The 54,019-nt window shown below is 74.2% G+C and carries 58 protein-coding genes and 1 pseudogene (2 of these 59 cut by a window edge); 34 read left to right on the forward strand and 25 right to left on the reverse strand.

Annotation, left to right across the window (positions count from 1 at the left end):
- The 8 genes from HS045_RS27470 to HS045_RS27505 all read left to right on the forward strand — a co-directional run.
- Positions 1-118: the 3' portion of an FAD-binding protein gene (locus tag HS045_RS27470; RefSeq protein ID WP_196454362.1), read on the forward strand. 1,637 nt of this gene lie to the left of the window's left edge; 118 of the gene's 1,755 nt are visible here — the last part of the coding sequence; the start codon falls outside the window, past its left edge; its stop codon occupies positions 116-118.
- 104 nt (positions 119-222) lie between these two features.
- Positions 223-1,479 (forward strand): ferredoxin--NADP reductase, encoded by a 1,257-nt coding sequence (locus HS045_RS35945; RefSeq protein ID WP_304609632.1) that lies wholly within the window; start codon positions 223-225, stop codon positions 1,477-1,479.
- A 168-nt stretch (positions 1,480-1,647) separates the two neighbouring features.
- Positions 1,648-2,433 carry a 2-keto-4-pentenoate hydratase gene (locus tag HS045_RS27480; protein WP_196454363.1) on the forward strand — a complete coding sequence of 262 codons (786 nt, stop codon included), beginning with the start codon at positions 1,648-1,650 and terminating at the stop codon, positions 2,431-2,433.
- A complete protein-coding gene (locus HS045_RS27485) occupies positions 2,430-3,368 on the forward strand; it encodes an acetaldehyde dehydrogenase (acetylating) (protein ID WP_374191418.1) in 939 nt (312 codons plus the stop codon). The genes HS045_RS27480 and HS045_RS27485 overlap by 4 nt, the downstream gene beginning before the upstream one ends.
- A 60-nt stretch (positions 3,369-3,428) precedes the next feature.
- On the forward strand, positions 3,429-4,448 hold the full coding sequence (gene dmpG, locus HS045_RS27490; RefSeq protein ID WP_196454365.1) for a 4-hydroxy-2-oxovalerate aldolase: 1,020 nt from the start codon (positions 3,429-3,431) through the stop codon (positions 4,446-4,448).
- An 8-nt stretch (positions 4,449-4,456) separates the two neighbouring features.
- Complete coding sequence (locus tag HS045_RS27495) at positions 4,457-5,641, forward strand: acyl-CoA dehydrogenase family protein (RefSeq protein ID WP_196454366.1); 1,185 nt, start codon at positions 4,457-4,459, stop codon at positions 5,639-5,641.
- Between the two features lie 123 nt (positions 5,642-5,764).
- Positions 5,765-6,673 (forward strand): VOC family protein, encoded by a 909-nt coding sequence (locus tag HS045_RS27500; RefSeq protein ID WP_196454367.1) that lies wholly within the window; start codon positions 5,765-5,767, stop codon positions 6,671-6,673.
- A 52-nt stretch (positions 6,674-6,725) separates the two neighbouring features.
- Complete coding sequence (locus HS045_RS27505) at positions 6,726-8,201, forward strand: FAD-dependent oxidoreductase (RefSeq protein WP_307827749.1); 1,476 nt, start codon at positions 6,726-6,728, stop codon at positions 8,199-8,201.
- 18 nt (positions 8,202-8,219) lie between these two features.
- Here HS045_RS27505 and HS045_RS27510 read toward each other — a convergent pair whose 3' ends face one another.
- Positions 8,220-9,368 (reverse strand): cell wall metabolism sensor histidine kinase WalK, encoded by a 1,149-nt coding sequence (locus HS045_RS27510; RefSeq protein ID WP_196454368.1) that lies wholly within the window; start codon positions 9,366-9,368, stop codon positions 8,220-8,222.
- Positions 9,365-10,138, reverse strand: a complete 774-nt coding sequence (locus HS045_RS27515) for a response regulator transcription factor (protein WP_230884843.1) — start codon at positions 10,136-10,138, stop codon at positions 9,365-9,367. Before HS045_RS27515 ends, HS045_RS27510 begins: the two co-directional genes overlap by 4 nt.
- 175 nt (positions 10,139-10,313) lie before the next feature.
- On the opposite strand from HS045_RS27515, the gene HS045_RS27520 reads away from it, so the two are divergent.
- From HS045_RS27520 to HS045_RS27530, 3 genes are all read left to right on the forward strand, one after another.
- The gene (locus tag HS045_RS27520) at positions 10,314-11,330 is read left to right on the forward strand and encodes a nitroreductase family protein (protein WP_196454369.1); all 1,017 of its coding nucleotides are present in this window, start codon (positions 10,314-10,316) and stop codon (positions 11,328-11,330) included.
- A gap of 92 nt (positions 11,331-11,422) precedes the next feature.
- Positions 11,423-12,427: an ABC transporter ATP-binding protein gene (locus HS045_RS27525; RefSeq protein WP_196454370.1), complete on the forward strand. Its 1,005-nt coding sequence runs from the start codon at positions 11,423-11,425 to the stop codon at positions 12,425-12,427.
- Positions 12,424-14,070, forward strand: coding sequence for an ABC transporter permease (locus HS045_RS27530; protein ID WP_196454371.1), 1,647 nt, complete (start codon positions 12,424-12,426; stop codon positions 14,068-14,070). The genes HS045_RS27525 and HS045_RS27530 overlap by 4 nt, the downstream gene beginning before the upstream one ends.
- Before the next feature lie 27 nt (positions 14,071-14,097).
- Here the strand turns inward: HS045_RS27530 and HS045_RS27535 are convergent, their stop codons facing one another.
- Positions 14,098-14,403 (reverse strand): ferredoxin, encoded by a 306-nt coding sequence (locus tag HS045_RS27535; protein ID WP_196454372.1) that lies wholly within the window; start codon positions 14,401-14,403, stop codon positions 14,098-14,100.
- Entirely contained in the window at positions 14,400-15,581 is a 1,182-nt protein-coding gene (locus HS045_RS27540; RefSeq protein ID WP_196454373.1) for a Rieske 2Fe-2S domain-containing protein, read from the reverse strand. Before HS045_RS27540 ends, HS045_RS27535 begins: the two co-directional genes overlap by 4 nt.
- Positions 15,582-15,834: 253 nt before the next feature.
- Between HS045_RS27540 and hsaA the strand changes: the two genes are divergently transcribed.
- Positions 15,835-17,001 carry a 3-hydroxy-9,10-secoandrosta-1,3,5(10)-triene-9,17-dione monooxygenase oxygenase subunit gene (gene hsaA, locus HS045_RS27545; RefSeq protein WP_196454374.1) on the forward strand — a complete coding sequence of 389 codons (1,167 nt, stop codon included), beginning with the start codon at positions 15,835-15,837 and terminating at the stop codon, positions 16,999-17,001.
- Positions 17,002-17,067: 66 nt separating this feature from the next.
- On the opposite strand, the gene HS045_RS27550 is transcribed toward hsaA, so the two are convergent.
- Entirely contained in the window at positions 17,068-17,424 is a 357-nt protein-coding gene (locus HS045_RS27550) for a DUF1801 domain-containing protein (protein ID WP_196454375.1), read from the reverse strand.
- A gap of 14 nt (positions 17,425-17,438) precedes the next feature.
- Positions 17,439-17,831: a VOC family protein gene (locus HS045_RS27555; RefSeq protein WP_230884844.1), complete on the reverse strand. Its 393-nt coding sequence runs from the start codon at positions 17,829-17,831 to the stop codon at positions 17,439-17,441.
- A gap of 80 nt (positions 17,832-17,911) precedes the next feature.
- On the opposite strand from HS045_RS27555, the gene HS045_RS27560 reads away from it, so the two are divergent.
- Together HS045_RS27560 and HS045_RS27565 are read left to right on the forward strand one after the other, a co-directional pair.
- Positions 17,912-18,568 carry a TetR/AcrR family transcriptional regulator gene (locus HS045_RS27560; protein WP_196454376.1) on the forward strand — a complete coding sequence of 219 codons (657 nt, stop codon included), beginning with the start codon at positions 17,912-17,914 and terminating at the stop codon, positions 18,566-18,568.
- A gap of 139 nt (positions 18,569-18,707) precedes the next feature.
- The gene (locus HS045_RS27565; RefSeq protein WP_307827750.1) at positions 18,708-19,325 is read left to right on the forward strand and encodes a TetR family transcriptional regulator; all 618 of its coding nucleotides are present in this window, start codon (positions 18,708-18,710) and stop codon (positions 19,323-19,325) included.
- Positions 19,326-19,436: 111 nt separating this feature from the next.
- Here HS045_RS27565 and HS045_RS27570 read toward each other — a convergent pair whose 3' ends face one another.
- A complete protein-coding gene (locus HS045_RS27570; protein ID WP_196454378.1) occupies positions 19,437-20,279 on the reverse strand; it encodes an alpha/beta fold hydrolase in 843 nt (280 codons plus the stop codon).
- Positions 20,276-20,869 (reverse strand): TetR/AcrR family transcriptional regulator, encoded by a 594-nt coding sequence (locus HS045_RS27575; protein WP_196454379.1) that lies wholly within the window; start codon positions 20,867-20,869, stop codon positions 20,276-20,278. Before HS045_RS27575 ends, HS045_RS27570 begins: the two co-directional genes overlap by 4 nt.
- A 383-nt stretch (positions 20,870-21,252) precedes the next feature.
- On the opposite strand from HS045_RS27575, the gene HS045_RS27580 reads away from it, so the two are divergent.
- Positions 21,253-22,647, forward strand: a complete 1,395-nt coding sequence (locus HS045_RS27580; protein ID WP_196454380.1) for an MFS transporter — start codon at positions 21,253-21,255, stop codon at positions 22,645-22,647.
- Here the strand turns inward: HS045_RS27580 and HS045_RS27585 are convergent.
- Positions 22,559-23,518, reverse strand: coding sequence for a 3-oxoacyl-ACP reductase (locus HS045_RS27585; RefSeq protein ID WP_307827751.1), 960 nt, complete (start codon positions 23,516-23,518; stop codon positions 22,559-22,561). The two genes, HS045_RS27580 and HS045_RS27585, sit on opposite strands and share 89 nt — an antisense overlap.
- Positions 23,519-23,789: 271 nt before the next feature.
- Here HS045_RS27585 and HS045_RS27590 point away from each other — a divergent pair, with 271 nt between their 5' ends.
- Entirely contained in the window at positions 23,790-24,950 is a 1,161-nt protein-coding gene (locus HS045_RS27590; RefSeq protein ID WP_196454381.1) for a steroid 3-ketoacyl-CoA thiolase, read from the forward strand.
- 99 nt (positions 24,951-25,049) lie between these two features.
- Here HS045_RS27590 and HS045_RS27595 read toward each other — a convergent pair whose 3' ends face one another.
- Positions 25,050-25,931 (reverse strand): GbsR/MarR family transcriptional regulator, encoded by an 882-nt coding sequence (locus HS045_RS27595; protein WP_196454382.1) that lies wholly within the window; start codon positions 25,929-25,931, stop codon positions 25,050-25,052.
- A 158-nt stretch (positions 25,932-26,089) separates the two neighbouring features.
- On the opposite strand from HS045_RS27595, the gene HS045_RS27600 reads away from it, so the two are divergent.
- On the forward strand, positions 26,090-26,905 hold the full coding sequence (locus HS045_RS27600; RefSeq protein WP_196454383.1) for a CPBP family intramembrane glutamic endopeptidase: 816 nt from the start codon (positions 26,090-26,092) through the stop codon (positions 26,903-26,905).
- Here HS045_RS27600 and HS045_RS27605 read toward each other — a convergent pair.
- Complete coding sequence (locus HS045_RS27605; RefSeq protein ID WP_196454384.1) at positions 26,880-28,784, reverse strand: class I adenylate-forming enzyme family protein; 1,905 nt, start codon at positions 28,782-28,784, stop codon at positions 26,880-26,882. The genes HS045_RS27600 and HS045_RS27605 overlap by 26 nt on opposite strands.
- Positions 28,785-29,072: 288 nt before the next feature.
- Here HS045_RS27605 and HS045_RS27610 point away from each other — a divergent pair, with 288 nt between their 5' ends.
- From HS045_RS27610 to HS045_RS27635, 6 genes are all read left to right on the forward strand, one after another.
- A complete protein-coding gene (locus HS045_RS27610; RefSeq protein ID WP_196454385.1) occupies positions 29,073-29,834 on the forward strand; it encodes an SDR family NAD(P)-dependent oxidoreductase in 762 nt (253 codons plus the stop codon).
- 165 nt (positions 29,835-29,999) lie between these two features.
- Positions 30,000-31,166 (forward strand): acyl-CoA dehydrogenase family protein, encoded by a 1,167-nt coding sequence (locus HS045_RS27615; RefSeq protein ID WP_196454386.1) that lies wholly within the window; start codon positions 30,000-30,002, stop codon positions 31,164-31,166.
- Entirely contained in the window at positions 31,163-32,263 is a 1,101-nt protein-coding gene (locus tag HS045_RS27620; RefSeq protein WP_196454387.1) for a bifunctional MaoC family dehydratase N-terminal/OB-fold nucleic acid binding domain-containing protein, read from the forward strand. Before HS045_RS27615 ends, HS045_RS27620 begins: the two co-directional genes overlap by 4 nt.
- Positions 32,263-33,456 (forward strand): acyl-CoA dehydrogenase family protein, encoded by a 1,194-nt coding sequence (locus tag HS045_RS27625; RefSeq protein ID WP_196454388.1) that lies wholly within the window; start codon positions 32,263-32,265, stop codon positions 33,454-33,456. The genes HS045_RS27620 and HS045_RS27625 overlap by 1 nt, the downstream gene beginning before the upstream one ends.
- Positions 33,453-34,013, forward strand: a complete 561-nt coding sequence (locus HS045_RS27630; protein ID WP_307827752.1) for a MaoC/PaaZ C-terminal domain-containing protein — start codon at positions 33,453-33,455, stop codon at positions 34,011-34,013. Before HS045_RS27625 ends, HS045_RS27630 begins: the two co-directional genes overlap by 4 nt.
- Positions 34,010-35,203, forward strand: coding sequence for a lipid-transfer protein (locus tag HS045_RS27635; RefSeq protein ID WP_196454389.1), 1,194 nt, complete (start codon positions 34,010-34,012; stop codon positions 35,201-35,203). Before HS045_RS27630 ends, HS045_RS27635 begins: the two co-directional genes overlap by 4 nt.
- A gap of 83 nt (positions 35,204-35,286) precedes the next feature.
- Here the strand turns inward: HS045_RS27635 and HS045_RS27640 are convergent, their stop codons facing one another.
- The gene (locus HS045_RS27640; protein WP_196454390.1) at positions 35,287-35,727 is read right to left on the reverse strand and encodes a MarR family winged helix-turn-helix transcriptional regulator; all 441 of its coding nucleotides are present in this window, start codon (positions 35,725-35,727) and stop codon (positions 35,287-35,289) included.
- 115 nt (positions 35,728-35,842) lie between these two features.
- Here HS045_RS27640 and HS045_RS27645 point away from each other — a divergent pair, with 115 nt between their 5' ends.
- Positions 35,843-36,979: an epoxide hydrolase family protein gene (locus HS045_RS27645; RefSeq protein WP_230884847.1), complete on the forward strand. Its 1,137-nt coding sequence runs from the start codon at positions 35,843-35,845 to the stop codon at positions 36,977-36,979.
- 8 nt (positions 36,980-36,987) lie between these two features.
- Positions 36,988-38,226 carry a GNAT family N-acetyltransferase gene (locus HS045_RS27650; RefSeq protein ID WP_196454391.1) on the forward strand — a complete coding sequence of 413 codons (1,239 nt, stop codon included), beginning with the start codon at positions 36,988-36,990 and terminating at the stop codon, positions 38,224-38,226.
- Positions 38,227-38,274: 48 nt separating this feature from the next.
- On the opposite strand, the gene HS045_RS27655 is transcribed toward HS045_RS27650, so the two are convergent.
- The gene (locus HS045_RS27655) at positions 38,275-38,661 is read right to left on the reverse strand and encodes a TipAS antibiotic-recognition domain-containing protein (protein ID WP_230884848.1); all 387 of its coding nucleotides are present in this window, start codon (positions 38,659-38,661) and stop codon (positions 38,275-38,277) included.
- A 137-nt stretch (positions 38,662-38,798) separates the two neighbouring features.
- On the opposite strand from HS045_RS27655, the pseudogene HS045_RS27660 reads away from it, so the two are divergent.
- Positions 38,799-39,089 (forward strand): annotated as a pseudogene (locus HS045_RS27660) (methyltransferase domain-containing protein); the annotation flags it as partial.
- 18 nt (positions 39,090-39,107) lie between these two features.
- Here HS045_RS27660 and HS045_RS27665 read toward each other — a convergent pair.
- Positions 39,108-40,007, reverse strand: a complete 900-nt coding sequence (locus HS045_RS27665) for an SDR family oxidoreductase (RefSeq protein WP_307827754.1) — start codon at positions 40,005-40,007, stop codon at positions 39,108-39,110.
- A gap of 212 nt (positions 40,008-40,219) precedes the next feature.
- Between HS045_RS27665 and HS045_RS27670 the strand changes: the two genes are divergently transcribed.
- Positions 40,220-41,923, forward strand: a complete 1,704-nt coding sequence (locus HS045_RS27670) for an AMP-binding protein (protein WP_196454393.1) — start codon at positions 40,220-40,222, stop codon at positions 41,921-41,923.
- A gap of 246 nt (positions 41,924-42,169) precedes the next feature.
- On the opposite strand, the gene HS045_RS27675 is transcribed toward HS045_RS27670, so the two are convergent.
- From HS045_RS27675 to HS045_RS27705, 8 genes are all read right to left on the reverse strand, one after another.
- Positions 42,170-42,496, reverse strand: coding sequence for an NAD(P)H-binding protein (locus HS045_RS27675; RefSeq protein WP_196454394.1), 327 nt, complete (start codon positions 42,494-42,496; stop codon positions 42,170-42,172).
- Between the two features lie 162 nt (positions 42,497-42,658).
- Positions 42,659-43,093 carry a GNAT family N-acetyltransferase gene (locus tag HS045_RS27680; RefSeq protein ID WP_196454395.1) on the reverse strand — a complete coding sequence of 145 codons (435 nt, stop codon included), beginning with the start codon at positions 43,091-43,093 and terminating at the stop codon, positions 42,659-42,661.
- Between the two features lie 22 nt (positions 43,094-43,115).
- Complete coding sequence (locus HS045_RS35620; RefSeq protein WP_255531936.1) at positions 43,116-43,244, reverse strand: hypothetical protein; 129 nt, start codon at positions 43,242-43,244, stop codon at positions 43,116-43,118.
- 198 nt (positions 43,245-43,442) lie between these two features.
- A complete protein-coding gene (locus HS045_RS27685; protein ID WP_196454396.1) occupies positions 43,443-43,958 on the reverse strand; it encodes a hypothetical protein in 516 nt (171 codons plus the stop codon).
- A complete protein-coding gene (locus HS045_RS27690; RefSeq protein ID WP_196454397.1) occupies positions 43,948-44,376 on the reverse strand; it encodes a MarR family winged helix-turn-helix transcriptional regulator in 429 nt (142 codons plus the stop codon). Before HS045_RS27690 ends, HS045_RS27685 begins: the two co-directional genes overlap by 11 nt.
- A 27-nt stretch (positions 44,377-44,403) precedes the next feature.
- Positions 44,404-44,907 carry an MBL fold metallo-hydrolase gene (locus HS045_RS27695; RefSeq protein ID WP_196454398.1) on the reverse strand — a complete coding sequence of 168 codons (504 nt, stop codon included), beginning with the start codon at positions 44,905-44,907 and terminating at the stop codon, positions 44,404-44,406.
- A gap of 105 nt (positions 44,908-45,012) precedes the next feature.
- Positions 45,013-45,654 (reverse strand): TetR/AcrR family transcriptional regulator, encoded by a 642-nt coding sequence (locus HS045_RS27700; protein WP_196454399.1) that lies wholly within the window; start codon positions 45,652-45,654, stop codon positions 45,013-45,015.
- Positions 45,655-45,687: 33 nt separating this feature from the next.
- A complete protein-coding gene (locus HS045_RS27705; RefSeq protein WP_196454400.1) occupies positions 45,688-46,239 on the reverse strand; it encodes a DUF4396 domain-containing protein in 552 nt (183 codons plus the stop codon).
- Positions 46,240-46,927: 688 nt separating this feature from the next.
- Here HS045_RS27705 and HS045_RS27710 point away from each other — a divergent pair.
- On the forward strand, positions 46,928-47,152 hold the full coding sequence (locus tag HS045_RS27710; protein ID WP_196454401.1) for a hypothetical protein: 225 nt from the start codon (positions 46,928-46,930) through the stop codon (positions 47,150-47,152).
- Entirely contained in the window at positions 47,149-47,802 is a 654-nt protein-coding gene (locus HS045_RS27715; protein WP_196454402.1) for a hypothetical protein, read from the forward strand. The genes HS045_RS27710 and HS045_RS27715 overlap by 4 nt, the downstream gene beginning before the upstream one ends.
- Here HS045_RS27715 and HS045_RS27720 read toward each other — a convergent pair.
- The gene (locus HS045_RS27720) at positions 47,792-48,196 is read right to left on the reverse strand and encodes a RidA family protein (RefSeq protein ID WP_196454403.1); all 405 of its coding nucleotides are present in this window, start codon (positions 48,194-48,196) and stop codon (positions 47,792-47,794) included. The two genes, HS045_RS27715 and HS045_RS27720, sit on opposite strands and share 11 nt — an antisense overlap.
- A gap of 127 nt (positions 48,197-48,323) precedes the next feature.
- Here HS045_RS27720 and HS045_RS27725 point away from each other — a divergent pair, with 127 nt between their 5' ends.
- Positions 48,324-48,704 (forward strand): helix-turn-helix domain-containing protein, encoded by a 381-nt coding sequence (locus HS045_RS27725; RefSeq protein ID WP_196454404.1) that lies wholly within the window; start codon positions 48,324-48,326, stop codon positions 48,702-48,704.
- Between the two features lie 142 nt (positions 48,705-48,846).
- Here HS045_RS27725 and HS045_RS27730 read toward each other — a convergent pair whose 3' ends face one another.
- Positions 48,847-49,710 (reverse strand): Cof-type HAD-IIB family hydrolase, encoded by an 864-nt coding sequence (locus HS045_RS27730; protein ID WP_196454405.1) that lies wholly within the window; start codon positions 49,708-49,710, stop codon positions 48,847-48,849.
- A gap of 59 nt (positions 49,711-49,769) precedes the next feature.
- Positions 49,770-50,672, reverse strand: coding sequence for an SDR family oxidoreductase (locus tag HS045_RS27735; RefSeq protein ID WP_196454406.1), 903 nt, complete (start codon positions 50,670-50,672; stop codon positions 49,770-49,772).
- A gap of 131 nt (positions 50,673-50,803) precedes the next feature.
- On the opposite strand from HS045_RS27735, the gene HS045_RS27740 reads away from it, so the two are divergent.
- From HS045_RS27740 to HS045_RS27755, 4 genes are all read left to right on the forward strand, one after another.
- On the forward strand, positions 50,804-51,556 hold the full coding sequence (locus HS045_RS27740; protein WP_196454407.1) for an enoyl-CoA hydratase family protein: 753 nt from the start codon (positions 50,804-50,806) through the stop codon (positions 51,554-51,556).
- Between the two features lie 119 nt (positions 51,557-51,675).
- The gene (locus HS045_RS27745) at positions 51,676-52,653 is read left to right on the forward strand and encodes a CoA transferase subunit A (protein ID WP_196454511.1); all 978 of its coding nucleotides are present in this window, start codon (positions 51,676-51,678) and stop codon (positions 52,651-52,653) included.
- Positions 52,654-52,747: 94 nt separating this feature from the next.
- Positions 52,748-53,500, forward strand: a complete 753-nt coding sequence (locus tag HS045_RS27750; RefSeq protein ID WP_196454408.1) for a CoA-transferase subunit beta — start codon at positions 52,748-52,750, stop codon at positions 53,498-53,500.
- Positions 53,501-53,639: 139 nt separating this feature from the next.
- Positions 53,640-54,019, forward strand: the 5' portion of a protein-coding gene (locus tag HS045_RS27755; protein WP_196454409.1) for a nitronate monooxygenase family protein. It continues 679 nt past the right edge of the window; only the first 380 of its 1,059 coding nucleotides appear in the window; its start codon is at positions 53,640-53,642; the stop codon falls past the right edge of the window.

Here is a 54,019-nt window from a genome sequence, read left to right on the forward strand (position 1 = left end):
GTACGCCGGCCCCGGCGCCACGATCGGCCCCTCGATCGTCTTCGGGTACATCGCGGCCCGGCACGCCGCGGAACGGTCCCGCTCCGGCGGGGACCCCGTCCGGTCCGGGTCCGCCTGACGGTTCGGGAGCGCCCGGACCGGACGGAGAACGGACCGGCGGTCCCGCGGCGGTGAACCCGGGCCGGTGAACCCCGCCCCCTGAGACCCCGAGGAGAGACGAGCATGGCGCAGCCCGGACCGCTCAGGGTGCGCGTCGTGGAGGTCGTCCGGGAGACGGCGGACGCGCACTCGCTGGTGCTCGAACCCGCCGACGGCGACCGCGGCCGGTTCGCCTACCGGCCCGGTCAGTTCCTCACGATCCGGATCCCCGCCGGCCCCGGGGGCGGCGCCGGTCCTGCGGCCGCTTCTGCGGCCGGCGCCGCGGAAGGCCCCGAGGGCGGTTCCGAGGGCGGCGTCGCGCGCTGCTACTCGCTGTGCAGCTCCCCGGACTGCGACGAGAAGCTCAAGGTGACCGTCAAGCGCGTCCCCGGAGGGTACGGGTCGAACTGGATCTGCGACCACGTCACCGAGGGCGACGTCCTGGAGGTGCTGCGGCCCGCCGGCGCCTTCACCCCCCGCACGCTCGACGGCGACCTCCTGCTGCTGGCGGCCGGGAGCGGCATCACGCCGGTCATGTCAATCCTCAAGTCCTGCCTGCACGCCGGGACGGGATCGGCCGTCCTCGTCTACGCCAACCGGGACGAGAACTCGGTGATCTTCCGGGACGAGCTGGCCGCGCTGGCCCGGGAGCACGCCGGCCGGCTGGCCGTGCTGCACTGGCTGGAGTCGGTGCAGGGACTGCCCACCGCGGCGGGGCTGGCGGCGGTGACCGGGCCGTACGCCGGGCGGGAGGCGTTCGTCTGCGGCCCGGGGCCGTTCATGGACCTCGCGGTCGCGGCCCTCGCCGGTCTCGGCGTGCCGCCCGAGCGGGTGCGCACCGAGCGCTTCACCTCGCTCGCCGCCGACCCGTTCGCCGCCCGCCCCGCTCCCGCCGTGCCCGCGTCCGGTCCCACCGCCCGCCCCGACCCGGCGCCCGTCACCGGTTCCGCGCCCGTCACCGGTTCCGCGCCCGTCACCGGTTTCATCCCCGCGCCCGGGGCCGGCGCCGGTCCCTCCGGCCGGGCCGGTGCCGTGGAGGCCGAGGCCGCAGTCGGGGTCGGGGTCGGGGTCGAGGTCGAGGTCGAGCTGGACGGCGAGACGCGGACCGTGGCCTGGCCCCGCGGCGAGCGCCTGCTCGACGTGCTCCTCGACGCCGGGCTGGATGCGCCGTACTCCTGCCGCGAGGGGTCCTGCAGCGCGTGCGCCTGCGTGCTCGTCGAGGGCGAGGTCGCGATGGAGCACAACCAGGTCCTCGACGAGCGCGACCTGGCCGACGGCATCATCCTCGCCTGCCAGGCGCTCCCGGTCAGCGAGCGGCTCAGGATCACCTACGACGCCTGACCGGCCGGGGCGCCCGGGTGCCTCCCACTGAGCGGGAGGGGACGGGCGCGGGCGGCGCGGCGGCTGAGACCGTTGGCTCCGGACGGGAGGGACCGGGACGGGAGCGCCCCGGCGGGACCGGGACCGCCGGTCCGGACGCGGTGCGGACCCCGACACCAGGAGGCTGCGATGCTGGATCCGGCGGAACGCGCGGCCGCGGCAGCCCTGCTGCGGGCGGCGGAGCGCGACCGGGCGCCGATCGAGCCGCTGACGGCCGCCTTCCCCGGCGTCGACGTCGTCGACGCCTACGAGATCCAGCTGCTCAACGTCCGCCGCAGGCTCGCCGCCGGGGCCCGGGTGCGCGGGCACAAGGTGGGGCTCTCCTCCGAGGTCATGCAGCGGATGATGGGCGTCGGCGAACCCGACTACGGCCATCTGCTCGACGACATGGTGCTCGCCGAGGACGTCCCGATCCCGGCCGGGGCGTACTGCCACCCGCGCGTGGAGGTCGAGATCGGCTACGTGCTCGGCGCGGGCCTGCCCGGCGAGGGCTGCACCGAGGCCGACGTGCTCGCCGCCACCGAGTACATCGTGCCGAGCATCGAGCTGATCGACAGCCGCATCAGGGACTGGCGGATCGGCCTGGCCGACACGGTCGCCGACAACGCCTCCTCGGCGGGCGTCGTCCTGGGCGCCGCCCGCGTGCCCCCCGGCGAGCTGGACCCGGCCGGGATCGCGGCCGTGCTGTACCGCGGGAACGCCGAGGTGGCGCGCGGCGACACCTCGGCGGTGCTGGGGAACCCCACCACCGCCGTGGCCTGGCTGGCCGGGAAGGTCGCCTCCTTCGGGGTGAAGCTCGAAGCCGGGCACCTGATCCTGCCCGGCTCCTGCACCCGGGCCGTGGACGTGCGGCCCGGCGACGTCTTCCGCGCCGAGTTCGCCGGCCTCGGCTCCGTGACCGCTCGATTCGCATGAGGGTGAGTGAGGGTGAGGGTGAGACCGTGAGCAAGGCGACCGCCGCGATCGTCGGATCGGGGAACATCGGGACCGACCTGATGTACAAGCTGCTCCGCTCCGCATCGATCGAGCCCCGCTGGATGGTCGGGATCGACCCCGCCAGCCCCGGCCTGAAGCGGGCCGCCGCCGAAGGGCTGGACGCCTCCGCCGAGGGCGTCGAGCGGCTGCTGGCCCGGCGGGAGCGGCCCGACCTCGTCTTCGAGGCCACCTCCGCCCGGGTGCACCGGGAGAACGCCCCCCGCTACGAGGCGCTCGGCATCAGGGCCGTGGACCTGACCCCCGCCGCGCTCGGGCCCGCGGTCGTGCCCGCGGTCAACCTCGGCGCCCACCTGGACGCGCCCAACGTCAGCCTGATCACCTGCGGTGGGCAGGCCACCATCCCGATCGTGCACGCCGTCTCCCGGGTCGCCGAGGTGGCCTACGCCGAGATCGTCGCCAGCGTCGCCTCTCCGTCGGCCGGGCCGGGGACGCGGGCGAACATCGACGAGTTCACGATCGCCACCCGCCGCGGCATCGAGCGGATCGGCGGCGCCGTCCGCGGCAAGGCGATCATCATCCTCAACCCCGCCGAGCCGCCGATGATCATGCGGGACACGGTGTTCTGCGCGATCCCGGCCGGCGCGGACCGCGAGGCGATCACCGCCTCGATCAAGGAGGTCGCCGCCGAGGTGGCCTCCTACGTGCCCGGCTACCGGCTGCGCGCCGCGCCCCAGTTCGACGATCCCGCGCCGGGGAGCGACGGGCCCGCCCGCGTCGCGGTCTTCCTGGAGGTCGAGGGCGCGGGCGACTACCTGCCGCCCTACTCCGGCAACCTCGACATCATGACCGCCGCCGCCACCCGCGTCGGCGAGGGCTTCGCGCGGCGCGTCCTCGCCCGGCGGGCCACCGCCTGAACCCCGAGGAGACCGCCTGAACCCCGAGGAGACCGTCCGAACCCCGAGGAGATTCCAGCCATGCCCTACAGCGCCGACCTCGACGTCCGGGTCACCGACTCGTCGCTGCGCGACGGCTCGCACGCCAAGCAGCACCGGTTCACCGTCGCGGACGTCCGCTCGGTCGTCGGCGCCCTCGACGCCGCCGGGGTGCCGGTCATCGAGGTCTCTCACGGCGACGGCCTCGGCGGCTCGTCGTTCAACTACGGCTTCAGCCGCACCCCCGAGCAGGAGCTGATCAGAGCCGCCGTCGAGACCGCGCGGCGGGCGAGGATCGCCTTCCTGATGCTGCCCGGCCTCGGCGTCCTGGACGACATCCGCGAGGCCGCCGGCAACGGCGCCGCGATCTGCCGGATCGCCACGCACTGCACCGAGGCCGACATCGCGGTGCAGCACTTCGGCCTGGCCCGGGACCTGGGCCTGGAGACCGTCGGCTTCCTGATGATGGCGCACAGCCGGCCGCCGGAGGTCCTCGCCGCGCAGGCGCGGATCATGGCCGACGCCGGCTGCCAGTGCGTCTACGTCGTCGACTCCGCCGGCGCGCTGATCCTGGAGCAGACCGGCGACCGGGTCGCCGCCCTGGTGGCCGAGCTCGGCTCCGACGCCCAGGTCGGCTTCCACGGCCACGAGAACCTCGGGCTCGGCGTCGCCAACTCCGTCGTCGCGGTGCGCGCCGGAGCCCTGCAGATCGACGGCTCGACGCGCCGCTTCGGCGCCGGAGCGGGCAACACCCCCGTCGAGGCGTTCGCCGCGGTCGCCGAGAAGCTGGGCATCCGGACCGGCATCGACGTCCCGAAGATCATCGACGCCGCGGAGGACGTCGTGCGCCCGGTCATGGACGGCGAGTGCCTGCTCGACCGGCTCTCGCTGACCATGGGCTATGCCGGGGTCTACTCCAGCTTCCTCAAGCACGCTGACCGGCAGGCCGCCCGGTACGGGGTCTCCGGTACGGAGATCCTCCTGGAGGCGGGGCGCCGCAACCTCGTCGGCGGACAGGAGGACCAGCTCATCGAGATCGCCGTCGCCCTCGCGGAGAAGTGAGGACCGCCATGACCAACCCCGTGCTCGACGCCATCACCGAGCGCGCCGAGGAGATCGCCGCGCTCGGCGTCTCCGGCGAGGCCCTCGGCCGGCTGGACGACCAGGCGGCCAAGGCGCTGCGCGACTCCGGCGCGATCCGCATGCTCCAGCCCGCCGCGTACGGCGGCCTGGAGTCCCATCCCAGGGAGTTCGCCGAGACGGTGATGGGCGTCGCCGCGCTCGACGGCTCGACCGGCTGGGTCGCGGGCATCGTCGGCGTGCACCCGTGGGAGATGGCCTTCGCCGACCCCCGGGTGCAGGAGGAGGTCTGGGGGGAGGACCACGACACCTGGATCGCCTCGCCGTACGCGCCGATGGGCGTCGCCCGGCCGGTCGACGGCGGCTACGTCCTCACCGGGCGCTGGCAGTTCTCCTCCGGCACCGACCACTGCGACTGGATCTTCCTGGGCGGGCTGCTCGGCGACGCCGACGGCAGACCCGTCCAGCCGCCCGTCTCGCTCCACCTGATCCTGCCCCGCGCGGACTACGAGATCGTGCAGGACTCCTGGGACGTGGTCGGCCTGCGCGGCACCGGCAGCAAGGACGTCGTCGTCTCGGGCGCGTTCGTCCCCGGCTACCGGGTCATCCCGTTCGCCAAGGTGATCGACGGGAGCGCGCCGAAGGAGGCCGGGCTGACCAGCCCGACCTACCACGTCCCGTTCTCCTGCGCGTTCCCGCTCGGCATCACCTCCGCGGTCGTCGGCATCGCCGAGGGCGCCCTCGCCCACCACCTCGCCTACCAGCGGGGACGGGTGCAGATCACCGGCACGAAGATCCGGGACGACCCGTACGTGCTCTACGCGGTCAGCGAGGCGGCCGGGGAGATCGCGGCGTCCCGGTGCGCGCTGCTCGACAACGTGTCGCGGATGTACGACGCCGTCGCCGCCGGGCGGGAGGTCTCCTTCGCCGAGCGCGCGGCAGGCCGGCGGATCCAGGTCCAGGCGGCCTGGCGCGCCGTGCGCGCGGTCGACGAGATCATGGCCCGCTCCGGCGGCAACGCGATGCGCGCCGACAACCCGGTCCAGCGCTTCTGGCGCGACGCGCACATGGGCCTCGCCCACGCCATCCACGTGCCCGGCGCGGTCTTCCACGCCTCCGCCCTGACCGACCTGGGCATCGACCCCCCGCCGGGCCCGCTGCGCTCGATGATCTAGCACCCGATGATCCGGCGGCCGAGGAGCCGACGACCCGACGACCCGACGAGCCGGTGATTCGGCGCCCGACGATCCGGCGCCCGATGACCCGGTGCCGCCGACGAACGAACGTGAGGTGTTGAGATGACGCAGATCCGCGGGCTCGGCTACCTGAAGGTCCAGACGCGCGACCTCGGCCGCTGGCGCGAGCTGGTGATCGACGCCCTCGGCTTCGCCGAGGGCTCCGGGCCGGATCCCGACGGCCTCTACCTGCGCATGGACGAGCGCCGGTCGCGGCTGACCGTGCTGCCCGGAGAGAGCGACCGGGTGCTGGCCGTCGGCTGGGAGGTCCGCGACCAGTTCGCCCTGGCCGCGGTCGGCCGCGCGGTCGAGGCGTCCGGTACGGCGGTCAAGGTGCTCTCGGCCCGGGAGTCCGCCGAGCGGGACGCCGAGCAGGTGATCGCGTTCGACGACCCGGCGGGCACCCCGGTCGAGGTCTTCTTCGCCCCCGTCCTCGACCACGGCCCGCTGCTCACCGGGATGGGCCAGCGGTTCGTCACCGGCGAGCAGGGCATGGGCCATGTGGTCATCCCCTCCATCCGCATGGACGAGACCGTCTCCTTCTACGCCGAGGTGCTCGGCTTCCTGCCGCGCGGCGCGATGCGGGTCGGCGGGGGGAAGGGGCCGCGGGTGCGGTTCATGGGCGTCAACCGGCGCCACCACAGCCTCGCGGTCTGCCCCGCCCCGCACGAGGGGGAACCGGGCCTGGTGCACCTCATGGTCGAGGTCGACGGCCTCGACGCCGTGGGGCGGGCGCTGGACAACGTCAACCGGCTGGGTTTCTCCGTCTCCTCCACCCTGGGCCGGCACACCAACGACAAGATGATCTCCTTCTACGTGCGCGCGCCGGGCGGCTGGGACATCGAGTACGGCACCGACGGCATGCTCGTCGACGAGACGCACTACACCGCCGAGGAGATCACCGCGGACAGCTACTGGGGCCACGACTGGTCCGGCTCCGAGCCGCTGGCGGCCTTCACCCCGCGCGCATGAGCGGGCGGTGCGGGCCGGGCGCGGGTCCGGGGCGGCCGGAGCGGGGGAGCGCGTGAACGCCGTGCCGCCGGTGGAGCCGGTCCCGGCGGGCGCGGTCGGCGCCTGGGACCACGAGTGCGACGTGCTCGTCGTCGGCTTCGGCTGCGCGGGCGCCGCCGCGGCCTACGAGGCGGCGGCGGCCGGAGCCCGGGTCACCGTGCTGGAGCGTGCGGGCGGACCCGGAGGCTCCTCGGCGCTGTCCGGCGGCGAGATCTACCTCGGCGGCGGCACGGCGCTGCAGAAGGCCTGCGGTTTCGACGACACGCCCGATGACATGTTCGCCTACCTGGTCGCGGCGCTCGGCCCGCACGCCGACACCGAGAAGATCCGGCTGTACTGCGACGGGAGCGTCGAGCACTTCCGGTGGCTGTGCGAGCGCGGGCTCACCTTCAACGAAGGGCTGTTCGACGCGCCGAGCTGGGTGCCGCCGACGGCGGACGGGCTGATGTGGCTGGGGGAGAACGCCTGGCCGTACCACACGCTCGCCCGGCCCGCCCCGCGCGGGCACCGGCCCGCGACCGAGTCGTTCGGCGGCTGGCTGCTCATGGAGAAGCTGGTCGCGGCGGCGAGGGAGGCCGGGGCCGCCGACCACGCCGACACCCTGGCCACCAACCTCGTCGTCGGCGAGGGCGGCCGGGTGGCGGGCGTGCTGGCCCGCCGGTACGGCGAGCGGGCGGCCTACCGGGCGCGCCGGGCGGTCGTGCTGACCACCGGCGGTTTCGTCGACTCCGAGGAGATGCTCGCCCTGCACGCCCCGGTGCTGCTGGGGCACGGCAAGGTCAGCGACGGCCTCGACGACGGCGGCGGCATCCGCATGGCGGCGGCGCTCGGCGCGGCCACCCGCCGCATGTCCGCCGTGCAGCTCGCGCTGACGGCCCTGCCCGCGCTGGCGGTGCGCGGCCTGCTGGTCAACGGGCTCGGGCAGCGCTTCGTCAACGAGGACGTCTACCCGGGCGCGTTCAGCGCCGCCGCCGTGCTGCACCAGCCGGGCCCGTACTGGGTGATCGTCGACGAGGAGGGCTACGACGACGTCCCCCGGCGGGACCTGTGGGGCGTGCGCCCGGCGTTCGCCGCCGAGACGCTCGCGGAGCTGGAGGAGTCGCTCGGGATGCCCGCCGGGGCGCTGGAGACGGCGGTCGGCGTCTACAACCGGCACGCGGAGCGGGGTGAGGACCCCTACTTCCACAAGGACCGCAGGTGGCTCCGGCCGCTCCGGCCGCCCTTCGCGGCGGTGGACCCGCGCCTGGGGTTCGGCGGGGGCGGCCGGAGGGACACGGGCGTGGCCGGGTTCACCCTGGGCGGTCTGCACACCGCCCCCGACGGGGCGGTGCTGGACCAGTCCGGCCGCCCGGTCCCGGGCCTGTACGCGGCGGGCCGGGCCGGCTCCGGCCTGCACGGTGACGGCTACGTCAGCGGGACGTCGCTGGGCGACGGCACGTTCTTCGGCCGCCGCGCCGGCCGCGCGGCGGCCGGAGAACCTGCCCGATGAGGCCGACCGGTCGCGGTGTCACGGTTCGCGGCGCGGTGCGGCGGGGAGGCGGACGGTGAAGGCCGCTCCGCGGCCGGGTCCGGCGCTGTGCGCGGTGATGCTCCCCCCGTGCGCCCTGACCAGGGCCCGGGTGATGCTCAGGCCGATGCCGCTGCCGCCCTGGGCGCGGCTGCGGGCGGGATCGGCGCGGTAGAATCGGTCGAAGACGTGCCCCAGGTGCTCCGGTGCGATGCCCTCTCCGGTGTCGCGCACCTCGAACTCGGTCCAGCCGTCGACCGGGCGGCAGTCGACCGTGACCGTCCCTCCCGGCGGGGTGTGCCGCAGCGCGTTGTCCAGCAGGTTGCCCAGCACCTGCCCGATGCGGGCGGTGTCGGCCAGGACGGCGGGGCCGGCCGACACCCGGGGGCGCAGGGTGACGCCCTTGTCGCGGTAGCGGTCACCGGCGGCCCGCACGGCCTCCTCGATCAGCGACGCGGGGTCCACCGGGTGCGGGGTGATCTCCAGGCGGCCTTCCTCGGCCCGTGAGACGGCGCTGATGTCGTGGGCCAGGCGCCCCAGCCGCCCGGTGCTCGAGCGCAGCACCGCGAAGGTGTCCTCGTCGAGGACGCGCACGCCGTCCTCCAGCGCCTCGATGTGGGCCTCCAGCGTCGCCAGCGGGGTGCGCATCTCGTGGGCGAGGTCGGCGAGCATGCGGCGGCGGGTGCCCTCCACGGCCTCCAGGCGTTCGGCGAGCGCGTTGAAGGTCCCCGCCAGCCGGTCGAACTCGCCGCCCAGGCCCAGGACGGGGAGGCGTGAGCCGTAGTCGCCGGCGGCGACCTCGGCCGCCGCGCCGGCCACCCGTGCGATGGACCGCTGCACCCGGCGGCTGAAGTACCACGTCACCGCGAACGCGGACGCGACCGCGGCCAGCAGCGCCGCCGGCAGGGACAGCAGCATCGAGGAGGTGAAGGCCTGGTCGATGTGCTCGGCTCCGGCCGCGGTGTGCTCGACTCCCGCGCGTCTGAGATGGTCGTGGAAGATCCCCGGGCCGACCGCCGAGGCCACCAGCCAGGTGGTCAGCGCCATGGCGACCAGCACGATCCCCTGGGCGGCCAGCAGCCGGGCCGCGAACCCCGAGCTCCGCTCCGGTCGCCCGGAGGCCGAGGGGACGGCGGGTTCGGAGCTCACTCGCCGGTTCCCATCCGGTATCCGATGCCGCGCACGGTCCTGACGAACCGCCCCCGGGTCGCGTCGTCGCCCAGTTTGCGCCGCAGGTGCCCGATGTGCACGTCGACCAGGTGCTCGTCGCCCACCCAGGTCTCCCCCCACACCGCGTCGATGAGCCGCCTCCTGCTGAAGGCCATGCGGGGGCGCTGCGACAGGACGGCCAGCAGGTCGAACTCGGTGCGCGTCAGCGGGACCGGCTCGCCGTCCAGCCAGACGTCGCGGCCGACCGGGTCGACCGTCAGCGGCCCGAACGACCGGTCCTGCGACGCCTCCTCGCCGGTGCCCCCGCGCGGCCGCGGGCGGCGCAGCATCGCCTGGACGCGCGCCATCAGCTCCCGCGGGCTGAACGGCTTGGTCATGTAGTCGTCCGCGCCGACCGACAGCCCGATGAGCTTGTCGACCTCCTCGCTGCGCGCGGTCAGCATGACGACGTAGGCGTCGGAGAAGGTGCGCACCTGCCGGCAGACCTCGATCCCGTCGATCCCCGGCAGGCCGAGGTCCAGCACGACGATGTCCGGGTCGATCTCGCGTGCCGTGTCCACGGCCCGCCGCCCGTCGTGGACCACGGAGACCTCGAAGCCGTCGCGCTTCAGGTAGCTGCTCAGGACCGCCGCGAGCGACTCCTCGTCCTCGACGACCATCGCCCGGAGCCCCGTGGGAGGGCGGGCGGACGGTGTTCCCGCCGCCTCCGTGCCGGCGCCCTCGGACCGCCCGTCGGGAGTTCGCGTCATGACTCCATTGTCGCGGACCGCCGTCGCGGACCCCGCCCGCCGCCCCGCCGTGCGATGCTGGAACCGCAGGCTCTCGTCTCGCGACCGCCGGATGACGTCGATCCGCGGGCGGGCAAGAGGAGGCGAGCATGAGGAACGGTCACGTGTCCCGAGCTTCCCGCCAGGAGGTGCAGCCATGACGAAGGCCCACACCGGTCCGGAGATCGCCGAGGCGCTCCACGCGGCCGCCGAGGCGGCGGCCTGGGCGCCGTCGGTGCACAACACGCAACCGTGGGCGTTCGCCGTCAGCGGCGACGAGATCAGCCTGCGCGCCGACACCGACCGGCGGCTGCGGGTCGGCGACGAGTCGGGCCGGGAGATGCTGATCGGCTGCGGGGCGTCGCTGCTCAACACGCGGATCGCGCTGCGCGCGGCGGGTTACGAGCCGCTGGTGCGCGTGCTGCCCGACCCGGACCGGCCGCTGCTGCTGGCGACCGTCCGGCCGGGGCCGCGGATCGCGATGGACGAGCACACCGCGCTGCTGCACGCCGAGATCGAGCGGCGGCGCACCCACCGGGCGGGCTTCAGCGGTCTGCCGGTCGCGGACGAACTGCTGGAGGACCTCGCCGCCCAGGCCGAGACCGAGGGCGCCGTGCTGACCGTGGTGCGCTCGCCGGCGGGCGTGCGCGTGCTCGCGGCCCTGACCGCCGCCGCCCAGGAGATCCAGTCCCAGGACCGGCGGTTCAGCCTGGAGGTGCTGCGCTGGGCCCGGCCGCCGGGGAGCACCCGCGCCGACGGGGTGCCCGCCGACGCCTACCCCCGGGAGACGGCGCCGACGGAGCCGGGCTTCGCGCAGCGCGACTACGCCGACGGCCACGGGTGGGGCCGGGAGGCCGACCAGAGCCTGGCGGCGTCGACGGGGGCCGTCGCGGTGCTGACCACGTCCGACGACACGCGCCAGGCGTGGCTCTCCGCGGGCCAGGCGCTGCAGCGGGTGCTGCTGCACGCCTCCGCCTACGGGGCCAGCGCGGCGTTCCACACCCAGACACTGGAGCTGCCGCTGCTGCGGGAGGTGATACGCCAGGAGCTGTGCTCGGGCGAGCACCCGCAGATGATCATGCGGTTGGGGATCGCACTCGACGAGGCGCCGGGCGTCCGGCGCGCGCTGTCGGACACGCTGGAGGAGGACCCGCCGCCGGAATCCGCCCGGTAAGGGCCGGAAGTCCCTGCCGGCGCACGCCCTACGGCTCTTTCCGGTTCCGGCGCGGCGGCGGATCGTCGGGATCACCGAGGTGAGGAGCCGACATGGCCGCGGTGATCGTCGATGGACTGCGCAAGCGCTACGGAGCGGTGCACGCGCTCGACGGAGTGAGCTTCACCGTCGAGCACGGCGAGGTGTTCGCCCTCCTCGGGCCGAACGGCGCCGGGAAGACCACCGCGGTGGAGATCATGGAGGGCCACCGGAACCGGGACGGCGGCACGGTCTCGGTGCTCGGGTTCGACCCGGCCACCGGCGGGCGCGCCTACCGGGAACGCATCGGGATCGTGCTGCAGGAGGCCGGGTTCGAGGAGGAGTTCACCGTCACCGAGCTGGTGTGGCTGTACGCGGGCTTCTACCCGCGTCCCCGCCGCCCCGAGGAGGTGATCGAGCAGGTCGGCCTGGCGGACAAGAAGGACGCCCGGGTCCGCACCCTGTCCGGCGGGCAGAAACGCCGCCTGGACCTGGCGCTGGGCCTGGTGGGCCGGCCCGAGCTGCTGTTCCTGGACGAGCCGACGACCGGGTTCGACCCCTCCGCCCGGCACCGTGCCTGGGAGCTGGTCGACGGCCTGCGCGCGCTGGGCACCACGATCCTGCTCACCACCCACTACATGGACGAGGCCCAGCGACTGGCCGACCGGGTCGCGGTGCTGCGCGCGGGGCGGCTGGTGGCCGTCGGCGCGCCGGACGCGCTCGGCGGGGGCGGGCGGGGCAGCGTGCTGTCCTTCCGGCTGCCCGAGGGCGCGGCCCCCGCCGACCTGCCGGCGCTCACCGGCGAGGCCCGGGCGCACGGCGCGACGGTCACCGTACGGACCGGGGAGCCCGCCCGCGACATGCACGTCCTCACGGGGTGGGCGCTGGAGCGGGGCGCGGAGCTGACCTCGCTGACCCTGTCGCGGCCGAGTCTGGAGGAGGTCTACCTCGACCTCGTCGAGGAGGCCGCCGAACGGCCCGAGGCCGGGGCGGGCGGCGGGGCGGGAAGCGGGCCGGGCGGCGGGGCGGGAAGCGGGACGGCCGCCGAGGGTGAGCCGGTGGACGGGAGGCGGTCATGAGCGTCCGGCTGGTCGCGCGCCTGGCCCGGCACGAGACGCTCTCCTTCCTGCGCACGCCCGTCACGGCGTTCTTCACCGTCGCGATGCCGCTGCTGATGACGGTGATCGTCGGCGCGGCGGTGGGCGGCGGGACGGTCGACCCCGGCTCCGGCGTGCGCGTGATGCAGTTCGTCGTCCCGGTCATGACCGTGTTCGGCATCGCCCAGGGGTGCTTCGGCGCCCTGGCCATCCACCTGGCCGACCTGCGCGACCGCGGCTGGCTCAAGCGCATGCGCGGCACCCCGGTGCCCGCCTGGGCGCTGATGGCGGGTCTGGCCGGGGCGTCGCTGGCGATCGCGGCGGCGACGGTCGTCGTGCTGCTCGGGGCGGGACTGGTCTTCTACGACGTGCACCTGGTGTGGCATACGGTGCCGGCGCTGCTGGTCACCCTGGCGCTGGGCGCGCTGTGCTTCACCGCCCTCGGCTTCGCCGTCGTCGCGCTGGTGCGCAACGCGGCGGCGGTGCAGCTGATCGGCACCGGCCTGCTGCTGGCGCTGGCGTTCATCTCCGACGTCATCCTGGTCGGCGCCCGGATGCCCGCCTGGCTGGAGACCGTCGGATGGGTCTTCCCGCTGCGCCATTTCGCCGAGGCCGTACGCGACGACTTCAATCCCTTCCTGAGCGGAGCGGGCTTCCACGCCGACCACCTGGCCGTCCTGGCGGCCTGGGGATTGGGCGCCGGGGCCGTGGCGGTGCGGCGTTTCCGCTGGGAGCGGCCGCAGACGAGAGCGGCGGGGACGGCGGGAGCGGTAAGGACGGCGGGAGCGGCGGGAGCGGTAAGGACGGCGGGAGCGGCGGGGGCGGCGCCCGGCCGCCCGGCGCGTCCCGCGGGCCGTCCCCGGGCGTGGCGGCTGATCGGCGACCAGACCGCGCACGCCACGCTCCGGCTCCGCCGGGACCTGTCCACGGCGTTCTTCACCGCGGTGCTGCCGGTGCTGCTGCTGGTGCTCATCTCCCTGGTCTTCGGAGAGGCGCAGGTGGAGGGGGTGCGGCTGCCGCTGTTCATGCTGGCCGCGATGACCGCCTACACGGTCGGGGTCTCGGCCTACGTGAACCTCGCCGAGGCCGTCGCCGGCGACCGGGAGCGGGGCGTGGCCAAGCGGCTGGCCGGCACCCCGCTGCCGGACTGGGCCTACTACGCGGGCTGGATCGCCTGCGCACTCTGGGTCACGCTGGCCACCGCCGTCGTGCTGGCGCTGGTCGCGGCGTTCGGCTACGACGTCCGGATCGGGCTCCCGGCCGTGCCCGCGGCACTCGTGACGGTGCTGCTCGGGGTGGCCTGCTTCGCCGTCCTGGGGACGCTGGTGGCGACGCTGGCGCCCCGTGCCGCGACCGCGAACGCGATCACTCTGGGCACCTTCCTGCCGCTGGCCTTCGTCTCGGACGTCTTCGTCGTCGGCGGGCCGCTGCCCGGCGTGCTGGAGACGGCCGGGGACGTGTTCCCGCTCAAGCACCTCTCGCACGCGCTGGTGGCGGCGCTGGATCCGGCGGGCCGCCCCTGGCCGTGGGCGGACCTGGCGGTCGTGGCCGCCTGGACGCTCGCCGGGGTGCTGGCCGTCGCCGTCGCGAGCGGCCGGCGCGGGAGAGGCGGCCTGCCGGGGTGACGGGCCGGTCGTTCCGGGTGGTGCCGGTCACGGGTCGGTCGTTCCGGGCGGTCCCGGCCCCGGGTCGTCCGGTACGGGGAGCTCCCCGTCCAGCGCCGCCTGGGTGATCGACGCGTGCAGCGCCTCGCAGGCGGGGAAGACGCCCCCGTTCGGGCCCTCGCCCGGGACGGAGGCCCGCCGTTCCCGGCAGGTCCGCACGGCCTCGGCGCTCCACTGGACGCTGGTCTGCTGCCAGCTGGCCTTGCGCGCCTGCACGCCGGCGCCGCACGTCCGGCAGCGCACCGGGAGCATCGGATGGCCGTCCAGCAGCCGCTCGTCCGGGCGGACCGTCATGCGGTCCCGCCTCCGGCGGAGTCCCTGGCGGAGCTCCTGGCGGCGGCCCGGCGGGCGAGGTTCTCCTCGACCTCCTTCTGCCACGCCTCGACCGGCCGGGTGGTGTCCAGCTCGAACTCGAACCGCTCCACCATCTCCGGCGTGACGTCGGCGGCGTCCACGTAGAACTGCTCGTACCAGCGGCGCAGCTGGTAGACGGGTCCGTCCTCCTCGCACAGCAGCGGGTTGTCGATGCGGGCCTTGTTCTTCCAGATCTCGACGTCCTGCTCGAAGCCCTTGAGGATGAAGTCGCCCAGCCGCACGGCCATCTCCTCGGCCCCGGCGCCGCCCAGCCGCTCGTTGCGCTGCACGATGATGCCGGACTGCAGCATGAAGGAGTTCGCGTCGACGGGGTAGTGGCAGTTGATCAGGACGCAGTCGATGTCCATGCCCTCGTAGTGGTAGGTCAGGTCGTCGATCATGAAGGACGGCCCGTGGTAGGCGGCCACGGAGGTGTTGCCGAGCATCCCCGGACGGCCCTCCTTGGCGGGCGGCCGGGCGTCCGGGCGGCTCAGGCCCTTCATGATCTGGGTGGCCACGTGGCCCTCGAAGACGTTCTTGAAGTACGTCGGGAACGAGTAGTGCACGTAGAAGAAGTGCGCCATGTCGACCACGTTGTCCATGACCTCGCGGCAGTTCGCGGCGACGAGGGTCTCGTGCCAGACCCAGTCGGTCCAGTCGTCGCGTGTCGCGCCCGCGATGCGGGGGATGGTGACGCCGGGCGGCGGCGGGTTGCCCTCGGGGTCGTTCCAGACGAACAGCATGCCGTCCTGGTCCATGGTGGTCCACGCCGAGGTGCGGGCGCGCAGCGGGACCCGGCGGGCGTAGGGGATCTTCTTGCAGCGGCCGTCCCCGCCCCAGCGCCAGTCGTGGAACGGGCAGGCGATCTCGTCGCCCTTGACCGTGCCGCGGGACAGGTCCCCGCCCATGTGCCGGCAGTAGGCGTCGAGCACGTTGAGCCGGCCGTCGCCGCTCCGGAAGACCACGAGTTTGGCGCCGAAGGCGGTGACGGTGTGCGGCCGGCCGTCCTTGAACCGGTCGGACAGGCCCAGGCAGTGCCATCCCCGGGCGAAGCGTGCGGGCACGGCGCCGGCCTCGATGGCGCGGACGCCGTCCCGCTCGGTCTCGGCTGCAGTCACGCTGAACCCATCCCTTCAGGACGCACGCCCTCCCGGGCTCTCCGGTTCCCGGACCCTCCGCTTCCCGGATCCTCCGCGAAACGGTAGGCCGGGGCGGCGCCGTACGGGCCGGCAGTCCCGGTGGCCGGGATGCCCGCGCCGATCCGCCGCCGCCGGACGCACCATCGTGGTCGGCACCCGACGGCCATGGCGAATAACAGGCGGACGCGGGCGGACAGGGGCGGGCACGAGTGGACACAGGGGAGCGCAGACCATGAGCGACGAGGTCCTGGAGCCGGTGCGCGCGCTGCTGCCGGGCATCGCCGGGCGGGCCCGGTCCGCCGACGAGGACCGGCGGATCCCGGAGGAGACGGTCGCCGAGCTCGCCGCGGCCGGGGTCTTCCGGATGCTGCAGCCCAAGCGGTACGGCGGCGCCGAGCGCGACCCGGTGGAGTTCTTCGCGGCGGTCCGGGAGATCTCCGGCGCGTGCGGCTCCACCGGCTGGGTCGCCTCCCTGTTCGGCGTGCACCAGTGGCAGGTCGGCATGTTCGCCGAGGCCGCGCAGGACGAGGTCTGGGGCGCGGACCCGGGCGCGCTGGTCTCCTCGTCGTACGCGCCGATGGGCCGGCTCACCCCGGTGGAGGGCGGTTACGAGCTGTCCGGCCGGTGGAGCTTCTCCTCCGGCTGCGACCACGCGTCCTGGGCCGTGCTGGGCGCGACGGTGGTCGGCACGGAGGGCAGGCCGGTCGACTTCATGAGCGTGCTGGTGCCCCGCGCCGACTACGGGATCCACGACGTCTGGGACGTGATCGGCCTGCGCGGCACCGGGAGCAACGACATCACCGTCGAGCGGGCCTTCGTCCCGGCGCACCGCACGATGCGCAACTACGAGCAGGCCCAGCTGCGCGGCCCCGGCCAGAAGGTCAACACCGGCCCGCTGTACCGCATGCCGTTCGCGACGCTGTTCACCTCCGCGATCACCGCGCCGGTGATCGGCGCGGTGGCGGGCTGCTACGACGCCTACCTCGCCGCGATGCGCGACCGGGTACGGCTCAGCCTCGGCGGCGGCCGGTTCGCCGAGGACCGGTTCGCCCAGGTGGCCGTCGCGCGGGCCGCCTCCGAGATCGACGCGGCGGTCCTGCAGACGGACCGCAACGTGCGCGAGGTGTACCGGTACGCGCTCCGGGGCGAGGCGATCCCGATGGAGCTGCGGCTGCGCGCCCGCAGGGACCAGGTCCGCGGGACCGAGCGGGCGGTGGAGGCGATCGACATCCTGTTCAAGACGGCCGGCGGGAACTCGCTCCGGCGCGGGAACCCCATCGAGCGCGCCTGGCGCGACGCCCACGCCGGCAGCGTGCACGTGGCCAACGACGTCGAGCGGGCCCTGGCGATGTACGGCAGGAGCGCCTTCGGCCTGACCGTCGAGGACGACCTCATCTGACGGCTTCTCCCCGGCAGGGCCGCGCCTCAGCGCGGGAGCCGCGGCCCGGGTCTGTCCGAAGGCCGGTCAGATCTGGTCGAGGCGGACGGCCTGGGCGATGTAGTCGCGCAGGGCCGTCTCGTTCACCCCGTCCCGCACCTTGATCTTGACGTGACGGGTCTTCTTGCCGTTTCCCGCGAGCAGGCCGTGGGCGTCCTCGAACTCCGCTCCCCGCTCGAAGGCGAAGGTCAGGTGGGTCTTGCTCTGGCTGATGACCGCGAGGATCCTCTTTCCGCGCCAGGCGGGAGAGCCGTAGGTCAGGCACTCGGCGGCCCCCGGGGCGCATTCGGCCATCAGCGCGCGCAGGGTCGCGACGGTCTCCTGGTACTGCGGCTGGAGCCTGGTGGTGATGTAGTCGTCGATCTCGGTGCCGGTCGTGGTCATGATCGTGGTTCCCTTCACTGCGCGGCGGAGAAGTCCATGTGGGTGGCCTCCCACAGGTGGCCATCGGGGTCGGCGAAGCCGCGGGTGTAGACGAAGCCCAGGTCCTTGGTCTCACCGGAGGCGCTGCCGCCGTTGGCCAGGGCGGTCTCGACGAGGTCGTCGACGCGCCGGCGGCTCTCGACACCCAGGGCGAATATGGCTTCGGCGACGCTGCCGGTGTCGGCGATCTTCTTGTCGGTGTAGGTGGCGAAGTAGTCCTCGGTCAGGAGCGTCACGAACGTGTCGGCTCCGACGGCCATCGCCTCCATCTTCTCGTCGGCGAACCGGTCGTCGAAGACGAAGCCGAGAGCGGTGAAGAAACGGCGGGAGGCGGCCAGATCCTTCACGGGGAGGTTGATGAACAGCATGGGGGCTCCTCGCTTCCTTTATGGAACTAGACGGTACAGTACTAGTAGAGAACTGGACTGTCTAGTACTAATCTGGAGGCATGGAAGAAGGCACCGGCCGTACGGCCCGTAAGCACGCTCAGATCCTGCAAGCCGCCACGGCGGCCTTCCTGCGCCACGGCTACGCCGGCACGAGCATGGACGAGGTCGCCGCGTCGGCGGCGGTCTCCAAGCAGACGATCTACAAGCACTTCGGTGACAAAGAGCAGCTGTTCACCCGCATCGTCCTGGACACCACCGGCCAGGTCGACGCCCTCGTCCGGCTCGTCACCCGCACCCTCGCCGGCACCGAGGATCTAGACCGCGACCTGGCCGAGCTGGCACACCGCTTCATCGCCGCGCTCATGCACCCGGAACTGCTGGCCCTGCGCCGCCTGGTCATCGCCGAGGCCGAGCGCTTCCCCGACGTCGGGGCCGCCTGGTACCGGCAGGGCTTCGAACGCGTCCTGGCCGCCCTCGCCGACTGCTTCGAACGCCTCGCCGGACGCGGTCTGCTGTCCGTGGACGACCCGGCCCTGGCGGCCGATCACTTCGTCGGGCTCCTGCTGTGGATTCCGGTCAACCGCGTCATGTTCTGCGGCGGCACCTACCAGGACGACGACCTGCCCCGGCTCGCCGACGCCGCCACCCGCACGTTCCTGGCCGCCTACCGGCAGGGCGCGTCCTCCCCGGCGAGGAGCGGCGCCGCCGGAAGGTGAAGCGCGGGCCCTCCTCCGGGGCGGACGGATGCCTGACGGGAGGGCGACGGGCGTCCCACTCACCGGTATCCGGACTTGGCGGGTCCGCGCCGGGCCGTGTGTATTGTCTATCCGGCATCGCCGACGACCGGGGGAGAACGTGCCGAGGATCGCCGAAGCCAGGCCGCCGGCCGAGCCCAGCTCACCCGAGCAGCACGCCCGGCACCTGCGCATCCTCCGCGCGGCCGCGCACCTCGGGGCCGAGAAGGGCCTGGAGCGCGTGCAGATGCACGAGGTGGCGAAGGCCGCGGGCGTGGCGATCGGCACGCTGTACCGGTACTTCCCCTCCAAGACCCACCTGTTCACCGCCGTCATGGCCGAGCGGATCGACCGGTTCGGCGAGAGCCTGCCGCCGCCCGAGCCCGGGACGAGCCCGGAGGACGCGGTCGGCGACGTGCTGGTGACCGCCAGCCGGCAGCTGCTGCGCACGCCCGCCCTGGCGACCGCGATGCTCCAGTCGGCGAACGCGGCCAACGCCGCCGCGGTCGCCGACGCCGCCCGGATCGACGACACCTTCCGCGGCATCGTCCTGCGGGTCCTCGGCATCGGCGACCCCACCGTCCAGGACGTCACCCTGGTCCGGCTCCTGCTGCAGTGCTGGTACGGCGTGCTGCAGTCCAGCCTCAACGGGCGGGTTCCCGCCGCCGGCACCGAGAGCGACATCCGGCTCGCCTGCCGGCTCCTGCTCGCCCCGCGCTCGAACGCCCCCCGGGGCTGAGCCGATGGCGCGGCACGCCCGGCCGGCGCGGCACGCCCGGCCGACGCAGTGCGGGCGGGCGCGCCGGTGTGCGACCGCCGCAGGACCCCCGCCCGGGGTGACCAGGCCCGGTCAGGCGTCCAGCGTCCTGCGGAGCAGGGCGCCGAACTCGGCGGGGTGCGTGCTGAGGCCGGTGTGCCCGCCGGGGAAGTGGACGAGCTCCGTGCCGAACCGCTCGGCCAGGAAGGCGGCGGGGCGGTAGGGCAGCTCACCGCGCGAGTCCGATCCGCCCGCGAGCACGAGCCGGTCCGACAGGGCCGCCAGGCGGTCGAGGTCGGGGACGTAGGACATGAAGCCCGGCACGATCCGCCCGAGGAAGTAGGGCAGGTCCGCCATCGTCCGCGCGACCCGGGCCGCCGCCTGCGGCGGCAGCTCGGCGGCGGCCTCCGCGGTGACGGCGTCTGCGGCGCCCGGCCGTCGGAGGCCCGCCGCGAACTCGGCCGCCGCGGGCATCGGCCCCTCCCGGAGGAGGGTGTCCTGGACGCGGGCGAGCAGCGCGCGGTGCTCGGCGGCGTCGGGCAGCACCTCCACCACCGGAGGCTCGTGCGCCACGACGCGCTCGACCCGCTCGGGATGGGCGGTGAGCAGGTGCAGCGCGGTGATCGCGCCCGAGCTGCAGGCGGCCACGCGGGCGGGCGCGTCCGGAGACAGCAGCTCCAGCAGCCGGAACGCGTCGTCGGCGTGCTGCGCGACGTGCTGCCGGGCCTCCGGGTCGTCCAGCGGGCTGCGCGACAGGCCGCGCGGGTCGTAGGAGGCGACCGTACGGTCGGCGGCCAGGTCGTCGGCGATGCCGTCGAAGGCGGCCGCGCCTCCCGTGCCGCCGGGGATCAGCAGCAGGAGCGGGCCCCGCCCCCGCGTCTCGTAGTGCAGGGTGGCGCCGTCCACCCGCAGGCGGCCGACGGTCGGACCGGTCATGAGGGGTCTCCTTCGCGGGGTGCGGGCCAGCGCTCCAGGAGCGCGTGCAGGGCGTCGAGGCAGCGGAGCCAGGAGTCCTCCGCCGGGCGCGCGTGCGCGAAGCCGCCGGCGGCCTCCAGGCTGACGAAGCCGTGCAGTGTGCTGCGCATCAGCCGGACCGCGTCGGTCAGGTCGGGCTCGTCCAGCGCGTAGGCGCGCAGCATGCTGTAGGTCAGCTCGACCGCGCGCCGCGGCCCGGGAGCGCGGGCCACGAGCTCGGGGTCGATCCGGATCGGGATCTGCGTCGCGGTGTAGCGGCCCGGGTGGGCGTGGGCGTACTCCCGCCAGGCGTTCGCGTACGCCACCAGGGCGTCTCTTCCGGCCCGCCCGGCGGTCGCCTCCGCGATGCGGACGGTCTTCTCGTCCGCCGCCAGCAGTGCGATCCGCCCGCGCAGGTCCTCCAGGCCGCGCACGTGCGCGTACAGGCTCGCGTCCTTCACTCCGAGCCGCCGCGCCACCGCCGACATCGTCACGTGGTCGAGCCCGACCTCGTCCGCCAGCTCGGCTCCGGCGAGCGTCACCCGCTCCGCCGTCAACCCCGCCCGTGCCATGCGCGCACCGTTCCTCTCCTAATGTCATTCGACTGAAACTAGGTCTCCTAGCTTATTTCTTGGATGCCAAGGATTGCAACGCAGGTCGCGCGCAGGCGAGAAGGGATGCGTGTCTCCGGAGGCCGGAGGCCCGGGGCGCGACCGGGGACGCCGTCTCCCGCCCAGGCGGGCGGGGGCGGCTCTCCGGCCGGGGCCGCCGGTGACCGCGGACGAGGAGTGGAGCGGCTGCGGGAGGCCTGCCCGCGCCGGGCCCGGTCGTCTAGAATCACCGTCGTGACATGGCGACATTAATCAACCGCTAGAGGTCGACGCGGGGCGCGCTGCCGCGGACCCCCGGGAGCCCCGGCTTCCGGACGTCCGAATCGCCCCCAGGGAAAGACCTCATGATCGTTTCTTCTTCCCGTGCGCCCGGAACGCGCGCGAACCGCCTGGCAGCCGCGGTCTACGCCTACACGTTCCTCGACGAGTTCATCCTGCTGTACCCGGTGTACGCCCTGCTGTTCGCCGACACCGGGCTGTCCGTCGCCGAGATCTCCTCGCTGTTCGTCATCTGGTCGGTGACCGGCATCGTGCTGGAGGTCCCCTCCGGCGTGTGGGCCGACGCGGTCTCGCGCCGGCTGCTGCTGGTCCTGGCCCCGCTCCCGGCGGCCGTCGGCTACGCCCTCTGGGTCGCCGCCCCCTCCTACGGGGCGTTCGCCCTCGGCTTCGTGCTGTGGGGGGCGCGGGGGGCGATGGCCTCGGGCGCCTTCGAGGCGCTGGTGTACGAGGAACTCGACCGCCTCGGCGAGTCCGGCCGGTACGCCCGGATCGTCGGCCGCGCCGAGGTCGTCGGCATGGTCGCGGTCGCCGCGGCCACCGCGGCGGCGAGCCCGGTGTTCGCCGCCGGGGGCCACGGGGCGCTGGGCGCGGCGAGCGTGCTCGCCTGCCTGCTCTGCTCGGCCGCGGGGCTGGCGTTCCCCGAGCACCGCGCGCGCTGCTCACCGGCCGGGGGCCGGGATCCGGTGGTCCCGCCGATCCCGGCCGGTCCGGAGGACTCGATGAGCCCGAGCGGCCCGGATGACCCGAGCGGCCCGGATGACCCGGGCGGCCCGGATGACCCGGGCGCTGCGGACGGCCTCCGCCGGTACGCCGCGGTCCTGCGGGCCGGCCTGGCCGAGGTGCGGGACGACCGCTCCGTACGGCGGTCGCTGCTGCTCGTCCCCGCGACGGCGGCCGTCTGGGGCGCGCTGGAGGAGTACGTCGCCCTGCTCGCGGAGGAGACCGGCGTCCCCAGGCCCGCCGTACCGCTCTGGGTACTGCTGGTCTGGTCGGGCGTGACGGCCGGAGGCCTGCTCGCCGGGGCCGGGCGCCGTCTGGGCGCCGGAGGGTTCGCGGCGCTGCTCGGATTCGGCGCGCTCGCCCTGGCCGGCGGCGCGCTGAGCGGACGCCCCGAGGGGCTCGCCGCGGTCGCCGCGGCCTTCTGCGTCTTCCAGCTGGCGAGCGTGACGGCCGACGCGCGGCTGCAGGACGGGATCACCGGACCGAGCCGCGCGACGGTGACCTCCCTGGCGAGCCTCGGCACGGGGCTGGCGACGGTCGCCGTCTACGGGCTCTACGCCGCCGCCTCCGCGTTCGCCGGGCACGGCGTCGTGTTCGCGCTGTTCGCCGTGCCGTACGGGCTCCTCGCGCTCGTGCCGGCCTGGGGTGCGGTCATGAGGAGGAGGCGCTCTGCGGTCCCGCGGCGTCGAGCAGCGCCACGCCGTGGGCGGCGAAGGTCTCGTGCGGATCGCGCCCGGTGAAGTACGGCGTGAGCAGCCCGTCGAGCTCCTCGACCGAGAACGCGCCGCCGGCGGCGGTGAACTTCCGCTCCACCGCCGGCGGCGCCAGGAGCGCCACCATGTCGCCGTAGACGACGAACACCTGGCCGGTGATCCCGTCCGCCGCGGGGGAGGCCAGGTAGCTCACGAAGGTCGCCACCCGGTCCGGGTCCAGGGGGTCGGGCCCGCCGGAGGGCGCGCTCGCGCCGAACACGCCCGCCGTCATGGCGGTGCGGGCACGGGGACAGATCGCGTTGGCGCGCACGCCGTACCGGGCCAGGCCCTGGGCGGTGGCGAGGGTCAGTGCGGTGATGCCGGCCTTGGCGGCGGCGTAGTTGGGCTGGCCGGGGGAGCCGAAGAGGAACGCCTCGGAGGAGGTGTTCACGATGCGCCCGTACACCGGCCCGCCGGCGGCCTTGCTCGCCGCGCGCCAGTGCGCGGCCGCCGCGCGCGACACCGCGGCGTGCCCCTTGAGGTGGACGCGGACGACCTCGTCCCAGTCGGACTCGGTGAGGTTGAACAGCATCCGGTCGCGGAGCACGCCCGCGTTGTTCACCACGATGTCCAGGCCGCCGAAGGACTCCACGGCGGTCCGCACGAGGCGCTCGCCCGTGGACCACTCGCCGACGTCGCCGGTCACCGCGACGGCCTTGCGGCCGAGCGCCTCGATCTCGGCGGCGACGTCGGCGGCGCCCGGCCCGACGTCGTTGACGACGACGTTCGCGCCGCGCGCGGCCAGCGCCAGCGCCTCGCTGCGGCCGAGCCCGGCGCCCGCGCCGGTGACGACGGCGGTCCTGCCCTCCAGGGTGACGTCCACGCTCATGTCCTCGGCTCCCGTCGTGCGCGCGGTCACGGTGGAGGGAAAACTAGTACGCGTTCCCGTGCGATCGGCGGGACTGGACCACTCAGTGGGACCCGGGGCGTACGGAAAGGGAATCCGTTCTAGCCTCACGCCGTGGCGCCGTGATGCCGGGGCCCGCCAGGTCGGCCCGTCGGTGGGGTCGGCCGGTGGGGTCGGCCGGTCCGTCCGTCGGTTGGTCCGTCGGTCCGTCCGTCGGCCGGTGGGACCGGCCGTCCGCGGGCACGCGCGTCCTCCGGCGGACCGACCGAAACGAGGAGAAGTCATGGCTGAAGCCGTCATCGTCGACGCCGCGCGCACGCCGGTCGGCCGCCGCAGGGGGGCGCTGTCCGGCCTGCACCCGGCCGAGCTGCTCGGCCTCGTCCAGAAGGGCCTGCTGGAGCGCACGGGGGTGGACCCGGCCGCGATCGGCCAGGTGGTCGGCGGCTGCGTCACCCAGGCGGGGGAGCAGTCGAACAACGTCACCCGCCAGGCCTGGCTGCACGCCGGCCTGCCGTACGGCACCGCCTGCACGACGATCGACTGCGCGTGCGGCTCCTCCCAGCAGGCCGTCCACCTGGTCGCCGGTCTGATCGCCTCCGGGGCGATCGACGCCGGGATCGGCTGCGGGATCGAGTCCATGAGCCGGGTCTTCCTCGGGCAGGCGATCACCCCGGAGACCGGCAGCCCCCGCCCGGAGGGCTGGTCGGTGGACCTGCCCGACCAGTTCACCGCCGCCGAGCGCATCGCGGAGCGGCGGGGCGTCACCCGCGCCGACACCGACGCCCTCGGCCTGGCCTCGCAGCGCCGGGCCGCCGCCGCGTGGGCCGAGGGGCGGTTCGACGGCCAGATCGTGCCGGTCGAGGCGCCCGTCGTGGGTCCGGACGGGCCGACGGGCGAGACGGCCCTCGTCACCCGCGACGAGGGCCTGCGTGAGACGAGCGCCGAGGCGCTGGCGAGGCTGAAGCCCGTCCTGCCCGGCGGCGTGCACACCGCCGGGACCACCTCGCAGATCAGCGACGGCGCCGCGGCCGTGCTCCTGACGAGCGCGGAGAAGGCCCGCGCCCTCGGGCTCCGGCCCCGGGCCCGCATCGTCGCCTCGGGCATGGTCGGCTCCGACCCCTACTACCACCTGGACGGGCCGGTGCAGGCCACCGAGCACGTGCTCCGCGCGGCCGGGATGGCGCTGTCCGACATCGACCTGGTGGAGATCAACGAGGCGTTCGCCTCGGTGGTGCTCTCCTGGGCCCAGGTCCACAAGGCCGACATGGACCGGGTCAACGTCAACGGCGGCGCGATCGCCCTCGGGCACGCGGTCGGCGCGACCGGCGCCCGGCTGCTCACCCAGGCCCTGCACGAGCTGGAGCGGTCGGACCGCTCGACCGCCCTGGTCACCATGTGCGCCGGCGGCGCCCACGCCACGGCCACCGTCATCGAGCGGATCTGACGGCTCCGTCGGCCCGGCCGCCGCATCCTCCCGCGCGCCTGCGCGGAGCAGGCCCCTTTGCGGCGTACGCGGCCGGTGACCCGGCGGACGACGTGTCCCTCACCGGCCGGGCAGGGCCTCCGGGTGGGCGTCCGCGACGAGCCCCGCCCCGGTCACCCGCACGGTGAGGGGGAAGAGCGCGTCCGGGTTCTCTTCGAGCCAGGCGAGCACGGCCTCGAGGCGCCGGGCGGGCCAGGCCAGGGAGGCGAGCAGGCGCGAGCCCGGCAGCGGGGCGCGGTGGCGCACGAGAGCCGCCAGGAGGACGGCGAGGTCGTCTCCGACCGGGTCGTCGGCGTTCGCGGCCGCCGCGTTCATGTCGGCGCCCAACCGCCGGAGGAAGTCGGTCATGGCGGTGAGCCGTTCACGGCCGACCGGACCGATCTCCGCGATGCCGAGGCAGCGGCGTGCGGCGGCCAGCCACCGCGTGTTCCGCTGCGCGTTCAGTTCGAGGACGCGGGACCAGACACGCGGTTCGAGGGAGTACCGGTCCTGACGGCCGACGGATTCGCGGTGCAGGACGGAGAGTCTCTCGAGGTATCCCACGGCCCGTGAGACGGTGCCGTGGGTGACCCCGAGCCGGCGGGAGAGCTGCGCGGCGGAGACCGGGGCTTCCGCGATGATGAGCGACGCGAGCACCGCGGACGCCGTTCGCGGCAGACCGCTGTCGTGGAACGGCGCGGACAGCGTCCGGATCGCGTCGGACGCGAGGGCGTCGCGCTCCGTCGCCGCGCCGGCCGGCCCGCGTCGTGTCGGTGGCGTGACGGAGCCGGACGGACGCGACGCGGCCACGTAGGCGGCGGTGCCGCCGGCGCGGCCCACCTCCCGGCTGACCGTCGACGTGGGTCTGCCCAGCCGACGTGCCACGGTGGCGTACGAGTCGCCGGCGGCCAGCCCGTCCGCGATCACTTTCCGTTCCCGGGCGGTGAGCCTGCGACCCGGCACCAGATCCCCTCTCCGTTGCAACAGAAGAACCGCGTGCAACGAACCCCTCGCTCGCGTTGCACCGGATCGGCCTCATGCAACTGCATTCTGAAGCAGACAACCGGACGACCCTATCGTTGCGGATCGCGGAAACAATCAATGCAACGGAGGTGGCACGCGTGCCCGGTCCCTCATCTTTCAGCCGGCGTCCCGCTCCCTCGACCGCGGGCCGCCTGCGGTCGGCGATCGAGGGCGGACGCCACTCCTGGGCGACATCGCTGGCGCTGCACCTGCTGCCCGGCGTGCCCATCGTCCTGGCCTACCTCCTGCTCACCGGACCGCTCGTCCGCGCCATCGGATACCCGCCGTTCCTGGCCTGGGTGCTGGCGATGTGCCTGGGCCTGGTTCCGGTGCAGCTCGGCACGCTCTTCTGGCTCGGCGCGCGTCCCGGCGGGCGCCGGTCGCTTCGCGGCGTCGTGGCCTACGCGGACAGGCCCATACGCCGGTGGCCGCTCGTCGGCGTGGTCACCGGACTGGTGCTGTGGACCTTCGTGGCCGGCAGCGTCGCCCAGCCCGTCGACCGCGTCCTGCAGGAGCGCGTGTTCGCCTGGCTCCCGTGGGCGTCAGAGGTCTCCGGCACGACGGGCGCCTTCACCGGCCATGCGGAATCGAAGGTCGTGACGACCCTCGCCGTGTCGCTGATCCTGTCGGGCGTGCTCGGCCCGGTGACCGAGGAGCTCTACTTCCGTGGATTCCTCCTGCCGAGGCTGCCGGCCGGCCGCTGGGCGCCCGCGGTGAACACCGCCCTGTTCTCCCTGTATCACTTCTGGACGCCGTGGCAGTTCTTCTCACGGGTCCTGCTCTTCCTGCCGGCCGTCTGGTGCACCTGGCGCGGGCGCGACCTGCGCGTGTCCCTGTGGGTCCACGTCATCGGCAACACGACCGGCCAACTGCTCGGCCTCATCGCCGTCACCGCCGGCCTGGCCTCGGGCTAGGCCGGGGATCAGCGAAGGAGTCCCCGGCCTCCTCGCCTGCTTCCGCGGGCCGGGCCTCCCGGGCGTCCCCGGCGCCCCCGTCGGTTCCGGCCGCTCGGTCGGTCTCGGTCGTTCCGCCGGTTCCGGCGGCGGAGCGCTCGACCGCGCGCCGGACCACCTTGCCGGTCGCGTTGCGGGGGAGGGGCTCGGCGGTGATCCGCCACCGGGCCGGGACCTTGAAGTAGGCCAGCCGCTCCGCGGCGTACGCCCGCAGCTCCTCCTCGCCGACCGCCCGGCGGCCGCCGGTGACGACCACCGCCGCGACCTCCTGGCCCAGGTCCGCGTGGGGCACGCCGACGACGGCGCACTCGCGGACGTCCGGGTGCTCGGCCAGGACGCCCTCCACCTCGGCGGGGTAGACGTTCTCCCCGCCGCGGATGATCAGGTCGGAGCGCCTGCCGGTGAGGCGGAGCCGTCCCCCCTCGACCGTGCCGACGTCGCCGGTGTGCAGCCACCGGTCCTCGCGCAGCGCGGTGCGGGTGGCCTCCGGGTCCCGCCAGTAGCCGAGCATGTTGAACGGGCTGCGCACGCAGACCTCGCCCTCCTCGCCCTCGGGCAGCGCGCGGCCGTCCGGGCCGCGGATCTCCAGCTGCACGGTCGCCACGGGGCGGCCCAGCGTGCCGGGCGCCTCCGCGTGGTCCGCGGGCGTGGCCACCGAGATCGCGGTCGAGGACTCGGTCAGCCCGTAGCTGTCGACCAGGGCGTGCCGCGCGACCGGGAGCGCCGCCCGCAGCCGCTCCTTGAACGCGGGCGAGGACGGCGCGGAGGCCAGGGCGAAGGCGGTCAGCGACGACAGGTCGTAGCCCGACAGGTCGCCGTGCCGGATCAGCCGGTGCGCCATGGTGGGCACCGCGCCCCAGTTGGTGACCCGCTCCCGCTCGATCAGCCGCAGCACCCGGTCCACGTCGAAGGCGCCCCGGTGCATGACGACGGCGCTGCCGGTCGCCAGGCGCGGCACGGCCAGGTTGTGCAGCCCGGCGATGTGGAACAGCGGCAGCGCCAGCAGGTACCGCCGGTCGGCCGGATCGGCCGGGTCGCCGAACGCGCGGGCCACGGCGTCGTTGAGCCGGTGGTACTCGATGACGGAGGTGAGGTTCCGGTGCGAGTGCACCGCCCCCTTCGGCCGGCCGGACGTCCCGCTGGTGTACAGGATGACCGCCGGGTCGTCCTCGGCGGCGCCGCACTCCGGCGGGACCGCGTCCGGGAACAGGGCGGCCAGGCGCGGGACGTCCTCCTCGGCGCTCAGGACGGCGGGGCCGCCCCGGACGCGGTTCCCGGCACCGTCCCGGGCGCGGTTCCCGGCACCGCCCCGCAGGCCGTTCCCGGTGCCGCCTCGCAGGCCGTCCCCGCCCGCCGCCCGCACGGCGTCCGCGACGGCAGCCGCCCGCTCGGCGTCCGCGACGACCACCTTCGGCTCGGTGTGCTCCAGCGCGTACGCGATCTCGCGCCGGGTCCACCAGGCGTTGCAGCCCACGGCGACGGCGCCCAGCGCGACCGCGGCCCAGAACGTGACGATCCAGGCGGGGGAGTTGGCCGCGACGATCGCGACGCGGTCGCCCGCGCGCACGCCGTACTCCTGCCGGAGCGCCCGCGCCAGCGACGCGGCCTGTGCGGCGTGCGCGGCGAAGCTCAGCCGCTCGTCCTCGGTCACCACGTAGTCGCGGTCGCCGAACCGGGCCGACGCGGCGAGCACCTCGCCGAGGTTCGCGTGCCGGTGGGCGAACACCCGCATCCGCGAGCCGAGCACCTCCTCCTCGGCCAGCTCGAACGCGCCGCCGGGGCCGGTCAGGCGCGCCATGATCTGCGCCGCGGCGGCGCGCGGATCCGCAGGTACGCTCATCGTCTTCCCCTCGTCCCGCCGGATCGAAGGCGCCGGCCGGCCCCCGGCCGACCCCGTCCGGCGCCGGCGGGCGCCGCCCGGGGGTCGGCCGCGGGCACCGTCCGGCACGCGCTTCCGGCCGCCCATTGTGACCGCCGACGGCGGCGCGGGACGCGGAGTCCCGGTCACCGGGACCGCCGCGCCGTCCGCCGGGGGCGTTCCCGGTGAGCGGGACCTCCGGTCCCCGCGGGAACGGCGCCGCCCCCACCATTGCGGGTGGGCGGCGGCTGCGGCGAGACGGGAGAGCGTGTGGGAAGCCTCGACGGGAAGACCGCGATCGTGACCGGAGCCGGGCAGGGCGTGGGGCGGGGCATCGCGCTCGCGCTCGCCTCGGAGGGCGCGTCCGTCGCGGGGCTCGGCCGGACCGCGGCCAAACTGGAGAAGACCTGCGCGCTGGTCCGCGAACGCGGGGCGGAGGCGGAGCCGTTCCCGTGCGACGTGAGCGACACCGACGCCGCCCCGGACGTCGTGGAGCGGGTGGCGGCCCGGTTCGGCGGGATCGACATCCTGGTCAACAACGCCTATACGGGCGCGTTCGGTCCGCTGCTCTCGATGAGCGACGACGACTTCCAGCGGGGCTTCCGCAACGGCCCCTTCGCGACCTTCGCGCTCATGCGGGCCTGCCACCCGCACCTGAAGCGGCGGGGAGGCGGCAACATCGTCAACCTGGTCAGCTCGGCCATGGTCCGCTGGGACCCCAGCACCTACGGCGCCTACGCCGCCGCCAAGCAGGCGATCCGGTCGCTGACCCGGACGGCCGCGGCGGAGTGGGGCGCCGACGGCATCCGCGTCAACTCCATCGCCCCGCACGCGCTCTCGCCGGGACTGCGGTGGTGGATGGAGGCCAACCCCGCCGAGGCGGAGGAGTTCCGCAGGACGATCCCGCTCGGCTACGTCGGCGACTGCGAGGAGGACATCGGGCGGGCGGTGGCGGCGCTCGTCGGCCCGGGCATGCGCTACCTCACCGGCGCCACCGTCCCGCTCGACGGCGGGCAGGCGAACTTCGGATGACGGCCGCGCCGGAGTACGGGACGGGCACGGCGCGGACCTGCGCACGGACGGGCACGGCGCGGACCTGCGCACGGACGGGCACGGCGCGGGCCCATGCACGGCGCGGGCACGCGGTTCATCACCCCTGACACGACGACGGGCGGCGTCCCGAGAAGGAGAGCGGACATGGACCTGCGGGAGACCGCCGAGCAACGGCGGCTCCGCACGGAGCTGCGGAGCTACTTCGCGGACCTGCTGCCGGAGGACGAGCGCCGCCGCGCCGGAGAGGAGGGCGTGGGCGGGGACCGCTTCCGCGAGGTGGTCCGCCGGCTCGGCGCCGACGGCTGGCTCGGCCTCGGCTGGCCGGTCGAGTACGGCGGGCGGGGCCGGTCGGCCGAGGACCAGTACGTGTTCTTCGACGAGGTCCAGCGGGCCGGGATCCCGTTCCCGTTCGTCACCGTCAACACGGTCGGCCCCACGCTGATGCGCCACGGCTCGGAGGAGCAGCGCCGGCGCTTCCTGCCCGGCATCCTCTCCGGTGAGATCGTCTTCGCCATCGGCTACACCGAACCCGGCGCCGGCACCGACCTGGCGTCGCTGACGACCCGCGCGGTCCGCGACGGCGACGAGTTCGTCGTCGACGGGGCCAAGGTCTTCACCAGCGGGGCGAACACCGCCGACCACATCTGGCTGGCCTGCCGTACCGACCCCGGCGCCCCGAAACACCGGGGCATCTCGATCCTGATCGTTCCCACGAGCGCCCCCGGCTTCTCCTGGAGCCCCATCCGGACGGTCGGCGGGATGACCGTGACCGCCACCTACTACAGCGGCGTGCGGGTGCCCGCGAGCGCGGTCGTCGGCGAGGTCGACGGCGGCTGGAACCTGATCACGACCCAGCTCAACCACGAGCGGATCGGCCTGGCCGCGCTCGGCGGGCGGATGATCCGGCTCTGGGAGGACGTCCTCGCGTGGGCCGGAGAGAACGGCGCGCTCGACCTGCCCTGGGTGCGGCGCGACCTGGCCCGCGCGCACGCCCGATTGGAGGCGATGCGCCTGCTGAACTGGAAGATGGCCGGCGCGGTCGAGCGGGGCGGGCTCTCCGGCGCGGACGCGGGCGCGGCCAAGGTCTACGGCACTGAGACCCACATCGACGTGCAGCGGACCCTGACCGGGATCCTCGGCGCGGCCGGCCGGATCCGCCCGGAGTCGCCCGGCGCCGCGCTCGCCGGGCAGATCGAGCAGCTCTCCCGGCAGGGCATCGTCAACACCTTCGGCGGCGGCGTCAACGAGGTCCTGCGGGACATGGTCGCCACCCAGGGGCTGGGCCTGCCCCGGCGGGGACGCGGCGCATGAGCGGGCGGACCGGCGGACCGGCGGCGTCCGCGGCACCGGGCTCCGCGGCGCCGGGGGACCGCGCGGGCGACTACGAGGAGCGGCTGCAGGCGTTCACCGGACGGGAGCTGACCCCGCTCCGGCCCGGCCCGGACCCGGTGAACCTGCCGATGATCCGGCACTGGGCCGAGGCGATGGAGGACGGCAACCCGGTCCACCTCGACGAGGCGGCGGCCCGCGCCACCGGCAGGCCCGGCGTCGTCGCCCCCGCCTCCATGGTCCAGGTCTGGACGATGCCGGGGTACGCCGCGACGGTGACGGCGCCGTCGCGGGACCGGGCGGGCGAGGTCTACGGCGAACTGCTCGCGCTGCTGGAGGAGGGCGGGTACACCTCGGTGGTGGCGACCGACTCGGAGTTCGAGTTCCGCCGGGAGCTCGTCCCCGGAGACCGCGTCGGCGTCGAGGAGGTCGTGGAGTCGGTCTCCCCGGAGAAGACCACCGCCTTGGGCGCGGGGCGTTTCGTGACCACGCTGAAGACCTACCGCGACGGCGGCGGCGAGGTCGTGGCCGTCCAGCGCTGGCGCATCCTGTGGTTCGATCCCGCGCGGAGACGCACCCCGGCCCCGGACGGGGGAGCCCGGGAGCGGGCCGGGGAGCGGGCCGGGAAACCCGCACGGGAGCCCGGCGGCACCCCCGCGGGACGGTCCGGCGCGCCGCGGCCCCGGCCCGCGCTCAACCGGGACAACGCCTTCTGGTTCGAGGCCGCGCGCGAGCACCGGCTGGTGATCCAGCGCTGCGCCGGGTGCGAGACCCTCCGGCACCCGCCCGGTCCCTGCTGCCCGCGGTGCGGCTCCTTCGACTGGGACACCGTCGAGGCCTCCGGTCGCGGCCACGTCTACAGCTACGTGGTCAACCACCACCCGCGCCACCCCGCCTTCGCGTTCCCGCTGCTCGTCGCGCTCGTCGAGCTGGCCGAGGGCACCCGGCTCATCACCGGCCTGGCCGGCGTCGCCCCCGAGGCCGTCGAGATCGGCATGCCCGTCGTCCTCGACTGGATCGACCCCGACCCCGATCTGTCGCTCCCGGTGTTCCGGCCGGCCGAGCAGGAGGAGCAGTGATGGACTTCACCCTCGGCGAGGAGCTGGAGGCGGTCCGCGACCTGGCGCGGGAGGTCTTCGCCGACCGCGCCGCCACCGACCGGGTCCGCGCCGTCGAGGGCTCCCCGGACCGGATCGACGAGGACCTCTGGACCGAACTGGCCAAGACCGGCCTGCTCGGCGTCGCCCTGCCCGGAGAGTACGGCGGCGCCGGGCTGGGACCGGCTGGGCTCTGCGTCCTGCTGGAGGAGCAGGGCCGCCGGGTGGCCCCCGTACCGGTCTGGCCGGCGCTCGTCGGCGCGCTCGCGATCGCCGCGCACGGTACGGCGGGGCAGCGCCGCGCCCTGCTGCCGGGGATCGCGGACGGATCGGCGCGGCTCACCGTGGCCCTGGAGGAGTTCGGTCCGCACGACCCGCGCGAGCCGCGGTGCACGGCCCGGCCGGACGGCGCCGCGGACGGCGGCTGGCGGCTGACGGGCGTGAAGGCGGTCGTGCCCTCGCCCGCCGGGGCCGCCCACGTGCTCGTCTCCGCGGCCACCGGGACCGGCCCCGGCCTGTTCCTGCTCGCCGCCGGGTCCGCCGGGTCCGCCGGGTCCGCCGGGTCCGCCGGGTCCGCCGGGACCGGAGGATTCGGAGGGGTCCGAGGGGCGGAGGGGATCGCCTGGGAACGGGCCGAGACCACGAGCCGCGACCTCGCGGGAAACCTGGTGCTGACCGGCGCGGCGGCGCAGGCGGTCGGCCTGCCCGGGGACGGGGCCGTCGGCCGCACCGTCGAGCTCGCCACCGTGGCCCTGGCCGCCCTCCAGCTGGGCGTCGCCGAGGGCGCGCTGCGGCTGGCCGTCGGCCACCTCGCCGCACGGGAGCAGTTCGGCCGCCCGCTGGCCGCGTTCCAGGCGGTCCAGCACCAGCTCGCCGACTGCTACATCGAGATCGACGCCATGCGGGTCTGCCTCTGGCAGGCGGTCTGCGCGATCGAGGAGGATCCCGCGGCGGCGGCCGTACCGGTCGCGGTCGCGCAGTGGTGGGCCGCGGAGGCCGGACTGAACGTGGTCCACCGGGTCCAGCACGTGCACGGCGGGATCGGCGTCGACGTCGACTACCCGGTGCACCGCCACTTCCTGTGGGGGCGGCAGACCGCCGGAACCCTGGGCGGGGCGAGCGCCGTGCTGGCCCGGCTCGGCGACGCGCTGGCGGACGGGAGGGCGGCGTCGTGACCCCGCCGCGCTCCAGGACCTACGACGAGGTCGCGGTGGGCGACACGCTGGAGGAGCTGGCGATCCCGCTGACCAGGACCATGATCGTCGCCACCGCGATCGCCACCCGCGACTACCAGGACGTGCACCACGATCCCGCGCTGGCGGTCACCCGGGGCTCGAAGGACGTCTTCATGAACATCCTGACCACCAACGGCCTGGTCGAACGGTTCGTCACCGCGTGGGCGGGTCCGGCGGCCGTCGTCACGGCCATCCGGATCCGGCTCGGCGCGCCGAACCACCCGGGGGACACCATGGTGCTGACCGGTGCCGTCACGGCCAAGGAGGACGGGGACGGCCGGGTCGAGGTGGCCGTCCGCGGGGACAACGGCCTGGGCGCCCACGTGACGGGCACCGTGGTCGTCCGGCTCCCGCGGGCCGGCGGCTCCTCCGGAGCCGGTACCGCCGGGCGGGACGACCGGCCCCCGGAGGAGCGTCCGGTCCCGGAAGGGCGTCCGGCCCCGGACGCCGATCCGCGGGGCGGGGAGCGCCGCTCCGGCGAGGAGGGCTCCGCATGACCCGGCACGATCGTCCCGGGCCGCTCTCCGGCGCCGCCGCGATCGCCGGCATCGGCGCCACCGAGTTCTCCAAGGACTCCGGGCGCAGCGAGCTCCGGCTGGCCTGCGAGGCGGTGCTGGCGGCCGTCGCCGACGCCGGGCTGCAGCCGTCCGACGTCGACGGGCTGGTGACGTTCACCGCCGACACCAACTCCGAGATCCACGTCGCCCGCAGCACCGGCATCGGCGAGCTGCGGTTCTTCTCGCGCGTCGGATACGGCGGCGGGGCCGCCTGCGGCACCGTGCAGCAGGCCGCGATGGCCGTCGCCGCCGGCGTCGCCGACGTCGTCGTCTGCTACCGCGCCTTCAACGAGCGCTCCGGCGTGCGCTACGGCCTCGGCCAGGCGGACCGGCCGACGGACACCGGCGCCGACGGCGCGGCCTACTCCTGGATGACCCCGTTCGGCCTGTCCACCCCCGCCCAGTGGGTCGCGATGTTCGCCCGCCGCTACATGCACGAGTACGGCGCTACCAGCGAGGACTTCGGCCGGGTCGCCGTGGTGGACCGGCGGCACGCGGCGACCAACCCGGCCGCCTGGTTCCACGGGCGGCCGATCACCCTCGCCGACCACCAGGCCTCCCGCTGGATCGCCGAGCCGCTGCGCCTGCTGGACTGCTGCCAGGAGACCGACGGCGGCCAGGCACTGGTCGTCGTCTCCGCCGAGCGGGCCCGCGACCTGCCGCACCCGCCCGCGGTCGTCCGCGCCGCGGCGCAGGGCTCGGGAGCCGACCAGCACATGATGACCAGCTACTACCGGCCGTCGATCACCGGCATCCCGGAGCTGGGGCTGGTCGGCCGGGAGCTGTACGCGCAGAGCGGCCTGCGCCCGGACGACGTCGGCGCGGCGGTCCTCTACGACCACTTCACCCCGCTGGTGCTCCCGCAGTTGGAGGAGCTCGGCTTCTGCGCTCGGGGGGAGGCCCGGCACTTCATCGCCGACGGGCACCTGGAACTCGGCGGGCGGCTGCCCTGCAACACCCACGGCGGCCAGCTCGGCGAGGCGTACCTGCACGGCATGAACGGCATCGCCGAGGCCGTGCGCCTGGTCCGCGGCACCTCGGTCAACCAGCCCGGCGCTCCCGGCGACGTGATCGTCACCGCGGGCACGGGCGTGCCCACCAGCGGGCTCATCCTGGGCCCGGACGCGTGAGCGGGCTCATCCTGGGCCCGGACGCGTGAGCGGGCTCATCCTGGGCCCGGACGCGTGAGCGGGGCGGCCACCGCCGGCGATGGTCACTCTCGCCGGTGGTGCGCGAGCAGCCGGGCGAGCAGGAGGGTCAGGGTCTGCCTGTCCTCGGCCTGGAGCGGTTCGAGCAGCGCGTCCTGCGCCCTGTCGAGCGCGTGGTCCATGCGCCGCAGCTGCCGGGCGCCCGCCGCGGTGAGGGTCACCAGGTTGCGCCTGCGGTCGTCCGGGTCCGGCGTCCGCTCGACGAACCCCCGCTCGGCCAGTTCGTTGATCGCCGCCACGACGTCGCTGCGGTCCATGTTGCCCCGGCGGCCGAGTTCGGCCTGGCTGGCCGCTCCGAACTCGTCCAGCGCGGCCAGGATGCGGTAGTGGTACCCGCGCGCCCCCACCTCGCCGAAGCCGTCGGACGCCAGCCGGTGGGCGTGCACCGCCAGCTGGGTGAGCAGCCAGCTCGGCTTCGCGGCCAGGCGCGCGGGTGTCTCTTCCACGGCGACCACCCTACATCGTTGGCGCGGCCAATTAATCTGTGTACAGTTGGCTCCACCAACGTTGGGAAGGCCAACGTTGGCGACGCCAATGAGTGAATCCCCTGGAGTGAAGACCATGATCGAGCCGTTCCGCATCGACGTCCCCCAGGCCGACCTCGACGACCTGAGGGACCGGCTCTCCCGCACCCGCTGGCCCAACGAGGTCGCCGACGCCGGGTGGGACTACGGCTTCCCGCTGGCGCGGCTCAAGGAGCTGGCCGAGTACTGGCGCACCGGCTACGACTGGCGTGCGCACGAGGCCGAACTCAACAGGCTTCCGCACTTCACCACCGAGATCGACGGCCAGAACATCCACTTCGTCCACGTCCGCTCCCCGCGGCCGGACGCGCTCGCGCTGATCCTCACGCACGGCTGGCCCGGTTCGTTCCTGGAGTTCCTCGACGTGATCGAGCCGCTGTCGCGCGACTTCCACCTGGTGATCCCGTCCATCCCGGGCTTCGGCTTCTCCGGGCCGACCCGCGAGCGCGGCTGGGACGTCGTCCGGGTCGCGCGGGCCTGGGCCGAACTGATGCGCCGGCTCGGGTACGAGCGCTACGGCGCGCAGGGCGGCGACTTCGGCGCGGGCATCTCGACGGCGCTCGGCGGGGTCGCGCCCGAGCAGGTCGTCGGGGTGCACATCAACTACCTGCCGACCCGGCCGGTCCCGGACTCCGGCATCGAACTGTCCGAGACGGACGAAGCCCGGCTGGACAAGATCCGGCGGTTGATGGCGAACCGCCCGCCGTACCAGGCTCTGCAGTCCACCACCCCGCAGACCATCGGCTACGCGCTGACCGACTCGCCGGTCGGCCAGCTGGCCTGGATCGCCGAGCGCTTCGCGCAGTGGACGGACCCGCGCTCGCCGATCAGCGACGAACGGATGCTCACCGACATCTCGCTGTACTGGCTGACCGCCACCGCGGCCTCCTCGGCGCGGCTGTCGCGTGAGACGCCGCGGGGGGCCGAGCCGTGCCCGGTGCCGGTCGGCGTGGCGGTGTTCGCGCACGACATCACGCAGTCGGTGCGACCGCTGGCCGAGCGGCTGTACGACATCAGGCACTGGTCGGAGTTCGACCGCGGCGGCCACTTCGCCGCGATGGAGGTGCCGGAGCTGCTCGCCGAGGACGTCCGGGAGTTCTTCCTCACCCGTACGGCCCGTACGGAAGCCGGGAGCGCGAAAACCGATGGACGGGCCGCCCCGGCGCTGGAATAGTCCCCGCTGTGACCGCCTCCTCCCCTCCCCCCTTCCGGCCCGTCGCGCTGGCCGGCGGCCTCACCCTGCGGGAGGCGCGCCCGGCGGACCGCGAGCAGATCGGCGCGCTCCTCGCCGAACGGGGCGAACCCGTCGACGCCCTCGACCACCGCCTGGTCGTGACGGACCCCGACGCCGGCTGGCCGTCCTGCGCCGTGGTCGTCGACGGCGACCGGGTCGTCTCCACCGCGACGCTCCTCGACGAGGAGCTGCGCATCGGCGGCGTCCGCCTGCCCGCGGGCCAGGTCGAACTGGTCGCCACCGACCGCGGATACGAAGGACGCGGACTGGTCCGGGCGCTCATGCGATGGGCCCACGACCGCTCCGCCGCCCGCGGCCACGTCGTTCAGATCATGATCGGGATCCCGTACTTCTACCGGCTGTTCGGCTACGAGTACGCCATCGACATACCGCCGGCCATGACCGTGCACACCCCGCCGCCCGGCGGGGAGGCGTCCGCGCTCCGCGCCGCCCGCCCCGCCGACGTCCCCGCCATGACGGCCCTGCAGGAGGCGGCGCAGCAGCGGTTCGACGTGGCGCTGCCGCATTCGGCGGCCTGCTGGCGGTGGCTGCTGGCCCATGAGGCGAGCAGCACCTGGGTGGTCGAACGCGCAGGCGCCGTCGTCGCCACCGGGCGCACCACGCCCCCCGGCGACGAGGTCGTCCTGGCCGAGGGCGCCGCGCTGGACGAGGCGGCGGCACGGGAGCTGCTCCGCGGCGTCACCGCCCTGGCGCCCGGGGGCCGGGTGCGAGCCGTCCACCGGGCCGGCACCGTGACCGCCGCCGCCTGGCGGGAGTTCCTCACCTGCGAACCGCGTGAGCAGGCGGAGCAGTACTACGTCCGCATCCCGGACGCCGCGGCGCTGCTCGACCGGCTGCGGCCGCTGCTCTGGCAGCGCCTCACCGCGGCAGGGGCGGAGCGCCCCGGCCGCGACATCGTCATCTCCACCTTCGGCGCCCACCACCGGATCCCGGTCCGCGCCGACGGCCTCGGCGAGGTCGTCACCGGCGGTGCGATGCAGGGGCCCGGAGCCGTGGGGGGCGCCGGGGTGGCGCCCGACCACCTGCCCGCCCTGCTGTTCGGCCCGCGGGGCATCGAAGGGCTGAGCCGGATCCGCCCCGACGTCTACACCGGGGAGAAGGAGCTGTTCCAGGTGCTCTTCCCCCCGCTCACCGCGGACGTGCTCAGCTACTACCTGCCGTACTAGCCGGCGGTCCGTCGACCTGGAGCCCGACTTCTCCGAGTCCTGAGAGACTCAGATCCTCTTCTGGGCGTACGCGTACATGGCATCTCCCAGGAAATCGACCATCTCGGGATGGTAGGAATTGTGGAATTCCTTCATGGCGGAGTCCTCCGAATAGAGGAGCGCCATGCCGATATAGGCATTCCTGGTCGGGACGTAGAAGCGGGAGGCTATCGCGAAGTGCCTCTCGATGAACGACTGGATGCGGTCATCCGCCGGTTGCGCCCCCTCTAGGCGGCTCGCCAGCTCACTATAGAGATCATGCCAGTCCTTGTGGACTTGATCCTTGTCGACATGGGCCCAGCCGCCGGTGGCCGACAGGCTCCGCTCCTGCTCCTCGGCCAGGGATCTCCGGCAGAGATCCGCATACTGTTCGTCCATGTCCTTGATGCCTGTCAATTTATTCACGCCTTTCCGGCGAAAGAATTCCTGGAGTGGCTGCCGGATCGCCAACGATGATCGGCCACCGGGCCATGACGAACCATGGCATGCCGAAACCAGGTTGACAAACGGTTTACCAGCGCGGGAGGGGACGGTGGGCGGCCCCCGGCGCTGCGTCGCTCAAAGCACGCGGACGGCTCGTCGGGCTGGACCCGGACCCGGCGGCGCTCGCGCGGGCCCGGCGGCGCACCGACATCGAGTGGGTGCGGGGCACGGCCGCCGAGGCGTCCTGGGACCGGGAGTTCGACCTGGCGACGATGGTCAGCCACGCGTTCCAGTGCCTGGTGGGCGACGACGAACGGCGCGCCTCCCTCACCGCGATCCGGGCGGCGGGCCCCGTCACCGGCGGCAGCCGTGAGATCGTCACCCTCGCGCGCCGCATCTGAGCTCCGCCCCGGGGTCGTTCAGGTCGCCCGGGGGCGGGTCACGACGTAGCGGGCGGGGAACTCGCCGCCGCCGTGCACCGCGATGTCCGCGCCGGTGACGTAGGACGACAGGCCGCTCGCCAGGTAGAGGCAGGCGCCCGCCACGTCGCCGGGTGCCGCCATCCGGCCCATCGGGATCACCTCCGCGACCGCGGCGCCGCCGTCCTCGCCGTACGCCTGCGCCGCGGCCTCGGTGCGGACGAGACCGGTGGTGATGTGGTTGACCCGGACCTTCGGCGACCATTCGAGCGCCAGCGCCCGGGTGAGCGCCAGCAGTCCCGCCTTGGCGGCGGAGTAGGCGGCGATGCCCGGCTGCGGGTCGTGGGCGGCGACGCTGCCGATGTTGACGATCGCACCCCCGTTCTCCTGACCCTGCATGATCCGGTTGGCCGGCTGCGCCACGTGGAACGGGGCGAGCAGGTTCAGGTCCACGACCCTGGCGACGAAGCGCGGCGAGACCGTCGCCGCGTCCGCCGACGGCGAGCCCCCGGCGTTGTTGACGAGCACGTCGAGCCGGCCGAGCAGGTCCGCCGTACGCTCCACCAGCTCCGCGGCCGCCGCGGCGTCCCGGACGTCGGCGGCGAGGAAACGGGCGGTCCGGCCGCCCGCGCCGGGCGGGGCCGCCGGCTCGGTGCGCCCGCAGACGACCACCTCGGCCCCGGCCGCGAGGAACGCCTCCGCGATCGCGGACCCGATGCCCCTGGTCCCGCCGGTGACCAGCACCGCCCGGCCGGTGAAGTCCATCGCCGTGCCCGCAGTGCCCGCCACAGTGCCCGCCACAGTGCCCGCCACAGTGCCCGCCGCAGTGCCCGCCGCAGTGCCCGCCGCAGTGCCCGCCGCAGTGCCCGCCGCAGTGTTCATCGCCGTGTTCGTCGCCATGCCCGTCGCGTCCCTCCCGAGAGCGGCCCTTCCGGTCCCGGGGAGGGTACGGCCGCGCGCCGGGGGACCGGGCGGCGCGTACCGGTCACCGGGACGGCCGCCCGCACGTCCGGGGGCCGGGCGGCACCATGGGCCCCACGAACCGCTCTCCGGCGGATCCGGGCGGAGGCGGACGGACTCCGGCGGACTTCCGCGGAAGGAGGGGGAGGCCCATGAACGAGAACGGCGCACTGACCATCCCGCGCGTCCTGGACCGCGCCGCGCGCGACTTCCCGGAGACCGAGGCCGTGGTGGACGGACCGGTCCGGGTGACGTACCGGGAGCTGCGCGACCGGGTCCGCGGAGCGGTCCGGGCCTTCGCCGCGTCCGGCGTCGGGCGGGGGGACCGGATCGCCGTCTGGGCGCCGAACAGCCTGGAGTGGATCGTGACCGCGCTGGGCGCGGTGGGCGCCGGGGCGGTCCTGGTCCCGGTCAACACCCGCTACAAGGGCGAGGAGGCGCGGTGGGTGCTGGCCCGGAGCCGGGCGCGGGCGCTCTTCGTCGAGGACGGCTTCCTCGGCAACGACTACCTGGCCATGCTCGGCGCGGAGGCCGGGAAGGGACGCGCGCGCCCCGACGCCGCGGGCGGGAACGGGGCATGGGACGGAGGCGGAGCCGGGGGCGGGAACGGAGCCGGGGGCGGTCGGCCGATTCCGGAGCTGCCGGATCTCGCCGCCGTGGTCGCGTTCGACCGCGAGGACCGGCCCGGGACCGCGAGCTGGGAGGCGTTCCTGGCCGCGGGGGCCTCCGTCCCGGAGGAGGACGCGGCGGCCCGGATGGCGTCGGTGGCCCCCGGGGACGTCGCGGACGCGCTCTTCACCTCCGGCACGACGGGCAGGCCCAAGGGGGTCATGTGCACCCACGGCCAGAACGTCCGGACCTACGAGGCGTGGTGCGGCCGGACCGGGTTGTCCGCGGGGGACCGGTACCTCATCGTCAATCCCTTCTTCCACTGCTTCGGCTACAAGGCGGGCGTGCTGGCCTGCCTGCTGCGAGGGGCGACGATGGTGCTCCAACCGGTGTTCGAGCCCGGCGAGACGATGCGGCTGGTCGAGGCCGAGCGGATCACCGTCCTGCCCGGACCGCCGACGGTCTACACGACGATGCTGGACGCGCCGGAGCGCTCCCGGTACGACCTGTCCTCGCTCCGGCTCGCGGTGACCGGCGCCGCGACGGTCCCGGTCGCGCTGGTCGCGCGCCTGCGGGCCGAGCTCTTCCCGCAGGTCGTCACGGCGTACGGGCTCACCGAGTCGTGCGGCACGGTCACCTCCTGCTCCCTCGGCGACGACGACGCGACCGTGGCCGGCACCTCCGGCCGCCCCATCGAGGGCGTGGAGGTGAAGGTGGCCGACGGCGGGGGCCGGCCGGTCCCGGCGGGGGAGGACGGCGAGATCCTCGTCCGGGGGCACAACGTGATGCTCGGCTACCTCGACGACCCCGGGGCGACCGCGGAGGCGGTCCGGGACGGCTGGCTGGTGACCGGCGACCGGGGCCGCCTCGACGCGCGCGGCAACCTGACGGTCACCGGCCGGTCGAAGGACATGTTCACGGTCGGCGGGTTCAACGTCTATCCGGCCGAGGTCGAGCAGGTCCTCGCCCGGCACGGGGCGGTCGCCGAAGCGGCCGTGGTGGGCGTCCCCGACGCGCGGCTGGGCGAGGTCGGCCGCGCCTACGTGGTGCTCCGGCCCGGCGCCGCCGTCTCCCCGGAGGAGCTCGTCGCGCACTGCCGGGCGGCGCTGGCGAACTTCAAGGCGCCCCGGGAGGTGCGCGTCGTCGACGGCCTCCCGCGCAACGCGGCGGGCAAGGTGCAGAAGGACGCGCTCCTCGACGACCCGACGCCTCGGCGCAACGGGCCGCCGCCGGCCGCCTCGGCGTGACCGAGCCGCCGGTGATCCGCCACGTGGCGTTCGCGCCCTACGCCTCCCCTGAGCGCTTCCTGTGCCCGGGCGCCTCTCCCCAGGGCCCGGGCACAGGAAGCGCGGCCTGCGGAGCACAGCGGAACCGCAGGAGGAAACGGTGCCGGCGTTCGTGATCGGTGCCGCCGGACGATTGTGCCGGACCGGCCCGACGGGGCGCGTCCTGCGTCCGGTTGAAAGGCGGCCTGCGACTTCCGCGGTATACGGCTACCGCGGAAGTCGCAGGCGCACCACCCGCTCGGTACGCACCCTCTCCGCCCAGTCCAGCCGGTTACCCGCGAACTCACCCGGCCGCAGGTGCGTCCACTCAAGTCCGGACTTCTCCACAGCCCGTTCGACGACCTGGTAGCCGCTCCCGAACGCGTCGTTGTCGGCCTCCGCTCCGGACAAGACCACCACCCGCCGGACGCCGGCCCGCTTCGCTGTCGCGACGACATCGGAGATCGCGTGCGAAACGGGGAACAGGTACATCCGCTCGACGCCCCGCAGGGCGGCCCGCAGCGACTCCGGCCGCTGATCCCTTGAGACCGCCATCGTTTCCGGCCTCTCTGTCACGCGTCGGCGAAGCCGGGCCCGATCTTGTCGCCGACGAGCTGGGCGCCGCCGGCCGGGCCCTGGCGCGGGTTGAGGCACGGGAGCACGGTCCTTGCTACGAGCCTCCCTATCGCGGGCGTGACGCGTGCGGCGGAGTTCGGGCTACTTCGGCTGCCAGCGGCCGATCTTCTTGGAGACGAGGGCGGCGCCGATGCGCTCGTAGAAGCGTTGCGCGGACATGTTGACCTCGGCCACCTCCCAGCGGATCACCTTGCCGTCGGCGGCTTCGGCGGCGGCGCGCATCAGCCGTTCTCCCACGCCGTTGCCGCGTTCGGCGCCGGTCACGTACAGGTCGTCCAAGTGGAGGTAATCCTGGCCGGACCAGAAGCTGATGCGCTGCAGCCAGGAGACGTAGCCGACGGCCCGCCCGTCCCGCTCGGCGATCAGGTAGGTGATCTCCGGGCGGGTGAGCATCCGCTTCAGGTCGTCGACGCTTACCGTGACGCCCCAGATCTGGTCTTGGTGCTCGGCCAACCCGTGGATGAGGTCGTGCACGGTGGAGGCGTCATCGGGCGTGGCGCGTCGGATCACAATCACGGTGGTCCTTCCAGATGAGGGTTCAGAGGGCGGGTTGGGGCGATGTGCGCTTCATCATGAACAGCAAGAGCGGGGGCAGGACCAGTACGCCCAGGCCGAGCCGCTGTTTCACGCCGGCGCGCGGGCCGGAGCCGGTGTCCGCGGTCGTCACGAGTCGTCCTCTCGGTCGTCGGGCTGGGGAGGCGTTATGCCTCCCCAGTGACGGTTGGGGTGGTCTGACAGCCGGGGGATCCGCCGAGTAAGCCAACACGGTACGGGGGTTAGGTATCTAGATGAGCAGAAGAAACGGTACCCCTGCCAGGTATAGATGGGATAGACGGATCCGGCGGAAAGCGTTCGGGCGGCGGGCTCAGCCGTGTTCGGCGTGCTGGCCGTGGTCGGTGACCTGGGCGTCGAACCACGCGTGCAGCGCTGTGATCAGGGACGCCTCGGTGGTGGTGTAGGTGATCTGGGCGCCGGCGGGCAGTTCGGCGTAATCGATGGCGATGCGGTCGTGGCCTTGTTCAAGCTCGCGCAGGCCCGGCATGTCGTCGCCGTGGATGGAGGCGGGGTCGCCGTAGTCGCCCTTGCTGAAGCCCGCCGCCTCCTCGGCCAGGTGCTCGCGGATCAGGGCGACCTGCTCGGCGTCGGCCGGATGGTCGGAGGTGACGGTCTGCACGCCGCCATCGGCGGACTTGGCGAAGCGGTGCGTGGTGCGCTCCAGGTCGAACGGCATCACCTGCCGGCTCCTGGCCGCGATCTCGGCCTGCCGGGCGGCCTGCGCCTGCTGCTCACCCCGGTCGATGAGTATGTACGCCGTCGTGGCGACGACGATGAGCGCGAGCACCGTGATGAGCGTCTGGGTGCGTCGATTCTCACGTTTCATCGATGGCCTCCGTGAGGATGGTCGGGGCGCGCAGCACGTCGGCGCGTTCGCCCTGGGGGACACGGTCTAAAACGGCGGAGAACCGCTTGGTCCTGGCCTCGGCCGGCCGACCTGCGGCCTGCACCCCGTGCGGGGTGAGCCGGACCGGCACGCCGCGCCCGTCGTCGGGTGCGGGGGTGCGCTCGGCCCGGCCGCGGTTGATGGGCTGCGTGACCAGGCGGCTGGTGGTGCTCTTCTCCAGCCGGAGCCGGTGCGCCGGCTCGCTCTGGCGTAATGAGCCGTCCCTGGCCGGTTCGCCCAGCGCGTGGGCCTCCGAGGTCGGGACGGGCTGCCCGCAGGGGGTCCGGTCGGGCTGGTGGAGGCCGAAGGCTCGGACGAAGCGGGCCACGGCCTCCTGGAGTTCGCGATCATCCGCCATGGTTCGACCGTACAACTAGATAGTTGTTTATCGCAACCAGATGGCCGACCCGGACAACTGGACGTGATCCTCATCATGGCGGGAGCCCGAGATGTGATCACCAGAGTGATCCCGCAAGCGCGCACGGGGGAAGGCCGGTTTCAGGTCGTCGGTGGTGTTCCAGCCGGCATGGTCATGGTGCAGGTGGGTGTTGACCACGGTGTCCACGGTGGCGGGCTCGATGCCGGCCTCGGCGAGGGTGGTCGTCCATCGGGAGGTGAAGCCGGGGAAGGGGCCTCTTTTCCCCTGCTTGCCACCGCCGAGGCAGGTGTCGACCAGGATCGTGGTTCCGGCGCCCAGGATGGCGAAGCCGGCGACGACCATCGGCTCGCGCATGCCGTCCATCGCGAGCAGTCGTTCGAGGTCCGCCGCCGGCAGGTGGGGGAACAGCCGCTCGGGCGGCAGGACGTGACCGGCCGCGTCGATCAGCGGGACGACGGTGCGCCGCCCGACGGTGACGGGCGCAGGCTGGGGCGGGACGTACAACGACATGGGCTGCTCCTGATCCGGTGGGGGTTCCTCGGCTGAACTGAGGCGTCCCGGTAGGAGTTACCGGTGGTCAGGGGTGACGGCAATCGCCGAACAGGTCCCGACCGTTCACAAGCGCACACCTGGCGGCTGTCTGTTCGGGAACCGGGATCCGCTGTGCCGAGGGCTGCCACCCCCCTCGCGGGCCCCTGCCAATGCCGCCGCGACGCCTTTCGTCAGCACCGTACGGAAGACGGCGTCCATCCGTGCGGGAGTCTCGGCCGTGCCGTCCTCCACCCAGCGGGTGAGCAGGGCCATGAACGCGCCGGCGGCGCAGGTGACGGCCAGGTCCAGGTCAGCGGGAGCAGGGGTGTCCGACGGCAGGGCGGCCAGCAGTTCGGTACGGATGATCGATGACAGGCCGTACCGGATACGGGCGTGCACGGCCGCTCCTCCGCGCGGCCCCAGCAAGGCGCGGACCAGGTGCCGCTGCTCGTCGACGTGCTCCAGCAAGGGCAGACTGAACGCGAACATCTCCTCCGGCGTGGCCGGCCGAGCGGATCCCAACTGGTCGACGAGTTCGTCGATGGTGTGGAACAGGACGTCCTGCTTGCCGGTGAAGTGGGAGTAGAAGGTCGAGCGGCCGATGTCGGCTCGCTCGATCAGGTCGGTGACGGTGACGGCGTCGTAGCCCTTGTCCGCGATCGCGTCGACCAGGGCGTCTTGTACGGCTCGCCGGGTGCGGCGCACCCGGCGGTCGAGTCCGTCCATGGGTCTCCGTCTCGTCGTCGGCCGGTCGGGGGATCAGTGGTGGTAGGCGTGGACGACGGCGTGCCCCTTGCCGCGGCCGATGATCCACTTGTTGACCGGAGTGGTGACGAGGAAGGCCACCAGGAAGGCGAAGGCGAGGGCGCCCCAGAACAGGCCGGTGGTCAGGCCGGCGTCCATGGCGCCGGGGATCACCAGCATGACGCCGTTGTCGACGATCTCCATGACGATGATCGAGACGGTGTCGGCGGCCAGCGCCAGCTTGATCGCGGTGCCCCGGTTCACGCCGGCCCGGCGCAGCGGGATCAGGGTGAGCAGGTAACCGAAGAAGAAGGCCAGGGCGACGGCCAGGATGATGGTGGGCGCGGTGGACCAACCCAGGGCGGTGCCGATCACCAGGCCGAGGACCTCGCCGATCGCGCAGCCGGTCAGGCAGTGCAGGGTGGCCGAGGCGGCCGTTTTCCAGGTGGTCTTCTGAGCATGGCCCGCGTGGGCGCGGTGGTCGTGTCCCCCGTGTCCGTGGTGTCCCTCCGGCGGCCCATGACCGTGGTGCGTCTCGTGCCCTGAGTGGTGCGTCGGTTCCGACACGGTGAGCTCCTTCGTCGATCAGGACTGACACGCTTCAAATTATACCCCATGGGGGTATGCTGCAAGCCGATCTTCCCCGAGGGGCGCCACCGGCGGATCCGCCGCCCGCCGATGGCCGGACCGGGGCGGGATCCCGGCGAACAGGGAACCTGCTATGGAGGGTCGGCGATGGGTCGACAATGGCCGGTGATCATCGCGCCGCCAGGTTCACAAGCAGCGCACTGCCGGGCCGGTGCCGCCGCAGCGGATCACTCAGCCCCGCCCAGGTCGCCTTCTCTCGTGGAGGGCCGACGGGAGCGGCCGTTCGGCGGCGTGGCGGACGCTTCGCGCCCCACGCCTCCCCTGGGCGCTTCCTGCATCCGGGCGCCTCTCCCCAGGGCCCGGGCACAGGAAGCGCGGCCTGCGGAGCACAGCGGAACCGCAGGAGGAAACGGTGCCGGCGTTCGTGATCGGTGCCGCCGGACGATTGCGCCGGACCGGCCCGACGGGGCACGTCCTGCGTCCGGTTGAAAGGCGGCCTGCGACTTCCGCGGTATACGGCTACCGCGGAAGTCGCAGGCGCGCCGGCCGATCGGGACGACCCGGTGTCCCCTCCCTGCGGGTGCGGACGCCGACGGGTGCGGACGCCCGCCGCGGCTTCCGCCCTGGCGTCGACCTCTACCTCCGTCATCACCACCGCCTGCGGAGCGTGGCTGATTTCCTGCCCGTCCTGCGGGCCGCGGTCCACCTCCCGGTGCAGCGGCGGGCGGCCGGGATATCGTGGTGCGCACCCTGGACCGGCTCGGCGACCGGCATCCCCACGACCTCCCTGCACCGCTACCTCACCCCGCAGCCCGCGCCCGCAGCCCGCGAAGGACGGCACATGAGCATCGCACCCCCTCGTCGCGCGCCCGCCGGGCAGGCCGGCCGATGAACCGGCCGGTGTGGTTACTCGACGTCGACGGCGTGATCAACGCCTCCCGACCCGGCTGGGGCGGCCCCCCGCGCAGCGGCACCGCCTATTCCGGCGGCGACGCCTATCGCATACGGTGGGCGCCGGCCCTGCTCGACCGCATCCGCGCGCTGCACCGGGCCGGCGGCGTCGAGATCCGCTGGTGCAGCACCTGGTGCGCCGACGCCGACCAGATGGAACGACTGTTCGGCCTGCCCCGCCTGGCGCGCGCCTGGTCCGAGCACCTGTCCGCCACCGCCGCCGCGACGGCCAAGCTCACCGCAGCCCGCGACGTCCTGGCACAAGGGCGGCGGCTCATCTGGACCGACGACGTCGAAGTGCCCGCCGGCGGGCCGGTCCATGACGAGCTGACCGCAGGCGGCCGGGCCCTGCTGATCGCGCCGTCACCCGGCAGAGGACTGCAGCCCGAGCACATGGACGCCATCGAGGCCTTCGTCCCCACCCCGGCCTCCGAAGCCCCCTGCTCCACCGTGGACGCCACCCCCGCGGATGAGGCCCTGCTCATCGCACGACGCCTCCTCGGAGGCGACCTCCCCCCGCCGCCCGGCACCGTGGACGGCCGCAGGGACACCGGGCCTACTCGCATCCGGTGCGACCGCTTCAATCGATGACCGCGGTGACCTCCGCCTCGATGAGGATGCCGGGCTCGAACAGCACCTCCACCCCGATCAGCGCGGCCGGCGGCGTGGCGATGTCGAACTCGCGGGCCGCCTGCTCGACGCCCGCGTTGAAGGCGTCGTACATCTCTCTCCTCCAGCCCGCGGCGTACCACGTGAAGCGGACGACGTCGTGGAACGTCGCTCCGGCGGCGTCCAGCGCCTTGGCGACGTTGCGGTAGACCTGGGCGACCTGCCCGGCGAGGTCGCCCGGTGCCACGAGCTCGCCGCTCTCGTCCCAGGCGACCTGCCCCGCGATGTGGACCTGCCTGCTCCCGCTCGCCACCGCGACGTGGTGGTACAGCGGGACCTGGATGTGCTTGTCGGGGTTGATGAGCGAAACGGCCACGAGATCTCCTGATCCTTATGCGATCGAGGCGCCGGAGGGCGCCCGTCCTCTCTTGCGGTTACCCAGGAACCATAGGAGAGTGTTCGCCGACGTGGAAGAACGCACTTTTCAGAGACTGGGGAACCTCATGGTGACCAAGCAGTTCGCGGGCATGACCGACGAAGCGGACCTGAGGCGCGCGGACTCCCTCGCGCGGGAGATCTTCTCGGATGTCGCCAACAAGTGGGCGTTGCTCATCATCGAGGCCCTCGGGGAGCGCACCCTGCGCTTCAGCGAGCTGCGCGACGAGGTCGAGGGCATCAGCCACAAGATGCTCACCCAGAACCTGCGCATGCTGGAGCGCAACGGCCTGGCCGAGCGGAAGGTGCATCCCACCGTGCCGCCGCGGGTCGAGTACACCCTCACCGAGCCGGGCCGGGCCCTGCGCGCGACGGTCGATCTCATCTGCGGCTGGACCCAGCGGCATCTCGGCCACATCGAGACCGCCCGCCGGCGCTTCGACGCCTGAGGGTGCGCTTCGATCCGTCCCGCTCCGGTGACCGGCGCCGCGCTCCCCGCACTGACCCGGGGAGGGGCGACGAACGACCGAAGCCGCTCACGGCTGGACGCGCTCCCGGAGGTCGAACGACGGGCTCAGGCCGGGGAGCGCGTCACGGGGCCAGGCCCGTGACCCGGCCGATGGCGTGCAGGACGCCGTGCTCGTCGTTGGAGGCGGTCAGGTAGCGGGCCCGCCCGATCACCTCGGGGTGGGCGTTGGCCACCGCGAAGGACCACTCGGCGGCGTCGAGCATCCCCAGGTCGTTGAGGTAGTCGCCGAAGACCATGGTCTGGGCGGGCGTGATGCCCAGCTCCTGCTGGAGCCGCCGCACGGCCGCGCCCTTGCCGGTGTCGGTGTGCATGACGTCCACCCAGTGCGCGCCGGAGACCACCACCTGGTGGGTCTCGTCGAACGGCTTCAACGCCGGGGCCGTGCTGTGCTCGGCCCCGCCGAAGTCGAACAGGGCGATCTTGATGATGTCGTCGTCGACGGCGGCCAGGTCGTCCACCGGGGTCAGGAGGGCGTAGTACTTGACGGCCTCGGCCAGGAAGGCCGGGTCGGTGCGCTCCACGTAGGCGGTGCGCTTGCCGCAGACGACCGCGCCGATGTCCACGCCGCCGGCCGCCAGGTCGCGCGCGGACGCCACGACGTCGCGGACGAACGGCGGCTCCAGCAGGTCGGAGCTGATCTCCTGGCCGTCCCGGACCACGAAGGCGCCGTTCTCGGCGATGAAGACCGTCCCGTCGAGGGCGTCCTTGAACTGCACGGCCAGCGAGGCGTACTGCCGGCCGCTGGCGGGGCAGAACAGCACGCCACGGCCGCGCAGCCGCTCCAGCAGGGGCCACAGGTCCGCGGGGATCCGCCCGTCGCCGTCCAGGAGCGTGCCGTCCATGTCGGTGACGATCAGCCGTATGTCGGCGGGCAGGCCCGGCTGGTCGTCGGTCAGGGGCCGGGCGGGCGCGGTGCCGTGGTGCATCAGGGGCGTTCCTCGGGATGGGGACAGTCTTCGCATGCTACCGAAACCGCCCGTGGTGCTCAGGCCCCGTAGACGGGTTCGGGAGCGGCGGCGTCGGCCAGCAGGCCGGCGATCACCGGGCCGAGGTCGGCGGCCTCCCAGCGGGCGCCGTTGTCGGAGGCCGGTCCGTGCCGGAAGCCCTCCATCACGCAGATCCGGCCGCCCTCGACCTCGAAGACGCGGCCCGTCACCCCCCGCGACCCGGCCGAGGCGAGCCAGGCGACCAGGGGGGAGACGTTCTCCGGCGCCATCGCGTCGAAGGAGCCGTCCGGCGGGGCGGCCATGGCCGGGGCGAAGACCTGCTCGGTCATCCGGGTCCGGGCGGCCGGGGCGATCGCGTTGACGGTCACGCCGTACCGGGCCAGCTCGGCGGCGGCCACCAGGGTGAGGCCCACGATGCCGGCCTTGGCCGCGGCGTAGTTGGCCTGCCCCACACTGCCGAGCAGCCCCGCCCCGGACGAGGTGGTGACCACCCGGGCGTCCACCGGACGGCCCGCCTTGGACTCGGCCCGCCAGTACAGCCCGGCGTGCTTGAGCGGCAGGAAATGGCCCTTGAGGTGGACGCGCACCACCGCGTCCCACTCCTCCTCCGACAGGTTCACCAGCATGCGGTCGCGCAGGAAGCCCGCGTTGTTGACCAGCACGTCCAGCCGGCCGTACGCCTCCAGGGCGGTGGCCACCAGGCGCCGGGCCCCGTCACCGTCGGCGATGTCGGAGCCGTCGGCCACCGCCTCGCCGCCCAGCGCGCGGATCTCCTCGGCCACCCGCCGGGCGGGGCCCTCCGAGCCGCCCTCCCCGGCGGCGCTCACGCCGAGGTCGTTGACCACGACCCTGGCGCCCTGCCGGGCGAGCTCCAGGGCGTGTGCGCGGCCGAGGCCGCGCCCGGCCCCGGTGACGACGGCGACGCGGTCCTTGCAGATCATCGTCGGCTCTCCTCATCGGTGACGGCGGGGCGGGAGGGGCGGCCCGCCCGTGCCCCGCGGACTCGGGGAGGCGGACGAGCCGTTCCTTTGCTACCGTACTTTCTAACAAATGTTTGGTGGAAAGGCAGCCCATGGGAATCTCCACCAGGGAGCACGGCGACGGCGTGCGTGAGATCGTCGTGGACGTCCCCCCGGTCAACGCCCTGCCGGTGCGCGGCTGGTTCGAGCTGGCGGAGGCGGTGCGGGAGGCCGGGCGCGACACCGCGAGCCGCGTCGTGGTGCTCCGCGCGGAGGGGCGGGGCTTCAACGCCGGGGTGGACATCAAGGAGCTGCAGGCCGCCCCCGGGTTCGAGGCGCTGGTGGGCGCCAACCGCGGCTGCCGCGCGGCGTTCGCCGCCGTCTACGGGTGCGAGGTGCCGGTCATCGCGGCCGTGCACGGGTTCTGCCTGGGCGGCGGCGTCGGCCTGGCGGGGAACGCCGACATCGTGGTCGCCGCCGAGGACGCCTACTTCGGCCTGCCCGAGGTGGAGCGGGGCGCGCTCGGCGCCGCCACCCACCTGGCCCGCCTCGTGCCCCAGCACCTGATGCGCGCGATGGTCTACACCTGCCGGAACGTCACGGCGGCCGAACTGCACGCCTTCGGCTCGGTGCTGGAGCTCGCGCCCGCCGACCGGCTCCGCGAGACCGCCTTCGCGGTCGCCGCGCAGATCGCCGCCAAGGACCCCTACGTGATCCGCCGGGCCAAGGAGTCGCTGAACGGCATCGACCCGGTGGACGTCGACCGCGGCTACCGCTTCGAGCAGGGCTTCACCTTCGAGCTCACCCTGATGGGCGCCGGTGACCGGCACCGCGACGCCTTCGTCGCCGAGGGGGCGCAGGGGTGACGGGCAAGGCGTCGGGCAAGGCGTCGGTCGGGGTGACGGGCGGGGTGACGGGCAAGGCGTCGGTCGGGGTGACGGGCGGGGTGACGGGCAAGGCGTCGGTCGGGGCGTCGGGCAAGGTGATGACGGCCGAGGAGGTCGCCGCCTCGCTGGAGAGCGGCATGACGGTCGGGATCGGCGGCTGGGGCTCGCGGCGCAAGCCGATGGCGCTGGTCCGGGCGATCCTCCGGTCCCCCCTGGAGGATCTGACGATCGTGTCGTGCGGCGGGCCCGACGTGGGCCTGCTCTGCGCCGCGGGCAAGGTCCGCCGGGTGGTCGCCCCCTTCGTGACGCTCGACTCGGTCCCCCTGGAACCGCACTTCCGGGCCGCCCGGCAGAACGGGACGGTCGAGCTCACCGAGTACGACGAGGGCATGTTCATGTTCGGCCTGCTCGCCGCCGCGCACCGGCTGCCGTTCCTGCCGACCCGGGCCGGGCTCGGCTCGGACGTCATGCGGATCAACCCGGAGCTGCGCACGGTCCGCTCGCCGTACGGTCCCGCGGGCGTGTGGTACGGCGCCGCCGGGCGGGGCCCGGAGGGCGGCCCGGGAAGGGACGCGGGAGGAGACGGGGACGGGGATGGGGACGGGGATGGGGACGGGGCGGAGGACGCGCGAGGGGAGGGCGAGGAACTGGTCGCGGTGCCGGCGCTGACGCTGGACGCGGCGCTGGTGCACCTGGAGCGGGCCGACGCCCGCGGCAACGGCCGGTACCTCGGGCCCGACCCCTACCTGGACGACCTGTTCGCCAAGGCCGCCGCCCGCACCTACCTGAGCTGCGAGCGGCTGGTGGATCCGGGCGGGCTGGACGGCCCGCCGCAGACGCTGCTGGTCAGCCGGATGCACGTCACCGGCGTGGTGGAGGCCCCGGGCGGCGCGCACTTCACCGCGCACTCCACCGAGGGCGGGGAGCACGGCCGCGACGAGGCCTTCCAGCGGCACTACGCGGACTCGGCCGCCGATCCGGAGGCGTGGGCGGTCTTCGCCGACCGGTTCCTGTCCGGCGACGAGACCGCCTACCGGGACGCGGTACGGCGCTGGCACGAGGAGCGGGTCCGATGAGCGCGACCGGTACGGCGGGCGCGGCCCGCGGCGCGGCGACGGCCCGCACGGGTCCCCGGAGCCGAGCCGGGACCGGGACGAAGGGGGTGGCTCGATGAGCGCGACCCGGGCGGAGGTCTGCGTGACGGCGTGCGCCGAGGCCTGGCGCGGCGACGGCGAGATCCTGGCGGCGGCGATGGGCACCTGCTCGATCCTGGGAGCCCGGCTGGCCCGGCTCACCTTCGAACCCGGCCTGCTGACCACCGACGGCGGCGCGCTGCTCACCGCCGAGCCGGTGCCGATCGGCGCGCCCGCGGGCCCGGTGGAGGGCTGGCTGCCGTTCCGCGACCACCTGTGGCTGGTGCAGAACGGGCGGCGGCACGTGATGATGGGCGCCTCCCAGATCGACCGGTACGGCAACACCAACATCTCGGCGATCGGCGACCGGGCCCGGCCCACCTCGCAGCTGCTCGGTGTGCGCGGCGCCCCCGGCAACACGATCTGCAACCCGACCAGTTACTGGATCCCCCGCCACTCCACCCGGGTGTTCGTGCCGAAGGCGGACGTGGTCAGCGGGATCGGCTCCGACCGGGCGGCGGGGCTGGGCGCGCACACCTCCCGCTTCCACGACCTGCGCCGGGTCGTGACCGACCTGGGGGTGTTCGACTTCGGTGCGCCGGACGGGGCGATGCGGCTGGTCTCGGTCCATCCCGGGGTGCAGGTCGGGCAGGTCGTCGCCGCCACCGGATTCGACCTGGCGATCGACGGCGACGTGCCGCGGACCCGGTGGCCGTCGGATGAGGAGCTGCGGCTGATCCGCGAGGTGCTCGACCCGCGGGGCCTGCGGGACCGGGAGGTCCGGACGTGACGCCCCGGCGCCCGCGGATCCCGCCGGTCCGGATGCCGGTCCGGGTGCCGGTCCGGGTGCCGGTCCGGGCGCCGGTCCGGGCGCCGGGAGGGGTGGCGCCCCGGAAGCGTCGGAGCGCGGGGGAGCGGGAGGCCGGAACATGATCGACCAGGTGCTGGACACGCCGCTCACCCGCCTGGTCGGCGTCCGCCACCCGGTCGTGCAGACCGGCATGGGCTGGGTGGCGGGACCGCGGCTGGTCTCCGCGACGGCGAACGCGGGCGGGCTCGGCATCCTCGCCTCGGCCACCATGACCCTCGACCGGCTCGCCGCCGCCATCGAGGAGGTCCGCTCGCGCACCGACGCGCCCTTCGGGGTGAACCTGCGCGCCGACGCCTCCGACGCGGGCGACCGCGTCGACCTGCTGATCAGGCACCGGGTGCGGGTCGCCTCCTTCGCGCTGGCCCCCCGCCCGGAGCTGATCGCCCGGCTGAAGGACGCCGGCGTCGTGGTGATCCCGTCCGTCGGGGCGCGCCGCCA

It is taken from the genome of Planomonospora sp. ID82291, from assembly GCF_015711645.1.
Lineage (GTDB): Bacteria > Actinomycetota > Actinomycetes > Streptosporangiales > Streptosporangiaceae > Planomonospora.

What these genes read in the sequence shown, in the direction of transcription:
- HS045_RS27590 (WP_196454381.1), top strand. Translation starts at nt 23,790, where the DNA reads ATGGCTGAAGCCGTCATCGTCGACGCCGCGCGCACGCCGGTCGGCCGC.
- HS045_RS27695 (WP_196454398.1), bottom strand. Translation starts at nt 44,907, where the DNA reads ATGTCGTTGTACGTCCCGCCCCAGCCTGCGCCCGTCACCGTCGGGCGG.
- HS045_RS27580 (WP_196454380.1), top strand. Translation starts at nt 21,253, where the DNA reads ATGATCGTTTCTTCTTCCCGTGCGCCCGGAACGCGCGCGAACCGCCTG.
- HS045_RS27700 (WP_196454399.1), bottom strand. Translation starts at nt 45,654, where the DNA reads ATGGACGGACTCGACCGCCGGGTGCGCCGCACCCGGCGAGCCGTACAA.
- HS045_RS27635 (WP_196454389.1), top strand. Translation starts at nt 34,010, where the DNA reads ATGACCCGGCACGATCGTCCCGGGCCGCTCTCCGGCGCCGCCGCGATC.
- HS045_RS27495 (WP_196454366.1), top strand. Translation starts at nt 4,457, where the DNA reads ATGACCAACCCCGTGCTCGACGCCATCACCGAGCGCGCCGAGGAGATC.
- HS045_RS27750 (WP_196454408.1), top strand. Translation starts at nt 52,748, where the DNA reads ATGAGCGCGACCCGGGCGGAGGTCTGCGTGACGGCGTGCGCCGAGGCC.
- HS045_RS27670 (WP_196454393.1), top strand. Translation starts at nt 40,220, where the DNA reads ATGAACGAGAACGGCGCACTGACCATCCCGCGCGTCCTGGACCGCGCC.
- HS045_RS27525 (WP_196454370.1), top strand. Translation starts at nt 11,423, where the DNA reads ATGGCCGCGGTGATCGTCGATGGACTGCGCAAGCGCTACGGAGCGGTG.
- HS045_RS27645 (WP_230884847.1), top strand. Translation starts at nt 35,843, where the DNA reads ATGATCGAGCCGTTCCGCATCGACGTCCCCCAGGCCGACCTCGACGAC.
- HS045_RS27620 (WP_196454387.1), top strand. Translation starts at nt 31,163, where the DNA reads ATGAGCGGGCGGACCGGCGGACCGGCGGCGTCCGCGGCACCGGGCTCC.
- HS045_RS27485 (WP_374191418.1), top strand. Translation starts at nt 2,430, where the DNA reads ATGAGGGTGAGTGAGGGTGAGGGTGAGACCGTGAGCAAGGCGACCGCC.
- HS045_RS27530 (WP_196454371.1), top strand. Translation starts at nt 12,424, where the DNA reads ATGAGCGTCCGGCTGGTCGCGCGCCTGGCCCGGCACGAGACGCTCTCC.
- HS045_RS27730 (WP_196454405.1), bottom strand. Translation starts at nt 49,710, where the DNA reads ATGCACCACGGCACCGCGCCCGCCCGGCCCCTGACCGACGACCAGCCG.
- HS045_RS35945 (WP_304609632.1), top strand. Translation starts at nt 223, where the DNA reads ATGGCGCAGCCCGGACCGCTCAGGGTGCGCGTCGTGGAGGTCGTCCGG.
- HS045_RS27715 (WP_196454402.1), top strand. Translation starts at nt 47,149, where the DNA reads ATGAACCGGCCGGTGTGGTTACTCGACGTCGACGGCGTGATCAACGCC.
- HS045_RS27560 (WP_196454376.1), top strand. Translation starts at nt 17,912, where the DNA reads ATGGAAGAAGGCACCGGCCGTACGGCCCGTAAGCACGCTCAGATCCTG.
- HS045_RS27520 (WP_196454369.1), top strand. Translation starts at nt 10,314, where the DNA reads ATGACGAAGGCCCACACCGGTCCGGAGATCGCCGAGGCGCTCCACGCG.
- HS045_RS27605 (WP_196454384.1), bottom strand. Translation starts at nt 28,784, where the DNA reads ATGAGCGTACCTGCGGATCCGCGCGCCGCCGCGGCGCAGATCATGGCG.
- HS045_RS27740 (WP_196454407.1), top strand. Translation starts at nt 50,804, where the DNA reads ATGGGAATCTCCACCAGGGAGCACGGCGACGGCGTGCGTGAGATCGTC.
- HS045_RS27570 (WP_196454378.1), bottom strand. Translation starts at nt 20,279, where the DNA reads ATGACCGGTCCGACCGTCGGCCGCCTGCGGGTGGACGGCGCCACCCTG.
- HS045_RS27575 (WP_196454379.1), bottom strand. Translation starts at nt 20,869, where the DNA reads ATGGCACGGGCGGGGTTGACGGCGGAGCGGGTGACGCTCGCCGGAGCC.
- HS045_RS27550 (WP_196454375.1), bottom strand. Translation starts at nt 17,424, where the DNA reads ATGACCACGACCGGCACCGAGATCGACGACTACATCACCACCAGGCTC.
- HS045_RS27615 (WP_196454386.1), top strand. Translation starts at nt 30,000, where the DNA reads ATGGACCTGCGGGAGACCGCCGAGCAACGGCGGCTCCGCACGGAGCTG.
- HS045_RS27535 (WP_196454372.1), bottom strand. Translation starts at nt 14,403, where the DNA reads ATGACGGTCCGCCCGGACGAGCGGCTGCTGGACGGCCATCCGATGCTC.
- HS045_RS27665 (WP_307827754.1), bottom strand. Translation starts at nt 40,007, where the DNA reads ATGGCGACGAACACGGCGATGAACACTGCGGCGGGCACTGCGGCGGGC.
- HS045_RS27745 (WP_196454511.1), top strand. Translation starts at nt 51,676, where the DNA reads ATGACGGCCGAGGAGGTCGCCGCCTCGCTGGAGAGCGGCATGACGGTC.
- HS045_RS27555 (WP_230884844.1), bottom strand. Translation starts at nt 17,831, where the DNA reads ATGCTGTTCATCAACCTCCCCGTGAAGGATCTGGCCGCCTCCCGCCGT.
- HS045_RS27690 (WP_196454397.1), bottom strand. Translation starts at nt 44,376, where the DNA reads ATGGCGGATGATCGCGAACTCCAGGAGGCCGTGGCCCGCTTCGTCCGA.
- HS045_RS27725 (WP_196454404.1), top strand. Translation starts at nt 48,324, where the DNA reads ATGGTGACCAAGCAGTTCGCGGGCATGACCGACGAAGCGGACCTGAGG.
- hsaA (WP_196454374.1), top strand. Translation starts at nt 15,835, where the DNA reads ATGAGCGACGAGGTCCTGGAGCCGGTGCGCGCGCTGCTGCCGGGCATC.
- HS045_RS27625 (WP_196454388.1), top strand. Translation starts at nt 32,263, where the DNA reads ATGGACTTCACCCTCGGCGAGGAGCTGGAGGCGGTCCGCGACCTGGCG.
- dmpG (WP_196454365.1), top strand. Translation starts at nt 3,429, where the DNA reads ATGCCCTACAGCGCCGACCTCGACGTCCGGGTCACCGACTCGTCGCTG.
- HS045_RS27500 (WP_196454367.1), top strand. Translation starts at nt 5,765, where the DNA reads ATGACGCAGATCCGCGGGCTCGGCTACCTGAAGGTCCAGACGCGCGAC.
- HS045_RS27515 (WP_230884843.1), bottom strand. Translation starts at nt 10,138, where the DNA reads ATGACGCGAACTCCCGACGGGCGGTCCGAGGGCGCCGGCACGGAGGCG.
- HS045_RS27685 (WP_196454396.1), bottom strand. Translation starts at nt 43,958, where the DNA reads ATGAAACGTGAGAATCGACGCACCCAGACGCTCATCACGGTGCTCGCG.
- HS045_RS27675 (WP_196454394.1), bottom strand. Translation starts at nt 42,496, where the DNA reads ATGGCGGTCTCAAGGGATCAGCGGCCGGAGTCGCTGCGGGCCGCCCTG.
- HS045_RS27480 (WP_196454363.1), top strand. Translation starts at nt 1,648, where the DNA reads ATGCTGGATCCGGCGGAACGCGCGGCCGCGGCAGCCCTGCTGCGGGCG.
- HS045_RS27735 (WP_196454406.1), bottom strand. Translation starts at nt 50,672, where the DNA reads ATGATCTGCAAGGACCGCGTCGCCGTCGTCACCGGGGCCGGGCGCGGC.